Genomic DNA, 57,671 nt, shown 5'->3' on the forward strand with positions numbered 1-57,671 from the left:
TCCATACTGAAGATATACTTTGAAATCAAAGTCTCCTTATGGTGCCCATGATCAGCGTGATCGTGATTGTGTTCGTCGTGTAATGCTATTGTTGACATAATTCTTTTCGCTCTGCAGTAATATTATTTATTTAAAGCCATTTGGTTTGTTTTCGCAGCTACAGAATCTGTTGCTGCCGAGTCTGCTACCGATTTAACTGGTGCAGGTGCCACTGGCAAATTAAATTCTTTTCTTAAATCGTCGTTTAAGTAGGTTTTTTGTTCAGCTAACCACTCTTCATATTCCTTCTCTGATACTACCCTAACGTCTTTCTGCATATTGTAGTGACCACCACCGCAGATTTTTGCACAAAAGAAAAGATACTTGAAATTAGGATCATTGGTTTTCTCCTGCATTTCTTTAGTAGTAATGGTAGGTGTAAACTCAAACACGGTTTGCATACCTGGTACAGTGTTTAATTGTACTCTGAAATGTGGCATATAAAAACTGTGGATTACATCTTTACTGTTTAAAAGAAGTCTAACTGGTCTGTTTACCGGAATAACCATTTCATCAGCCATCTCATCATCACGCGAGTTTAAATCTTTAAAATCAATACCTAACGCGTTTGAAGCAGTTGTTAACTTATAGTTTCTCTTACCTACAATTCCATCGGCTCCAGGGTAACGGATAGACCATTTGAACTGCTCTGAAGTTACCTCAATTTGAATGGCTTTGTTTTTAGGATCTTCTACTTTGTAGAAAATTGATCTCCAGGTTAAGAAACCCATTAATACCAATACAGTTAATACTAAAGCTGGAATAATAGTCCAGATTTTTTCGATCGTATTGTTATGTGGATAGTAGTAAGCTTTTCTTTTAGCTGAATATTTATAGATATAAGAAAATCCAAATAATAAGATGTGTGTTACTACGAATACGATAGTGGTAATGATCAATGTTAAATTGAACATTTTATCGATACGTTCACCATGGATAGATGCTGCATCTGGCAATAACATGGCTCCGTGTACTGTATATTCCCAATAAACACCGTATAAACCAATAACCAAGAACAAGGCAAATAAACTTGCGTGTACTCTGTTCCAATTGATCCCTACTGGTTTTCCTTGTGCTTCACGGCTCAATTCATAAACTCTAATGGCTTTACCCACAATAGCGATGAATAAACATACGGCTAAGAAAACCAGTACATAGAATATTACTGATTTATAAACCTCGCCCATATCCACTTTCGGTGCCGCTGCAGCTCCAGCTGCTGCCTCTTGCGCAAACGCGCTCGTGTTTGCAAAAACAGTAAGTAGAACTGCTAAAGCTGCGGTCGTTTTATTTGTGATAAACTTTCTTAAACTCATTTTCTTAAAAGTAGTACGCTGTACTGCTAATTATATAATAATTAAATATTCGCTGTTTTAAATTCAACAACTATAGTTGGTGATGCAAACTTTCTTGTAAAAATGGGTGATTCTTTGCAATTAACGGCTTTTTGCTCAAAGCGGTTAAAACTGTAAAGGTAAACAATCCTACAAAACCCAATGCTGTACCAATTTCGATAACACCGAAACCGTTTGAACCATCCTCTACTGCTCCTGGCATAATCATTTGGTAATAATCAACCCAGTGTCCTAGCAATACTACGATAGCCACAAATAATAATTTCTTATCTGTTCTTTTGTTATCTCTATCCATTAATAGTAATACTGGCGCTAAGAAGTTCATGGCTAGGTTTAAGAAAAACCAAAACTTGTAATACTCAAAGCGTTTGTAGAAATATACTGTTTCCTCTGGCATGTTGGCATAGTATATCAATAAGAATTGAGCGAACCATACGTAAGTCCAGAAAATAGAGAAACCAAATACCAACTGTCCTAAATTGTGCAAGTGACTGTTGCTAACCCATTGCATATATCCAGCTCTTCTTAAAAGAATTAGTATTACTGAAATGGCAGCTAAACTACTTACCCACATGGCAGCGAAGTTATACCAACCGAACATGGTTGAGAACCAGTGTGCCTCTAAAGACATCACGGTATCAAAAGCAAATATTGGCGTGGTAAATCCGTAAATTACTAAGAAGATACAAGCGTTTTTGAAACTTGTTCTGTAAGAGTTTAAACCACCGTTTAAATCTTCATTGTAAGATAAGTTTACAAATTTGATTGCGAAGAAGCTGTAGATTCCTAAAAAGATTACTAATCTTCCTAAGAAGAAAGGTATATTTAAGAAAACAGACTTACCAGCAATGATTGCATCATAGTGCTCAGATCCTTTTTCCGCTAAACCATGAGTGGCCCAGTGTTTATAAAGATATGGAGCAGTTACGGTTTGTCCGTGCTCGATAATGTCGTGTTGTAAGAATAAGCCAGCACCTGCAATAACGATTAAGATAACCGATGCAATAGGTAATGTTTTAGCCATAGCTTGTGGTACACGCAAAATTGCTGCAGACCATCCCGCTTGTGCTACATATTGAACAGCTAGGAAAAATGATCCTGACATACATACGCATGCAAAATAATATCCCATAAGCAACAAGTTAGCAAAGGTGCGCTCCTGATGGCCACTAAAAAATCCGTAAGCAATAGCAGCGATACCTAAAACGATACCAACTATACTTAAGGTTTTTGCTTTACCTGTAAACTCAAACTGTTCACTAAAATTAAAATTGTGAGTTCCCATTTATATTCTGCTTTACTTATTGTCCTTTTTGTAATTGTTGAACATACATCACCACTTTCCAACGATCTGTTGGTGAGATTTGTGAAGCATGTGAGCCCATGTTATTTACACCATATGTAATGGTATGGTAGATTTTACCTGCAGTAAGATCAGCCATGTTTCCTCCTCTTGATGAAGCACCTGCAAAGTAAGAAGGTACACCGCTAAATTTCTCAATCTTCACTAAGTGTCCTTGTCCATCGCCTTTTTCACCGTGGCAAGGATTACAGAAAACTGTAAAAAGGTGTTTACCTTCTGCCAGGTTTACGGTATCAACAGGCAATGGGTTTACCATGCTTACACCTGCTGCATCATATCCTTCTTTGGTGTTTGGATATTCGTCATATTCTGTAAAGCCTACTGGTTTAGTGTGCGCAGGTGGAACCTGGGCTGCATGACCATTAAAGCTTTTTAAATATTCGTTGGTTGTAGATACAGGTTGATCTGGATTCAGCGCAAGTGCATCATACATGTTTCTGGCATACTCCATACCAGTACTGCGTTTATCTCTACAAGCCGATAAAGTAGCTGCAAATGCGATAGCTAAAAACGCGGCATAAACAAATTTATTCTTATTCATAGCTAATGTACTTCCTTTCATTATACTTTACTTCTAAAGCACCTGCTCCTTTTAATAAACCATCAATTACAGTGTGCTCTGCATTTTCCTTGGCATCAACAGCGATCACAAAACGATCATCTGTTGCACGAAGATCCATTACTCTTGGTGCTCTTCCCGGGAATAAATGCGTAGATGCATAATAGCTTAAAACCATTCCGAATGCACAGAATAATACTGTTAATTCGAACATTATCGGAATGAAATCCGGCAATGCGAATGATGGTTTACCACCAATGTTAACTTTCCAATCAATAACTGCGCAAAAATAGATTAAAGCAAAAGCTGCACAAGTACCGGTGATACCAAAGCAGAATGCTGCGATATCGATTCTTGATCTTTTAATTCCTAATTTGGCTTCTATTCCGTGTATAGGCATTGGGGTATATACATCATAAATACTGATGTTATTCTCCTGAAGTTTTTCGATGCCGTGCATCAACTCATCAGGATCGCCAAAGCTGCCTAAAATATATTTGATATTACTCATTGTTATATTTTTGCGTATTCTTCTTGTTTAACACTATCAAATTTCTCTAACGACTCTACATACTCGTCAACGTATTCTTTCTTCTCTGATCCTTCTGCAATAATCTTTTTCTTAGCTTGCTCTGAAGCAGATTTCAAGATGATCTTAACCTCTGCAATAGCGATTGAAGGTAAAACTCTCAAGAATAATAAGAATAAAGTGAAGAATAAACCAATTGAGCCTACGAATACACTGATATCAACCCAAGTTGGATAGAACATCGCCCAGCTTGAAGGAATATAATCACGGTGTAATGAAGTAACGATAATTACGAAACGCTCAAACCACATACCCACGTTTACTACGATTGATAAAATCCAGGTAGCTTTAATGCTTAAACGGATCTTTTTGAACCATAATAGCTGTGGAGAGATTACGTTACAAGTCATCATCATCCAGTATGACCACCAGTAAGGACCAGTAGAACGGTTGATAAATGCATATTGCTCGTATTCTGAACCAGAGTACCATGCAATGAAGAACTCTGTTAAATAAGCCACACCTACGATTGAACCAGTTAAGATGATAATCTTGTTCATCGATTCAATGTGGAACATGGTGATATAGTTCTCTAAGCCTAAAACTTTACGTGCAACTAATAATAAGGTTAATACCATGGCGAAACCAGAGAAAATCGCTCCTGCTACGAAATATGGAGGGAAGATTGTGGTGTGCCATCCTGGAATTACCGAGGTTGCAAAGTCCATAGATACAATGGTGTGTACCGAAAGTACCAATGGTGTAGAAATACCCGCTAAGATTAAGGACACAGCCTCAAAACGTTGCCAGGTTTTAACACTTCCGTTCCATCCAAAAGAGAAGATAGAATAGATTTTTCTGCGTGTTCCTACTGCACGGTCACGAATAGTAGCGATATCTGGTAATAACCCTGTGTACCAGAATAATAATGATACAGAGAAGTAAGTAGAGATCGCAAACATATCCCATACCAATGGTGAGTTAAAGTTTACCCAAAGTGATCCGAACTGATTCGGTAAAGGTAATACCCAGTAAGCTAACCACGGGCGGCCCATGTGAGAAACAACATAGGTTGCCGCACAAATAACCGCAAAGATGGTCATAGCCTCTGCCGAACGGTTAATTGAGTTACGCCAGTTCTGACGGAAGAGTAAAAGTACTGCTGAAATTAGTGTTCCAGCGTGACCGATACCTACCCACCATACGAAACCGGTGATATCCCATGCCCATCCAACTGTTTTATTTAAACCCCATGCGCCAATACCATTCCAAAAGGTATAACTCACGGCAACAACCCAAAGCAAAGCGCCTAAAGCGGAAACGATGAAACCAATCCACCATGCTTTGTTTGGCTTATTCTCTACCGGGCTTAAAATGTCATCCGTAATTTTTGCATACGTAATGTCATTTCCGGTAATTAAGGGTTCTCTAAGTATTGATTCGTTATGTCCTGACATAATTTGTATTTTCTTTATACTAAAGCTTACGCTTGTACTGTTGTATCTGTGTTTCTAATCTTTGTCATATATCCGATACCCGGTTTCACGTTGATCTCTTCCAGAACATAGTAAATACGCTCTGAACGTAAAGCTTTTGAAACCTCTGAGTTTGGATCGTTTGAATCACCAAATATGATTGCATTTGCTGAACAAGCTTCCTGACAAGCCATTTTGATATCGCCATCTTTCAATGCGCGTTTCTCTAATTTTGCTTGTAATTTACCACCTTGGATACGTTGGATACACATTGAGCATTTCTCCATAACCCCTCTTGAACGAGTAGTTACATCAGGATTCAATACCAATTGAGTGAATTCGTTGTTCAGATAGTTATCAAAACGTGAATCATTCCAGTAGTTAAACCAGTTGAAACGACGAACTTTGTATGGACAGTTATTCGCACAGTAACGGGTACCTACGCAACGGTTATAAGCCATGTGGTTTAAACCATCTGATGAGTGAACAGTTGCCAATACCGGACAAACCGTTTCGCATGGTGCGTGATCACAGTGTTGACACAACATTGGTTGGTGAACTACAGAAACGTGATCTAAGTCATCTAATTTAGCAATTTCCTTTTCTCTGGTTACATCACCTTCTGGTGTTTCAAAGCTATAGTAGCGATCGATACGGATCCAGTGCATCTCACGACGACGACGAACCTCATCACGACCTACAACAGGAATATTATTTTCTACGTTACAAGCCACAACACATGAACCACAACCTGTACAAGCATTCAAATCGATTGCCATAACCCAGTTGTTTCCTGGTTTCTCATATTGATCCCAAAGGTCGTAATCTTTATGATCGCCTTTATGGTTACCTGCAGCAGGATTTTTAAGATATTCTTTGAATGATGCTTCTTTAATTACCGCACGACCTTCGAAAGAGTGGTGAGTTTGTGTTTGAGCCAATTCATAATAACCACCTGTTGGAGTAATGGTTACTGAAGTAGCATATTGCATCGTTCCGTTTACAAATGTTGCAAATGGGAAAGCATTTTTACCTACATCATTACCTGCTTTACCAGCTTTAGTACGGCCATATCCTAATGAGATAGAAGCGGTACCTTGTGCTTGTCCCGGTTGAATTAAAACTGGAAGTGTTACAGAATAGCCGTTAGTAGATTTTACTTCTACTACATCAAATTCTTTAACTTTTAACTTCTCAGCAAATTTTGGTGCAAGGGCAACAAAGTTATCCCAGGTTACTTTAGAAACAGGCTCTGGTAATTCTTGTAAGAATGCATTGTTTGCATTTTTACCATCACGCATTGGAACGGTTTCGTAAACCTGTAACTCAATTTCCTTAGCTAAAGCTTTACTACTGTTGGTAATTGAAGTAGCAACAGCAGCTAAAGATAAGCTGAAAGCATAAGTTCCTGCTGGTTTAGCGGCAACTGTAACTACACCTTTATCTAAAACCTGCTCCCATTTCAAACCAACTGCTGGCAACATTTTAGTTTCCCAGTTGCTGCGTACAAATTGGTAGTAATCTTTAACTGGTGCATCAGCCCAGGTTAATAAACTTTCTTCTGCCTGACGGCTATTGAAAACCGGGTTGATAGTTGGCTGTACGATAGAATAATATCCTTCGTAAGCATTTGCATCTCCCCAAGATTCTAAGTAGTTGTGGTTAATCGCGATAACATCACATAGTGTAGCTGTCTCATCTGCACGATCAGAGAAAGAAACCTTAGTTGGTACTTTCGCTAATGCTTCAGCAAATCCTTTAGCATTTACATAATCGTAAGCAGGGTTGCTATTTAAGAATAAAACAGCACCAACTTCTCCACGACCCATCTCAGCAACTAAGCCATTAAATTCAGCATCGTTACCTGCATATAAGTAACAAGGATTATCTAAATCGATCGTAGTACCATAGCTACCAATAGCAGCGTTAATGGCATTCACTAAAATCTGAGTAGATACATCATTAGAACCACTTACAACCAGAGCTTTTCCTTTTAATTGTACTAACTCTTTAGCCGCAAGTTTGATTACCTTATCAGCAGTAGCATTATTACCTAAAGCAGCGCCCGGTAATGCAGCACCAGTGATGGCGTTATATAAAGCTAATAGTGCCGGACCTTCTTCAGATAATTTAATCGGAACACGGGTATCAGCATTAGTACCTGTTAAGCTCATTCCACTTTCGAACTGAATGTGGCGGCTCATCTTTTTATTTTCTAACGATTTGTAGTTACGGTTAGCAGTATATTGAGCTGTAAACTCTTCTCCGCTAATCCAGGTACCTAAGAAATCAGCACCAAAGCTTACAATTAAGTCAGCTTTATCGAAGTTATACTTAGGTAACACGGCTTTACCAAAGCTATTTTGATTCGCCTGGATAATACCTGTATAAGAAACTGCATCGTACTGAACCAATTTAGCCGCAGGATATTTTGCAACGAAAGCTGCAATAACCGCGTTGGTTGAAGGACTGTTTACAGTTGAAGCTACAATACGGATTTTTTTGCCTGAAGTTTGAGCCTTAACTAAACCTTCTTTAACAAAAGCATCGATTTTTGCCCATGATGTTTCTTCTACGTTACCACCTTTTACTGTAGCAGGTGCTTTAAGCTTAGAAACATCGTATAAATCTAATACAGAAGCTTGCGCTCTTGCATCAGTTCCGCAGTTAAATTGACCCGCATTAGGATTTGGCTCAATTTTAATTGGACGACCTTCTCTGGTTTTAACCAAAATACTCTGGCCATTAAAGCTGGAAGTATAATAGTTAGGAATACCTGGAGTTACTTCTTCAGGCTTTACCAAATAAGGGATTGATTTTTTTAACGGTGTACTTTGGCACGCGGCTAATGTAACGGCACCTAAACCAAAGCCTAACGCCTTTAAAAAGTCGCGGCGTGGGGTAACGGTACTTAACCCTGCTTCATTTAAAACATCTTCTATTGGAAGTGGCTCGGCGAATTCGTTTTTGTTATTTTTAACAAAATCGGGTGTATTGTTATACTCCTCTAAGCCTTTCCAGTATTTTTTATTGCTTTCCATTTAAGCTATATTACTGTTTATTCGAACGTTCTTACTAAACTCTAATCTATTAATAGTGGCATTTACCACACTCTAAACCACCCAATAACGCTGGTGTAATTTTCTCGCCTTTTTTAATCTTCTCATGCGCTTCGATAACTTTAGCGTAGAAAGCATTGTTTTTCTGGCCAGAAATATCAGTTTCCTTGTGGCAGTTGATACACCATTTCATGGTAAGTGGAGAGTATTGATAAATCTCTTCCATTGTATTAACCGGACCATGACAAGCGAAACATACTGGTTCAGTTGGCTGTAATCCTTTAGCTTTACGGATAGCATCTTCAGCAACTACTACGTGTTGAGAGTGGTTGAAGTAAGCGAAATCAGGTAGATTGTGTACACGTACCCACTCCATTGGCTTAGCTTTGCTGTCGTCATATTTCTGAGTCTCAGGATCGTAACCTAAAGCATTGTAAATTTTCTTGATCTCAGGAGAAATCTCACCATCATATTTATCTCTTGCCTGTACCGCTTTGTGACAGTTCATACAAACGTTTAATGATGGAATAGTAGCATTTTTAGATTTAAACGCTCCGTTGTGACAATACTGACAATCGATTTGATTGATACCAGCGTGTAACTCGTGAGAAAATTTAATCGGCTGAACTGGCTGGTAACCGGTATGAACACCAGTATTCCACATACCCATCCATCCGAATGAACCTAAACAGATAATTAAACATAAAATGAAGAACATCACAAATTTCTTGTTCTTGAACATCTTACGGATACCTACCTTTAATGGCACATCCTCTTCAATCTCGATACCTTGTTTTTGTAGGATTAAACGTTCTAGTAATTTAGAAGCGCGACCTAACACCACCAAGATCACAATAGCAACAGCTACGATAGCTACGATACCTGCGATAGATAAACCTGAAGTAGTTTCATCTTTTACAGCTACAGCACCAGTTCCAGCAGCAGGTTTTGGCTCGCCTTCTTTAATGTATGCTAAAATGCTTTTTACTTTTGCCTCATCCAACTCAGGGAATGAAGTCATGGCAACTTTATTGTTTTCGTTGAAAACTTTAACAGCTGCAGCATCGCCTGAAGCGATTAACGCTTGCGAATTTGGAATCCACTTCAATAACCACTCCTCCGAATGTCTATCCGATACTCCTGTCAACGCAGGACCGATCAATTTAGCATCTAAGGCATGGCATGAAGAACATTTAGCTTTGAAAAGCGTCCTCCCTTCTTTAGCATCTTGCGCATTTACGGTAGAAACCGCCAGTACGGAAATTGCTGAAAACACGAATAACGACTTCCAAACGCTTTTTAAAATCATCGAGATATCTCTCATAATGAACACTTTATACTTATTTAATTTATTTTTTGTTGTGAAATGAATGATCGGGATACAATAGCCCTTTCAAAACTTGAACAAAAGTATAACTTATTAATAAATCCCATGACATAATAGTGACTTGAAATACAATTTATAATCATTCTAAACAAATGCCATTTCAAGCTATTCAGCCAATAAAAATGCCCATTTTCGAAGTTCATCTTGAATGGGCATCCTCAAAACCAATTTGGTTTTGAACAAATAATTAATTATTGTTTTAATATCCAGGCAAACATTAAAGGCGCAACAATGGTTGCATCACTTTCTACAATAAACTTAGGCGTATGGATATCTAACTTACCCCAGGTAATTTTTTCATTCGGCACAGCGCCAGAATAAGAACCGTATGAAGTAGTAGAATCAGAGATCTGACAGAAATAGCTCCAGAAAGGAATATTTTCCATTTCCATATCCTGATAAAGCATAGGAACTACACAGATTGGAAAGTCGCCGGCAATACCTCCACCAATTTGGAAGAAGCCAATTCCTTTACCTTCGCTGTTGGCAATATACCAATCGGCCAACCAGCCCATATACTCAATACCGCTTTTCATGGTCGTAGCTTTAAGCTCTCCTTTCATCACATAAGAAGCGAAAATATTTCCCATGGTAGAATCTTCCCATCCCGGAACAACAATTGGCAAGTTCTTTTCTGCAGCTGCAAGCATCCAGGAGTTTTTAGGATCAATTTCATAATATTGTTCCAAATCGCCGCTTAACAGCATTTTGTACATAAATTCATGTGGAAAATATCTTTCTCCGCTGTTATCTGCATCTTTCCAGATTTTATGAATATGTTTTTGCAAACGACGGAAAGCTTCTTCTTCCGGAATACAGGTATCTGTAACACGGTTGTAGTGGTTTTCTAAAAGGTCCCACTCGTCTTGCGGACTTAAATCGCGGTAGTTAGGCACGCGTTTATAATGAGAGTGCGCAACCAGGTTCATAATATCTTCTTCCAGGTTGGCTCCAGTACAAGAAATAATAGCTACTTTATCTTGACGAATCATCTCTGCAAGGGAAATTCCCAACTCTGCAGTACTCATCGCGCCAGCTAAGGTGATCATCATTTTTCCACCTTCGTCCAAATGTGTTTCATACCCTTTAGCTGCATCCATCATTGCCGCAGCATTAAAATGGAGATAATTGCGCTCCATAAACTGAGATATTGGTCCTCTTGTATTGCTCATTTCGTTTTGTATTATTTTGCGGCAAAAATAGCGGTTTTTTTTTAACTGTTGTTTAATTGTTTAATTGTCTAACTGTTTAATTGTTTAGTATCGCCTATAGTCAATGCTAAAACCCATGGTCCGTGACTCACGGACCATGGACAAAATCTCACGGACCATGGACAAGATCCAACCATTCCACAATAATAATACTAAACATACCAGCTTACCTTTCAGCTAAATTCCTTTTCTTTGCCACATGAAACGAACGCTTGTTTTGCTATCCTTATTTTGCTTCACCTTACCAACAATGGCTCAGATGAAACTGATTAGGAAAATGTTATCCAATACTAAAGATACTACCCGGAAGGCCAGCTTAATGCCTATCCCTGCTTTGGGTTATGCACAGGAAACCGGTTTTGAATTCGGGGTTGGGGTGTTGTATTCCTTTTATATGGACAGAAAGGACACCACTAACCGCAGTTCTAACTTTTTTGGTAATGCCACCTATTCTACTAAAAAAACTTATAGTGTTGCCTTAAGAGGTGATGCCTGGACCAAGGGCAATCTTTACCATATACTAGGTGAAATCAGGTTTAAAAGACAGCCCTTCAACTTCTATGGCTTAGGAAATAATACTCAAAGTGTTAATGAGGATGATCTCGTACAGCAACAATTAAAATTCCAGTTCGATGTAGAGAAGACTTTTATCAAATATGCTTATACCGGGGTTTCCCTGGGTTTCGAAAATTACAGCTTTGATGATAAAATTGAAGATGGCGTTTTTGCAAAAGATCCACAAATTTTAGGTAAACCAGGTGGCAAGGCATTATTTGTGGGTGTTTCTCAAAGTTACGATACCCGTAATTCTAATAACTATCCTACAAAAGGTTTCTTTGGCAGGGTAACCTATCAATATGCACCAGATTTTTTTGGTGGAGATAATTTTAATGGCAGCCAGGTAAAAGTGAACATCCGTAATTTCTGGAAAGTAGGGAATAAATTCGTATTGGGTGCACAAGGAATTTACAACACTATTTTAAGTGATAATACACCTTTTTATCTCCTTCCCCAACTTGGGAATGATGAGATGATGCGGGGGTATTACACTGGCCGTTACCGCGACAAAAATCTTTTAGCCATGCAAACCGAGCTTCGCTACCGTTACAATAACCGTTTTGGTGCGGTACTTTTTGCAGGTACGGGAACAGTATGGGGCAGTTCAGACTTTAAGGCCAATGCATTTAAACCCAACTATGGAGGAGGATTACGTTACTTTTTCGATCCTGCGAAAGGACTTAGTGCCCGTTTAGATTATGGTATAGGCGAGAAAAAGCCAAATGAAAAAAGGCAGAGCGGGTTCTACATCAGTTTTGCAGAAGCTTTTTAACGATTACTTACTCAAGCCCGCAAGTGCATTAATGGTTAATGCCACAATTACGGTATTGAATATAAAGGCGATGAGACTGTGTAAAAGAGAAAGTCTCCTGATTTGCCTGTTAGAGATTTCGACATCAGAAACCTGAAAGGTCATCCCCAAAACAAAGGAGAAATAAGCAAAATCAATGAAATCAGGTTTGTCATCTCCCGGAAAATCTAAACCCGATCCATGTTTACCTGAATCGCCCTTTTTATGATTTGCGTAATAAAGATGGGCATAACGCATACTAAAAGTTGTGTGAACTAAAAACCACGACAAAAACATACCTGATATAGCTGTAATTAAATCTATCGGCTCTACTTCCTTATTAACCAGGAGTAAAATTACAGCCAGTAAGCCTGCAAAAGTAGAAACCAGTACTATGGCAAAAATCTCTCCCCGGGTTTCATCCTGCATTTTGGCCTTCAAATGGGTTTCATCTGCCGAGGTATGAAAAAACATATACCAGTGAAGACTAATCAGCACCAAACAGAAAATATCCCAACCGAACATGATATGGGTTAACGTCCCCATTTTGATCAGTAGCGAAACAAAGTAAAAGGTAATCCCTATTATAAAACTAATCAGCAGTATAAACAGTGCAGATCGCTTTTGGATTCCCTTCAATTTCGGTTCAGCATTCATTTATTTAAAATTTTAGCTTAAAGTGCTCTTTGGCTTGTCCTTTTCTAAAATACACCAGTCCAATCCAAAATAAATCTACGGTTACGGTAACATCCGGATGGTTCTTGATTTCTTCCCAGGCCTCTTTCATTCCCTCGCTCCAATAAATATCGTCAAAAATGAGCAATGAATTTTCGGTTACCTTTGGCAGGCACCATTTAAAATAATTTAATGTAGCATCTTTGCGGTGATTACCATCTATATACACGAAATCCAGTGTAGATTGTTTCTCAATAATATCAGGTAAGATCAGATCAAAATTACCCACATGAAGTTCAATATTAGCTAAATCGAGTTCATTAAAGTTCTTTTTAGCTACTCCAGCAGTTTGGGGGCAACCCTCAATCGTAATAATCTCTGCCTCAGGATTTGCCTTAGAAAGATAAGCACTCGTAATGCCCAAACAAGTACCAAGTTCTATCGCTACTTTAGGGCTCGTATGCTTAGAAAGCCGATAAATTAATTGGGCCAATCGCGGACTTTTTAATGCATTTTTAGCAATCTGACTTACTTTCTTGGTTCGATTCTTATTCAAATGAGAACCCGCACCTAAGTCGGTAACCGTGATAATTGAATCGTCATTAAAAAGTTTTTTTCGCTGCAATTCAATATTTTTATATTCAGATTTATCGTTAAAATCGTAAATTACCTCATCAGCTAATTGATACACGAATGGCGAGTGAGTACCGTGTCGGCTTTTAGCGGTAAAACGGTGCTTTAAGTAATCTGTAATAAATTGAAGTAGCATATTATTGCAAAAGTAATTAAACGCCGCAAACGAATGTATTTTTTATGGAAAATATCGCAGAGATAAGTGCTTTGGTTAAATTGCTGGATGATCCCGATGATGAAGTGTATCACCATGTAGAAAAGAAACTGTTAGAATACGGCGGGGAAGTTATTCACTATTTAGAAACGGCCTGGGAGCAATCATTTGACGGATTGCTGCAAGAACGTATTGAAAATATTGTACACCAGATACAATTCAATACAGTTAAAGAAGACCTAAACTTATGGTATTTAAGTGGTGCCTTTGATTTACTTCAGGGGGCCTTAATCATTAACCGCTACCAATATCCAGATTTGGATGAGCAAAAGGTAATTAACCAGATTGAAGAAATTAAAAGAGACATTTGGTTAGGCCTCCAATATGAAATGAGCTCTGTAGAAAAAGTAAAGCTCATTAATCATGTACTGTACCAACAGTATGGCTTTGGTGGAAACACTAAAAACCATCACGATCCGCAGAACTCTTACCTCAACCAGGTTTTAGAAAGTAAGAAAGGAAACCAGATTTCTCTGGCAATTATTTATTCTACTTTAGCGCAAAAGCTCGATTTACCTGTTTATGGGATCAATTTACCTCAACATTTCATTTTAGGCTATATAGACGAAAGCAAGCAAGATGGTACAGAATATGGCGTACTTTTCTACATCAACGCTTTTAATAGAGGAAATATTTTTGGAAAACATGATGTAGACCAGTTTCTTCGTCAACTCAATTTAGAACCATTGCCAGAATACTACAGACCTTGCAGCAATGCCGACATTATTCGGAGGGTGATTAGAAATTTAATTTCTGCTTATGAAAATGCAGGAGCTACTGAAAAAGTCGCCGAACTCACCCAACTCCAGGAAATTATTGCCTAATCATTCAAACTAAAACCCGTGCATAAAAAATTCACCATCCCATTCAGCACCATTGTATTTGCCGCTTCTATCTTAATTATTAACCTGATCAGCACGGGTGTAAAAGCCCAAAAAACCGTTAAGCCGAATGTAATTGCTTATTACACGGGCAATAAAACCGTAATTGATAGTTTTCCCATCGAAAAAATCAGTCACCTCATTTATAGTTTTGCCCATTTAAAGGGCGATAGTTTGCACATCAATTCTGCCAGAGATACGGCTTTGATTAAGCAAATGGTTTCCTTAAAAAAGCGAAACCCTGATTTAAAGGTAATGATTGCCATGGGCGGATGGAGTGCCTGTCCTAATTGCTCAGAAGTATTCAGCAGAAACGACGGACGTAAAACCTTTGCTAAAACCACTAAAGAGTTATTAGATTTCTTGCAGGCCGATGGAATAGATATTGATTGGGAATACCCGGCTGTAGTTGGATATCCCGGGCATAGATATACTGTAGACGACAAACATAATTTTACGCTGCTGATAAAAGAACTGAGAAAGAAACTGGGCAAAAAAACAGAGATCAGCTTTGCGGCTGGCGGCACTAAAAACTGCATCGATTCTTGCTTTGAATGGGATGAGGTAATACCTTTGGTGAACCGGGTAAATTTAATGAGCTATGATTTAGTAAGTGGTTATGCCACTACCAGCGGTCACCATACCCCACTTTATTCAACACCTCAGCAAGAGCTTTCTACAGATTATGCCATTAAAGCCTTAAAAGCTTATGGTGTGCCAAACCATAAAATTGCCCTGGGAGCAGCATTTTACGGAAGGGTTTTCACAAATTCTACTGATGCCAATCAAGGCCTTTACCAGCCAACCAAATTTGCTTACGGCGTATCATTTAAGCAATTTAAGGATAAATTCTCTCCCGAAAATGGCTTCAAATACTACTGGGACGATGTGGCCAAGGCCCCTTACCTTTATCACACTGATAGTAAAAGTTTAGTAACCTTTGATGATCCAAAATCTATATCCCTAAAAACGAAATATGTTATCGATCAAAAACTGAATGGAATTATGTTTTGGGAACTGAATGATGATCTCTACTCAAATGGTTTACTGGATGTTATCCACGATACCATTCAGAACAAAAATACGCAGGGAAAATAGAAAAAAGGAGGCATGGTAGCCATAACCTCCTTCATTTATAATATTTTTTACAGGTATAACTCAGGATTTATTTTGTCGCCTGTAACAAGCATAACAGCCACATGCGACCATCAAATACTTGATTTTAGTTGGATTACTTTTTGGATGAGAGGTTAGAATATCCCAAAAGATATTAAAATTTCTCTTTTTTCATCCATACAGTGAGCAAGTTAAACCAATCCACATCAGAAGTCTTGTTCTTTAACCCAAAACCATGTCCTCCGTTTTCATAGAGATAAATTGCCGAATGAACTTTATTACGCTTTAAGGCTTCATTTAATAAAATACTATTGGCAACAGGAACTGTTTTATCATCCTTGGCATGAACCAAAAATATCGGTGGTGTTTTTGTGCTCACGTTTTTATTGGCAGAGAAGTAATGTTTCAATGCATCTGTTGGATTCGGTCCTAAAAGATTCTTCATTGTTCCGGTGTGTACCGATTCTTCAAAACTGATAACAGGATACACCAATACGCCAAAATCAGGACGTAATTTAATTTTACCGGCCCCCTCAATTTTTACGTCATCATAATGTGCTAACAGGGTTGAAGCAAAATGCCCCCCGGCTGAAAATCCTAAAACACCTACCTTATTGGGCTTGATACCATATGCCTTTGCATTTTTCCTCACCAGATAAATGGCTTGTTGCCCATCCTGTAATAAAGCATAGGCCTTATCAACCATAATCTCATCGCTTGGCAATCGATACTTCAAAACGAAAGCCGTTACCCCTATTTCATTAAATCTTTTAGCTACATCGAAACCTTCATGCCCGATCGCTAAAATAGAATAACCTCCACCAGGGCAAATAATAACGGCAGTACCCGTCGCTTTATCTGCCGGAGCTTTAAATACAGTTAATGTAGGTGTGGTTACCTTTCCAATTCTAGCAATACCATCTTTACCCAATTGGGATGTTTCGGTATATGTTTCTGAAGGTTTTGACCCCGGAACTGTTCCTTCATACAAAGGGATAACCTCCTGGGCACTTACACCTGTTACCATCATAATCAATAAAATAAAAAGGGAGGATGATTTGATCATAGTTATATTTTAAAATTCCATTAAATAGGCTTTCAAAAAGTCGTTGATATCACCATTTAAAACTGCATCCGGGTTAGATGTTTGATAATTTGTACGGTGATCTTTCACCCGCCTGTCATCTAACACATAACTCCTGATTTGCGACCCCCACTCAATCTTCTTCTTCGATCCTTCAATTGCAGCAATGGCTTCATTACGCTTACGCTGTTCTACCTCATAAAGCTGAGATTTTAATAAACGAATAGCATTTTCTTTATTCTGTAGCTGTGATCTCGATTCCTGATTTTTAATGATAATCCCCGATGGCTTATGATAAAGCCTAACCGCAGTTTCTACCTTATTTACGTTCTGTCCACCTGCACCGCCCGCCCTGAAGGTTTCGAACTCTATATCCGCAGGATTTATATCAATTTCAATCGTCTCATCCACTAAAGGATAAACATAAACAGAAGCAAAAGAAGTATGTCTACGGGCATTAGAATCAAAAGGAGATATTCGCACTAAACGATGAACGCCGTTTTCTCCTTTTAAATAACCGTAAGAGAATTCACCATCAAACTGTAGTGTAACCGACTTAATTCCAGCCACATCACCTTCCTGACTATCCTGCTCTGTAATTTTATATCCATTCTTTTCGCCCCACATCAGGTACATCCGCATCAGCATATATGCCCAATCGCAACTTTCCGTACCACCTGCACCAGCGGTAATCTGCATCACAGCCGAGAGTTGGTCTTCCTTGTTACGAAGCATATTTTTCAACTCTAAATCTGCTACGGCTTGTTTACTGAGATCGAACTGTTCTTGCAATTCTGCTTCCGCAGCATCGCCCGACTGGAAAAAATCGAACATAACTGCAGCATCTTCTACTGCACTATTGGTTTGATTAAAACCATCTGTCCACTTCTTCTTAGCACTGATTTCAGCTAGAATTTTTTCTGCTTTTTTCGGATCGTCCCAGAAATCGGGAGCCATTGTTAATTTTTCCTCTTCACGAATTTCGTAGAGTAGCTCTTCGACGTCAAAGATGCCTCCTCAGGGCCTCTACTCTGTCCCTTAAATCCTGTATTTGTTCCTTGGTCATAGGTAACAAAGATAGAAAATAACCAGATGGATGGAAATCTTTTATTCGCAGCTGAAAATTGACTGTTTTGCGGGCTTATTTCTTCATGTTCATATAGTCCAAAGTAAGATTGGAAAGTAACTTAACACCCAAAATGAAACCGCTTTCATCCAAATAAAAATCTGGCGTATGGTGTGATGGTGCCTTTAAAGGATCTTTTCCCTTTGGCATACCCCCTAAAAAGACAAATAATCCTGGCACCTTCTCCTGAAAAAATGAAAAGTCTTCTGCACCTGTAACCGGCGGCTTAAGCTTAACATGATCTTTTCCAGCAGTAGCCTGCATACTCGGTAACATTTTTTCTGTGAGCGCGATATCATTAAAAGTTACGGGATAATGGTTGCTGTAAGGAATTTTCACTTCAGCTACAGCTCCGCCAGCCTCTGCGGTTTTAGTGGCAATGGTTTTAATTCTTTCAATAAACATGGCCTCATCTTCCTTGCTGAAGTTTCTTACCGTACCTAACATTTCTACCTTTTCCGGGATGATGTTTGATCTAACTCCACCATTAATGGCCCCTATGGTTACTACCCCAGGATTTTCGGTTACATTTAAATTTCTGCTCACAATAGTTTGCAGGTTATTGATGATTTGTGACGAAATCACTACCGGATCTATACTACTCCAGGGATAAGCCCCGTGCGCCTGTTTTCCGGTAACTGTAATTTTCATATCATTAACAGCTGCCATGGTTCCACCCGGGCGATAGGTTACCTCGCCAGCTTCAGTTTGCGAATTGATGTGTAAGCCAAAAATCGCCTCCACCTTAGGGTTTTCGAGTACTCCTTCCTTTACCATCAATGCTGCTCCACCCTCCTCACCTGCAGGTACCCCCTCCTCCGCAGGTTGAAAGATAAATTTTACCGTACCGGGAATATCTTTTTGCATACCAGCTAAAACTTCAGCAACCCCCATCAATATTGCCATGTGGCTATCGTGACCGCAAGCATGCATCACCCCTACTTCTTGTCCGTTATATTGTGTTTTTACCTTCGAGGCAAAAGGTACATCTACCCTTTCGGTAACAGGCAAACCATCCATATCTGCACGCAATGCTACCACAGGCCCCGGTTTACCGCCCTTTAAAATTCCGACTACACCTGTTTTAGCTACACCAGTGGTTACTTTAATCCCCAACGATTCCAAATGTTTGGCGATAATTCCAGAAGTTCTAACCTCCAGATTGCCCAATTCGGGATGTTCGTGAAAATCTCTTCGCCAATTAATTACTTTTTGCGTTATCGCATCAGCTCTGCTGGATACTGAGGCCCTCAAATCAGATTTCTGAGCATAAGTATTGATCGCCAATAATGACAAAAGGGCTAATGGAAGTTTTTTCATAAAAAGGAATAATTTAGGTTTGGATGCCCTAATCTAAAGATTTTAAAGGATTTATTTACAGAAAAGAGCAGAAAGGTGCTGCGGTGGAAGGTAGAAGACGGAAAGTAGAAGAGAAAATGTTGAAGGAGCAAAAGCACAAAGCTGAAAGCTAGAAAATCCAAACAACCAACTTAACTACCTTAACTCCTTAATGTTGAATCGGGAGTGTGGAACTGTGTGGAGCAAAAAACATCAAACCCAAAGCTGAAAGCTAGAAAATCCAAACAACCAACTTAACTACCTTAACTTCTTAATGTTGTAATCGGAAGTGTGGAACTGTATGGAGCAAAAAACATCAAACCCAAAGCTGAAAGCTAGAAAATCCAAACAACCTCACCTTAACTACCTTAACTCCTTAATGTTGCAATCGGGAGTGTGGAACTGTGTGGAGCAAAAAACATCAAACCCAAAGCTAAAAGCCAGAAAACCCAGCAACCTCAACTTAACTACCTTAACTCCTTAATGTTTTTAATGAACAACTCAGCGTTACCTGAAGCAAAAATGGCCATACATAAATGTACGGCCTAAATACTTACTAAAAAGCACTTGCTTAATTGAACATCCCTTTTATTTTGTCAAGGATTCCACCCCCCGATGCCTGACCACTACCAGCCTGGTTTTGTCCCCCATTAAACATTCCGATAACATCATTCATGTCTAATTTTCCATCAGCGCCACCTAAGCTGCCTAATATATCTTTAATATTAAAGGAGCTATCATTTGGATCGGCAGTTTTTTGGGTAAGCTTTCCTAAAATAACCGGAATAATGCTCGCTCCGATTTTCTTTGCCGTTTCGGCATTAATGCCTAAGCCACTCAGCTTATCAGTAAAGCTACCTGCTGCCTGTTGCGCAACCTCAGTACCTTCAGCATTTCCACTGTTAAAGATATCGGCCAAGCCACCAATGTTTCCTGAGGATAATTGATTTTTTAAACTATCAAAGATAGACCCGGAGGCGGCCTGAATTACAGCTTCGTTTTGTTCGTTTGGAATTTCGCTGTTATTGACAACAGCATCCTGTACATTTTCACGTACCAATTCATTTAAATTTTCTAACATGATGTTAATTTTTTAATTAATTAGGATGGTTAGTATTAACAGGGGATATGACTAAAGTTACACTGTTTAATTGACAAAAAAAATTCTTATTCTTTTTGCACATAAAAAAGACAATTTTAAAATTTTGCTTTATTACTTTTACAAAAAACTCAAAGGATTATGTTACCAAAAATTAATTTTACTGAAACGGAGGCTTATAAATATCTGGCCGATCATTTTATAGATATCAATCAAAAAAGTATCAAGGATCTTTTTGCTGAAGATGCTGATCGTTTTGAAAAATTTTCTGTTTTTTTTGAAGACATTTTACTTGATTATAGTAAAAACAGAATCAGTGATGAAACTTTAGCTTTGTTGCTGCAACTTGCCCGCGAATGTAAGTTAGACGAAGCCATTAAAGCCATGTACGATGGCGATAAAATTAATGAAACCGAGAACCGTTCGGTACTACACATCGCTTTACGTAACTTAAGCAACACCCCTATTTTAGTAGATGGTAAGGATGTAATGCCTGATGTGAATGCTGTTTTAGCCAAAATGGAGAAGTTCAGCAATGCCATTATTTCTGGCGACTGGAAAGGCTATACCGGCAAAACCATCACGGATATTGTGAATATAGGTATTGGAGGATCTGATTTAGGACCTGTAATGATTACAGAAGCATTAAAGCATTACAAAAACCACCTCAACATTCATTTTGTATCCAATATTGATGGTACGCACATTGCTGAAACCCTTAAGGGCTTGAACGCCGAAACCACTTTATTCCTGGTAGCTTCTAAAACTTTTACTACTCAGGAAACCATGACCAATGCGCACTCAGCACGTACCTGGTTCTTAGAAAATGGTGGTCAGGAAGGTGATATTGCCAAACACTTCGCAGCACTTTCTACCAACGCGAAAGATGTGGCTGCATTTGGTATCGATACAGAAAATATGTTCGAATTTTGGGATTGGGTTGGTGGCCGCTACTCTTTATGGAGCGCTATTGGCTTATCCATCTCCCTGAGCATTGGCTTTGATAATTTTAAACAATTATTAGCAGGTGCACATGCTACAGATAATCATTTTAAAACCGCAGAATTAGAGAACAATCTTCCGGTAATTTTAGGATTATTGGGTATATGGTATATTAATTTTTATAATGCCGAAACGCAGGTTATCTTGCCTTACGACCAATATATGCACCGCTTTGCTGCCTATTTCCAACAAGGAGATATGGAAAGTAACGGTAAACATGTAGATAGAAACGGAAATGAAGTGGATTATGAAACTGGCCCAATTATTTGGGGAGAGCCAGGAACAAACGGCCAGCATGCCTTTTATCAATTGATTCACCAGGGTACCAGAATTATTCCTGCAGATTTCATCGCACCGGCACAAAGTTTAAATCCGCTTGGCGAGCATCATCCAATTTTATTATCTAATTTCTTTGCACAAACAGAAGCCTTAATGAACGGCAAAACCGAAGAGGAAGTAACCGAAGAATTGAAGAAAGAAGGTAAATCAGCCGAAGAAATTGAAAAATTAGCCCCATTTAAAGTTTTTGAAGGTAACCGCCCTACAAACTCCATACTATTGAAGAAAGTTACGCCATATACCTTAGGAAGTCTTGTAGCCATCTACGAGCACAAGATCTTCGTTCAGGGAGTAATCTGGAACATTTTCAGTTTCGATCAGTGGGGAGTAGAACTGGGCAAGCAATTGGCCAAGAAAATTTTACCAGAACTGGAGGGGAATGAGAAAGTTTCGAGCCACGATAGTTCAACCAACGGACTAATTAATCAATACAAGGCCTGGAGATAAGGATAAAAAGCGAGCTTAGTCTCGCTTTTTTTATGTTATTTCCTATTTTAGCAGCATCATTCTCTACAACCATCTACAAATTAACTTAATTATTTAGAGTTCGTTCTTTAACGGTTCTATACATTAAAAAATAAACAAATGAAAAAAACAATTCTCTCAGCTCTGGCTGTTTCCAGTCTGTTTTTAAATGCAGCTGCACAACAGGTTAAATTTACAGAGTATGATCTGGACAATGGCCTTCACGTCATCTTGCATCAAGACAAAAGTGCTCCCGTAGTAGCCGTATCCGTAATGTACCATGTAGGTTCTAAAGACGAGCAAACTGAACGTACTGGTTTTGCCCACTTTTTTGAACACCTGCTTTTTGAGGGTTCAAAAAATATCAAGCGCGGAGAGTTTATGAAGTTGGTAAGTAGCAATGGCGGACAAAACAATGCCAATACCACACAAGATCGTACATTCTATTACGAGGTTTTCCCCTCTAACCAATTAGAACTTGGTCTTTGGTTGGAAAGCGAGCGTATGTTACACCCGGTAATTAATCAGGAAGGTGTTAAAACACAGAATGAGGTTGTAAAAGAGGAAAAACGCATGCGTATAGATAACTCTCCTTATGGAAAGTTTACCGAGAAAATTTTCGGCCATTTGTTTGATGGACATCCTTATCGCTGGCAGCCAATTGGCTCTATGGAGCATTTAAATGCCGCAAAACTAGAGGAGTTTATTGCCTTCTTTAAAAAATATTACGTTCCAAATAATGCCGTTCTCACTATTGCAGGTGATATTGATGTAGAAAAAACCAAAACATTGGTAAAATCTTACTTTAGTGAAGTTCCAAAAGGTGAAACAATTACGCGTAAAAAATACGAGTTACCAGAAATCACCAAGGAGATTATCGACACTGCCTATGATGCCAATATTCAGATCCCAGCTATTTTTGCAGCCTACAGGGTACCCGGAATGGAAAGTCGCGACAGTAAAGTTCTAGGCATGATCAGCTCCGTATTATCTGGTGGTGGCAGTTCGAGATTGAGTACTAAAATGGTAGATGAAAAGAAAACAGCCCTACAGGTAGCTGCATTTAATTATTCTCTGGAAGATTATGGAGCTTACATTACCCTTGCCCTACCCAATAAGAATACACCATTAAATGATTTGTTAAAAGATATTGACGATGAAGTTGCGCGTTTACAAACCGATTTAATTAGCGAAAGCGAATATAAAAAACTTCAAAATCAGTTCGAAAACAGTTATGTAAGTGCCAATAGTAAAATGCTTGGCGTAGCCGAAAACTTATCAAATGGTTATACTTTTCATCATAAGGATGCCAATGATATCAACAAGCAGTTAGAAGTAATCAGATCAATTACACGAGAAGAAATAAGAGATGTTGCTAAAAAATACCTCAACAAAAATCAACGTGTGGTATTATATTATTTACCTAAAAAATAAACTGTTAGCTATTCATATCAATTATTAAAATCATGAAGAAAATATTTATTATCGCTGCAGTTTCCTTATTCGCTCAAGGTATCTCAGCTCAAACCATAGATCGTAGTCATAAACCTAAACCAGGCCCGGCACCAGTAATTACCATAGGCGATCCTGTAATTTACAAACTAGCCAATGGCATTACCGTATTGGTAGTAGAAAACCATAAACTGCCTAAAGTTTCTGCCAGCTATAGCATAGATGCAGGACCTATTTTTGAAGGCAATAAGGCGGGTGTAATCAGTTTAATGGGCGGTATGCTCAATGAAGGTACTACAACCAAAACCAAAGCACAATTTGATGAGGCGGTTGATCAATTGGGTGCCGATGTTGGTGCTTCAGCAGCTGGTGGTTCCGTATCGGCACTAACACGCTACTTCCCACAGGCTTTTGCCCTAATGGTCGAGGCCATTCGCCAACCAGCTTTCCCTAAGGCCTCTTTTGATAAACTAAAATCGCAAACCTTAACCGGACTAAAATCTAACGAGAAGAGTGCAAAAGCCATTTCTGGTCGTGTGGTTAATGCACTGGCTTATGGAAAAAATCATCCACAGGGAGAGTTTACAACCGAAGCTTCTGTAAACAGCATTACGCTGGATGATGTTAAGGCTGCTTATAAAAAATATGTTACACCATCCAGAGGATATTTAACCTTCGTAGGTGATATTAAGCCTGCTGATGCAAAGGCACTTGCCGAAAAGGCTTTTGCCAACTGGAAAGGTACCGCCTTAACACTACCCGTATTAACTAAGGTTGCTAATCCTGCCAAAACCGAAATTGATGTAGTGGATGTAAGTAATGCGGTACAATCAGAAATTACTGTTGTTAACCTGATCGACTTACCTTTAAGCAGCCCCGATTATTTTGCTACTTTATTGGCCAATCAGATTCTAGGCGGTGGTTCTGAATCCAGATTATTTAACAACTTAAGAGAAAAGCATGCCTTTACCTATGGCGCATACGCCAGCACAGGTTCTGGAAGATTTCAATCGAAGTTTTCGGCCAATGCCGCTGTTAGAAACGAAAAAGTAGATAGTGCAGTAGTGGAGTTTTTAAATGAAATTAATTCCATCAGAACAGTAAAGGTTACTGCTGAAGAGCTACAAAGTGCTAAAAATCTTTACAATGGTTCTTTCGCTTTGAATTTAGAAAACCCTGCCTTAACCGCTTCTTTCGCAAGCAATATTTTGATTAACGGCTTACCAAAGGATTTCTACAGAACCTACCTTCAAAAAATTAATGCCGTTACTACTGATGACATCTTACGCGTAGCCAAGAAATATTTCAACCATGATAACACAAGAGTGGTAGTTGTGGGTAAAGCCGAAGCCTTTGTTCCTGCACTTAAAAAAGCAGGGTTCAATGTACGTGCTTTCGATAATTTTGCTAACCCTGTGAAGCAGGAAGCAAGTTCGGCAGCTGCCAAATCAGCCAATGTGATTATCTCCGACTACATTAAAGCCATTGGCGGTGAAGCAGCACTTAAAAAAGTTACTGCCATTCAGCAAAATGCAGAGTTGGAAATTCAGGGAAACAAGCTGGGAATGACCATGAAGAAACTTGCACCAAACTTAAGCAGCACAGAAGCTACCATGGGTGCACAAACGGTGATGAAACAAGTTTTTAACGGAACAACAGGCTATCAGATGCAGATGGGTAAGAAAGCAGATTTAAGCCCCGAAGATATTGCTGATGCTAAGGCTGACAAAGGTCTTTTCAACCAGTTAAATTACGCTACTGATGGCTCTAAACTAGAATCAGCGGGTGTAACAACCGTGGGTACCTCAAGTGCCTATAAACTTCTGGTTACTTCTGCAAGTGGCCAAAAGAAAACCCAATATTATGATGTAAAATCGGGATTGTTAATTCGTGAAGAATCGACTACCAAAAAACAGGGAACTGAAATTAGCCAGACTTTTGATTTTAGCGATTATAAAAAAGTAGGTGATGTTTTATTTCCACACAAGATTATTCAGGCGATGCAAACCCCAATGGGATCGCAGGAGCTCATCATCACGATAAAAGAAATTAAGTTAAATCCGGCCCTACAAGCCAGTGATTTCAACTAGAAATAAATGATTATACTCAAGCCGCCACAGGAAACTATGGCGGCTTTTTTTATTCCATTCCTTTTCCTCAGAATGCGAAGTAAACTAAATATTAAGATTCCCGCCTGCCCGGGAATGACGAATGTTTTATAAAAAATATTAATATATCCGATCTAAAATCTCGTCCTGCTGAACTTGTTTCAGCATCTTTAAGATAAGACCCAAACCGAAATCCCGTCTTGCTGAACTTGTTTCAGCATCTTTCAATAAAAGCCTAATCGAAACCCCGTCCTGCTGAACTTGTTTCAGCATCTTTGAGTAAGACCCTAACCGAAATCCCGTCTTGCTGAACTTGTTTCAGCATCTTTAAGATAAGACCCTGAAATGAATTCAGGGTGACGAGTTTACCAAGGGGATTCACTAAGAAACCCCAATCGAAATCCCGTCCTGCTGAACTTGTTTCAGCATCTTTATAGTAAGACCCTGAAATAAATTCAGGGTGACGAGTTTGCCAGGGGATCCACTAAGAGACCCTAATCGAAACCCCGTCTTGCTGAACTTGTTTCAGCATCTTTAAGATAAGACCCTGAAATAAATTCAGGGTGACGAATCAAAAGACCGTGTTAAAAAATCTATAACACAGGCAACCATTATTCATCCATCTCCGTAATCATTCCGAATTCAATAAAGATTCGATTTGAAAGTATTGGTTATGATCAAAAAGTCACAAATTCTGGCCCTCCTCACCGTTGTATTTCTCCTGATGTACTGTATTGGCGCAAAGGCTCAAAACTACATTGCTAATAATGTAAAAACAGCAATCTTCTCTTCTACGCCAATTGAAGATGTTAAAGCAGCAAGTACAAAAACAACGGCTGTACTCCTCTCTAAAACCGGCGAATTTGCATTTCAGGTTCCCATTAAAAGCTTCGAGTTCGAAAAGCGGCTCATGCAGGAGCATTTTAATGAAAATTACCTTGAAAGCGATAAGTTTCCTACAGCAAATTTCAAAGGGAATTTAGATCCCAATATTAACTGGCAGAAAGACGCTGAGTACAATACAGTGGCTAAAGGTACCCTAACCATTCATGGTATAAGTAAAACCCGAAATATACCCGCTAAAATCACCATCAAAAATGGATCAGCCACCATCATGGCCAGTTTTGAAGTGGCCTGTGCAGATCACGATATTAAAATTCCATCACTCGTTTTCACTAAAATAGCTAAAGTGATACAGGTAAAAGTAAATGGAACATTAACCCCGAAACCTTAATCCCATGTTAAAAATCGCTACAATTATCGGCTTAAGCCTTTTTACTGCCAGTGTTGTCTCTGCTCAATCTGCAGATTCCCTTTTAAAGTCAATAACAGATACCAGCCAGGTTAAAGTACTTAATCCCACCTTTAAATCAACCAGAATAGTATTATCACATTCTACAGAAACGCAGAAAAAGCACGATCTCGATTTGCGAATCAGGCACCACTTTGGAGATATTGGCGGCGAATTTGGTAGTGCCCATACCCTTTATGGTTTAGATGTGGCCTCCGATCTATTTATCGGCCTGGACTATGGTATCACCGATAAACTTACGGTAAGCATAGGAAGAAGCAAGCATGATGAGCTTTATAATGGCTTCATCAAATATAAGGTTCTGGAACAAGGCGGGGGCAAATCAGGAAATATACCTTTAAATATTACAGTTCTGGCTCAAATGGGCTTGATTGCGCGAGAGCCCTTTACCACAACTGAATTTGCGAGTTATGGCAATAGATTATCCTATTTCTTACAACCCATATTTTCCAGAAAAATTACGCAAAGAATTTCTTTCCAGGTAGCCCCTTCCGTTTTGCTCAGGAAGAATACCATAGAAAGCAGAGATCCTGAAAGCTTATTCAGCATTGGCTTTGCAGGTAGAGCGAAAATTACAAAGAGACTCTCATTTGTGGCTGATTATACATTGGTAAACGGCTTAAACAGACCAACAGACTTGACACAAAAATTCTACAATCCTTTGGGCGTAGGCCTGGAAATAGAAACTGGCGGACACGTATTCTCACTCAATTTTATGAATGCTGAATACATTACCGAAAATAGTTTTATAGCCGATACCCAAAAATCATGGAAGCATGGTGGAGTAAGGTTTGGTTTTACCATTTCCAGAAATTTCACCTTGTTCAAATCGAAAAACAAAGACATTCAATCTAAAATATACTAACAAAAACAATTATGGAACGTAATGAATTTATTAAAAGCTTAGGCTTAGGGGTGGCACTAGTTTGTACAGGTGCTTGCTTTTCAGCATGTGGTAAAAAAGATGATGGAGAAGCGCCAAATCCACCATCTGGTGGTGGCGGTGTTCCATCTGGAACAACTGCTAGCGTTGATTTAAACAGTCAGCTTCTCGCCGTGGGCACATCAGTAGTGGTTAGCGGAATTCTCATTATTCGCACTGCAACAGGAAATGTAGCGGGCTCTTTTTCGGCCACACAAGCTGTTTGTCCTCACCAGGGCGGGGCATTGAATTTTATCCAGGCCAATAATTTTATTCAGTGTAGTTTACATGCTGCCAGGTACACCACTTCCGGAACCATTTTGGCTCAACCTAATGACGGTGGAACCACCAGCGCATTAAAAGTTTATCCCGTTACCATTACAGGCAATACATTAACGGCAACTGCATAGTTTTATATTTTTAAGGGTAAGGCAGTGTCAATAAAATGATACTGCTTTTTATTTCCCTTTAAAATGGTTAAATTTATATATCTGGTTATGTTCTAAGTACTTTTTATGGAATGTACCCGCTTTGGGCATCTATAAATTGTTATTAAATAAAACACATGATTATGAAACCATTAAAATCGATTTTGACTGCAGCACTCTTTTTCCTGGCAGCTCAAACATTCGCACAAACAGATAAGGAAACCACATTAAGAATTGTAAAAGATAAAGCTTATACTTTTGTGGCGAATACAGCTATCCCTATGTCTAATACGGATGTCAATAAAATTTTAAGTATGCTTCCTGGTGGTCAGGGGGGCTCTACTATTAACCTGACGGGTTCTCAATACGACTTTAAAGTAACACCAGATAGCGTTGTAGCCTACTTACCTTACTACGGAAGGGCTTTCAACGCTCCGTTTGACCCCACTGAAGGTGGAATAAAATTTACTTCTAAAAACTTTACCTACAAGGAAAGTAAGAATAAGAAAGGTAATTACACCATTCAAATCAATACTAAAGATGTTAAGCGAGATAACTATATGCTCACCCTAAATATTACAACCACAGGTTATGCATCTTTAACTGCCACCAGTAACAATAAGCAACCCATTATTTTTAACGGTTACTTAGAAGAGCCTAAAAAGAAAGATTAATTGCGAACCTAAGGTTCCTGGTGCCCACCAGCCGAAATGGAGAAGTTTGTAAATGATAGTAGGAGGACTGGTAGGTGGGGACACCAACCAGTAGAGAAATTGTCAGGTTGAGCCTGTCGAAACGCTGCTTACTGACAGTACACACTCCAACTTTTCAGCAACTAAAACGCCCAGGAAATGATAAACTCCTGGGCGTTTTATTTATTTTCCATCCTCTATTTTCTATTCCCTGTTTCCTACTTCTTAACCAGTTTAATCTCAAAAATATGAGGCCATTTTTTGCCTGTTACAAATAATCTTTTGCCTGTTTTGTCATAGGCAATACCATTAAGTACATTATTGGCAATCGCATCTTCGGTTTTGAAATATCCGTTAGGCAACAAACCCGATAAATCAGCCCTCCCCTCTACTGCACCCGTTTCGGGGTTTATAATCAAAATATAATTAGTGGTGTAAACATTGGCATAAATCTTCCCATCAATTACTTCTAATTCATTTAAGTTATCAATCTGGCTTTTATTGTCAAAAACATCAATTGACCCAATTTTGTTATAATTGTTCTTATCTAAAAAGAAGATCGTATTTGATCCATCGGTATTTAAAACCTTTTGTCCGTCAAAAGCCAATCCCCAGCCCTCTCTTCCCGTTGTATAGGGGAATTCGCTTAATTTCTTTAAGGTAGCTTTATCGTAAACAAAACCAATTTTTTCCCGGTAAGTGAGCTGAATAATCTTATCTCCGATCACGGTAATTCCCTCGCCAAAATATTGCTTATCTAAATTGGTTTGCTGTAAAATTTTTCCGGTTGACGGATTTACCTTGCGCAGACTAGAATGGCCATAATCACCGGCACATTCATAGAAAAAACCATCATGATATTCTAACCCCTCTACATACGAAGAAGTATCGTGAGGCAAGGTTTTAATCACTTTGTAGGTATATTCTTCCGGAGCAGTAGCAGATAGAATATTGATATTGGAAGTTAAATCTTCCGATTGTCCTTCTCCATATATTTTAGCCGTAAGCAGGTGATTTCCTAATTTTAGACCTGCTGTTTTGAATCTAACGGCAGTTGTATCGGTTTTGGAAATTACAGGAACAGTATCCAATAGGTAAACCACTGAGTCTACCTTCTTTTCCTTACCAAAAAGAACTTTCACCTCAAAATCCTTCCCGGATGATACATTCAGCCCAATCATGGGCGAAATAAAACTTCTGTACGTTGATGGACTATCCGAACGACAGGCACTTGCCAAGGATAAAACAGCAGATAGAATAAATAATTTTTGAATGGAATTAATCTTGTGGCCAAAAAGCATCTTCAATATGGTTTAATGTGTAATGATTATCTTTTGTAAATGTTATAGCAATAATATCGAATCTTATTTCATGTTGATGATTCATTAACTCAATGTAAGCGAGTGAGGCCATTTCTAATTGTTTTTGTTTAGCCATCTGTACAAATTCCTCTGGCCGACCAAAGGCGACAGAACTGCGGGTTTTTACCTCAACAAATACCATCAACTTATCTTTATAAGCAATCAGATCGATTTCGGCCTTCCCATGAGTCCAATTTTCATCTAATATCTCAAATCCTGCGGCTTCAAGATGTTGTTTGGCAATGCTTTCTCCATTTCTACCTAAATCGTTATGTCTTGCCATGATCTTTTATACCATCCTGAGTTAGTTTATATTACTTTACAATCACAGAACCTAAAAATTTGGAAATCTCGCGCTCAACTCCTTTAATCACCCCGTAACGTTGCATCAAAATCATTTGGTTATCGCCATCCTTCTCCTCCTTAATCTCCTTTAATAAATTCATCAAAATCTTATCTACCTTTTTCTTCTTCAAATGGAATATCCCACCTAAAATAGTTGCCTTAAGATTCATTGTTTCATCCTTAACATAAATTAAGTGCTTATTTAACCAATTTTCACTTAGGGCATAAGGAGAAGTAGAAAGGGTAATGGCTAAATCGGCTATTTCACGATCTTGATTGGCAATAAAATAGTTGGCTGTTGGCAATCGTCCGTTATCAATTTCCTGTTTATAATAATCGATAATTTGCTTACAGATGGGATCTTCGAACTCCACATCGGCAAGATTCTGCATGACAAATGAACCAATGTACATGTCGTCTATCTTATCCCAGTTAACCAGTTCATGGCCGTAAGCCAGTAGAAGACGTACAATCTCTTTTTCCTGAACCTCATCTTGCTTAACTACAGGCTCACCATACCCGGTAGGGCCGGCAGAATCGTCCCATAAATCATCTGGTGGGCCAAGCGGCTCGGGCGGGCCACCACTAAAGGCGGGGTTGCCACTGAAAGAGGAATTACTGCTACCACCCGACCGGTTATTACTTTCGAAAGTTTTTTTGCTTTTCGCCGAACGCATTTTGTTCAGTTCGGTCATTAAAATTCTCTCTTCTATTTCTAAAAGGCTGCTACATTCTCTGATGAATACTGAAGCCTTAATTGGATCAGGAATTTTCGCAATACTTTCTACAATGTCACGGATAATTCCTGCTCGTTTAATCGGATCGTTGCCTGCCTCTTTAAGCAATACATTGGCTTTGTAGAGGATAAAATCCTTTCTATTATTTTCAATGTAAATTTTAAATGCGCCCGCACCAACATGATGCATGTAAGAATCGGGGTCATGACCATCGGGGAAGGAAACAATTTTCACGTTCAAACCTTCCTCTAAAATCATATCCAAACCACGTAGTGAGGCTTTAATACCCGCCGCATCACCATCAAAAAGAATGGTTACGTTTTGGGTAAAACGGCCAATCAGCTTAATTTGCTCGGTAGTTAATGAAGTTCCCGAAGAGGCTACCACATTTTCTACTCCTGCCTGGTGCACAGAAAGTACATCAGCATAACCCTCAGCTAAATAACAGTTATCTAAATCTCTGATGGCTTTCTTGGCATGAAAAAGCCCGTAAAGCACATTCGACTTGTGATAAATATCGCTTTCAGGAGAGTTAACATACTTAGGAACATTTTTATCTGTTTTTAAGGTTCTACCCCCAAAACCGATAACTCTTCCTGTAAAATTATGAATGGGGAACATCACCCGTCCACGGAAGCGGTCATATATTTTACCCTTATCGTTTTTAATAGATAAACCCGTTTGCTCTAAAAACTCCAGCTTATGGCCAGCATTTGTAGCACTGGAAGTTAAAGCCTCCCATACATCTGGTGAATAACCTACCTCAAATTTCTTCAGGATATCTTCTCTAAATCCGCGCTCCTTGAAATAGCTTAAGCCAATTCCCCGGCCTTCATCTGTTTCCCATAGCTGTTTAACAAAGAAAGCTGAGGCAAATTGAGAAACAATGTATAAACTCTCCTTGGCATTTTGTGCTTCGGCATCCTGAGGACTAAGCTCTGCCTCCTCTACTTCAATATTATACTTATTGGCTAAAAACTTAAGTGCTTCCGGATAGGAGTACTTCTCGTGATCCATGATAAAGCGTACCGAATCACCCCCCTTACCGCAGCCAAAACATTTATAAATCCCCTTGGTTACCGATACGTGAAAAGATGGGGTTTTCTCACCATGAAAAGGGCAATTACCGATTAAGCTGGTTCCCCGTTTTTTCAGATGCACAAAATCTCCCACCACTTCCTCTATCCGAGCGGTTTCCATTATCTTATCTATCGTTTCCCGATTTATCATATATCTTTAAAGTTCGCCATTGCTCAAGGCAGGGCGAGAATACCTCTTGCTTTTATTTTTTTGTTTTATCAAGGCCTGAACCTCAGAACCCAACAAAAATTACTTCACTAAAGGCAATAACTGATCGGCTACCAATTTATTGCCTTGTTCATTCAAGTGTACCCTATCTGTTGTTAATACACCTTTTTCTTTGCCTTCTGTATTATTTTGGGCTTCATATTCAGCAAAAACCTTTCTCAAATCACAAAGTGGAAGGTTGTTTTTGGTTGCCAGATTCCGAATACCCTGTGCATATTTATTTAAATCTGCATCCAACTCATTTGTACCATCCTTTTTCTCGCCAACAACTGATGGTGTGCAAACTACAACCTTACTGCCAGCACCCTGAATTTTATTAATCAGTGCCTGGTAAAACTTAAAATATTTATCGTAGTCAGTTCCTGTGTGCGAGGTTTGTTTGTGCCAAACGTCATTAATACCCACATAAATCACAACCAAATCAGGCTTCTTATTTAGTACATCGTCTTCTAAACGGAGATACAGATCATAAACTTTATTTCCACCAATACCAGCACCGATAATGTCATACCTGGTAGAATCTAAAGCCTTTTTGATTAATGTGACATATCCATTTTTAGACACCCCCTGTTGCGTAATAGAGTCGCCAAAAAAGATGATCCGCTTAGGTTTAAATGTCATTGATGTTAAAAAAAATAAACAGGTAAATAGTAAAATGCTCGTTTTAAATATTGTTTTCATGGTTCTATAGTTGAACCATAAATATAACAAATCTTTTAAGCGATTTTAAAGCTACTACTGCTTTTCCAGACGATAGTCTTTGTGTAATACTAAGAAACTGGCACGTTCTTCCTTTTTAAATGGAACATTCCAATTACCCTGATAAGTGATTTTCGTGGGCAATTTATCTGCGCCAAAATAACCCATTTCAATATTCATCTGTACATCAAAATCAAACAGCATGTTGCTGTATTTCATGTCTACATATCTACCCAGGATATTAAAATTACGTTTATCGAATATAGTAACCAACTCCTTAATCATGATCCCGTCTTTCGTCCAGCTGCTTAAATCTGGTTTTACCGAAACCCTAAAGCGATAAACGGGAATAGAATCCAGGTAAGTAGCCGAGGTAAAGCCATAATCGTAATACTGGCGCATATTGGCACTAAAAATTTCAGTTTTACTGCCTATAAATGGGATACCTTTTACCGGCCTTCCAGGATTAAAAATCAATGTCTTCAATTTATCCTTGTAGCTTTCGTTCGTACCACCGCCCTTCTTACCATCCATTGGCGCATTTTTAACAAAATCGGTACTGTAAGCATTCATAAAAATGTAATCAAACATCTCTACGGTATAAAGTTGGTACTTACCATTTTTCTTATACACCTTACCCGTATCCTGTTTTACTAAATACTCCAATTTATAAGGGCCACTATTGTTATGGCGTATTTTTCTATAGATGCGGCCATTAACCTTATTCTTTTTATCATAAGTATAAATGCGATTCTCTGCAATGAAACTATAGCGTTTCATATCGCGAAAAGATTGATAAAAAGAGGTATCGTTAATGATTTTATTGATAAACGTCTCTATATTCAACCGCTCCGCCTTGATATTTACAGCAGAATCAAGCGTGATGGTTTTGAGTGTATCGGGATTAAAACGGGAAATTTCCTGACTATATCCCAAAAACACGAATGACGTTAAAAATAAGAACAGCAATATTTTCTTCATGCTTAATGTACTGACAAAAACGGTGCCCGTTTAAAATGGAAAGAGGTGAGCAGCAATATCAGTAGATCTTCCTGCTCACAATATATTTCGATCTAGTTTCCTAGCTGTTTCACTGCGATGTAAGCCATAAGGCCTGTGGATATCTTTAAAGCATCTTCATCTATATCAAATTTCGGTGTATGTACCGAATGCATGGTATCTTTCTCGGCATTGCCCGTACCTAATCTATAAAAACAGGCATCGGTAACTTGCGAATAGAAAGCAAAATCTTCTGCTGCCATCCAAATATCCAGATCAACAATTTTGTCTTTACCCAGAAAATCTTCTGCAAATTGTCTGGCATTTCCAGTTAACTTCTCTTCATTAATTAAAAATGGATAGCCTTTATGAATATCAAAATCACAGCTTCCGCCCATGCTTTCTGCCATACCCTCTGCCATTTTCTTCATGCGCTTGTGTGCTTCGGCACGCCACTCTTCATCCAGGGTTCTGAATGTTCCTTCAATTTTTACCTCATTCGGGATAATATTGGTTGCGCCATTGGCAATCACCTTTCCAAAAGATAAAACAGATGGTAAACGTGGATCCGCATTGCGGGATACGATTTGTTGCAGGGCGATGATAATGTGAGAAGCAATAACTACCGGATCGATATTTTGGTGAGGCTGTGCACCATGGCCACCCTTTCCCGTAACCGTTACATAAAGCTCATCGGTAGAAGCCATGTAAACTCCAGAACGGAAACCGACCTTACCGCTTTCAATCATAGGCATTACATGCTGACCTACTATAGCCTGCGGTTTCGGATTTTCGAGCACGCCTTCTTTAATCATGATACTTGCTCCACCGGGAAGTAATTCCTCAGCCGGCTGGAAAATCAACTTAATTGTACCGCCAAACTCATCCTTTAACTGATTTAAGATATAAGCCGTTCCCAAAAGTGATGAGGTGTGAACATCATGCCCACATGCATGCATTACCCCATGATTTTTAGATTTATAAGGTTTATCATTCGCTTCATGAATCGGCAGGGCATCCATATCGGCGCGCAATGCAATAATTTGATCTGAAGGTTTGTTTCCCTTTATTAAACCTACCACACCCGTATTGGCGCAGGAAGTAAATTCAATCCCCCATTTGGTCAACTTATCTTTAACGAATAAAGAAGTTTCGAATTCTTTAAAAGATAACTCCGGATTGGCGTGGAGGTGATGACGGAAGCCAACCACATCATTATAAATATTGGCTGCTAATTCTTGAATCTTATTTTTGATCATCAGGATTGGTCTCTAAAGTTGGTGCATTAATCTTTTCCCTAAAGATAAATAAAGTAGGGAAGCTTGGGCGTAACTCACTTATCAGGCGTTGTGCTTCAAGCCTTGTTCTGAAATCGCCTACCCGAACGTAATAATTTGGTTCTTTGTAGGTGATGTAGCTATTTAATTTTGGATAACTGCTTTTAAAGCGTGATTGTTGATTAAAAACCTCTCTTCTATCTGAGCCGTAAAAAATCTGGACACGGTAACCGTAAGCGGAAATAATAGGTTTATTAGGCTTAACCTCTCCCGAACTTCGGTAAACTTCTGCCCTTTTAGCAATCAGACTATCAATTAACGGATCTTTTACTACGATCACTTCGCCCTTCTGCGCAAACGCAGCTACAGATAAAAGTAAACAGCCAATAAAAGTAAAAACGTATTTCATGCCTTATTAGATTAGACTATTCTTAAACAACAAGAATGCCAAATATTTGGCAAAAATCGGCATTCTTTATGGTGTATCCAAATGGATTGTTGCTTAAATATTTCTTTGACTCAGTAATCGATCAGGGTTATTCGATACGACCGCCTATTGGGATTTCTTACATTTATAAAGTTGTAAAAGTTTGAACCATGTGAGCCATAAGGATAATAGTAGCTTGAACATTTAATCTATCTCTGGTCTTAGCGTCTCGCTAAGACCTGTTATCTTGCGCATTGGAGTGGCTACAATTAAGAAAATATTACGGCTGGTAGGGATACCAACCGGTAGATTGAAACTTATTTATGCTTACATTTCTTAAATGGTAAAAATTTGAACCATGTAAGCCATATAAGAAAACAGAAGCCTGATCATCTAATCTCTTTAATCCGCGGGAGATATGAACACAATACCCCGTTTTAGCGTCTCGCTATGACCTTTACATGTCATTCTGAACGCAGTGAAGAATCTGTTTTGATAGCATACTGATCGTTAATAGGGCAGTGCTAAATGTACATGACTGCTTCATCGCTTGGGGATTCTTCACTGCGTTCAGAATGACAAAAAGCTTAACTTAATAGCATTGTTTGCGTCTCGCTAAGACCCGTTATCTTGCGCATTGGAGAGGCTACAATTAAAAGAAAATATTCCGGCTGGTAGGGATACTAACCGGTAGACTGAAACTTATTTATGCTTACATTTCTAAAGTTGTAAAAGTTTGAACCATGTGAGCCATAAGGATAATAGTAGCTTGAACATTTAATCTCTTTAATCTGCGGGAGATATGAACACAATATCCCGTTTTAGCGTCTCGCTATGACCTTTACATGTCATTCTGAACGCAGTGAAGAATCTGTTTTGATAGCATACAGATCGTTAATAGGGCAGTGCTAAATGTACATGACTGCTTCATCGCTTGGGGATTCTTCACTGCGTTCAGAATGACAAAAAGCTTAACTTAATAGCATTGGAGGTACTAAAAAAAGGAATGAGACGCTACAACCAGAGAAAAAGCGAAACACCTTATTTAATTGTTACCGCCAGCCAATAAAAAAAGGCTACATCGCAATGATGTAGCCTATATTTATGTTAAAGTTTCTACCTAAAGATTTGCACCATGGCAGTTTTTAAACTTTTTACCACTTCCACACGGGCAAGGTTCGTTACGACCAACAGTTACTTCTTTACGAACAGGTTGTTGAGGAACTGCTTCACGTGTATCGCCAAATTCGATACCCGGTTCTTCCATTCCGAACTCTTGTTTAGTAGTTTGTAACTTCGGTTGTTTCTGTGGAGCCGGAGCCTCTCTAACCTGATCTGGCTCTTGCTGAACAGGAATTCCACCTTTATATAAGAAACTCACTACTTCTTTATTTACCGCATTCAACATGTTTTTAAACAAGTTAAATGCTTCCATTTTATAAATTACCAATGGATCTTTTTGCTCATAAACTGCGTTCTGAACAGATTGTTTCAATTCATCCATCTCACGTAAGTGCTCTTTCCAGCTCTCATCAATCAAGGCCAAAACAATGGTTTTCTCAAAAGCACGAACAACTTCTCTACCCTTATTTTCAATTGCCTTTTTCAAATCAACAGCCACCTGAATACCACGGATACCATCGGTAAAAGGAACTACAATTTGCTCGATATGTGCACCACGCTCTTCGTAAACCTGTGTTAAAACAGGTAATGATTGTCCAATAATGGCTTCTGATTTACGACCATAGAAAGCTTCTGCCTCATCAAACAAACGCTCTGTTAATTGCGCAATGTTACCCGATGAGAAATCCTTTTCGGTAATAGAAGTATCAAGAGAGAAGTTTTTAATTACTTCCAATTTAAAGCCATCAAAGTTAGCTTCCTCTTTGTATTCTGTTACAATATCTTCCGCAACATCGAAAACCATATTGTTCATATCTACGTCTAAACGCTCACCAAATAAGGCGTTTTTACGTTTAGCATAGATTACAGTACGTTGAGAGTTCATTACGTCATCGTACTCTAACAAACGCTTACGGATACCGAAGTTATTTTCCTCTACCTTTTTCTGTGCACGCTCAATAGATTTGGTAATCATAGAATGCTGAATTACCTCTCCTTCTTCGATACCCATACGAACCATGATGCTGGCAATACGCTCAGAACCAAATAAACGCATCAGGTTATCTTCTAATGAAACGAAGAACTGAGAAGAACCCGGATCACCCTGACGACCGGCACGACCGCGCAACTGTCTATCTACACGACGAGACTCATGACGTTCGGTACCTACAATGGCTAAACCACCGGCTTCTTTAACACCTGCACCCAATTTAATGTCGGTACCACGACCGGCCATGTTGGTTGCAATCGTTACGGTACCTGATTGACCAGCTTCAGCTACGATATCAGCCTCTTTCTGGTGCATCTTAGCATTCAATACGTTATGCTTTATACCCCGTAATTTAAGCATACGGCTTAATAACTCTGAAATCTCAACTGAGGTTGTACCCACTAATACCGGACGACCAGCTTGTGTTAATTTCACAATCTCATCAGCTACGGCATTGTATTTTTCGCGAACAGTACGATAAACGTAATCCTGCTCATCCTTTCTTGAAATTTGTCTGTTGGTTGGAATTTCTACTACATCTAATTTATAGATAGACCAGAATTCACCAGCCTCTGTAGTTGCAGTACCCGTCATACCACAAAGCTTGTGGTACATACGGAAATAGTTTTGCAAGGTTACCGTAGCATAAGTTTGTGTAGCATCTTCAACCTTAACATTTTCTTTAGCTTCAATCGCCTGGTGCAAGCCATCAGAATAACGACGGCCATCCATAATACGACCTGTCTGCTCATCTACGATCTTAATCTTTCCTTCGTCAATGATATATTCTACATCAATTTCAAATAAAGTATAAGCTTTTAATAATTGGTTTACCGAGTGGATACGTTCTGCCTTAACAGAGTAATCACGCATCAAAGCATCTTTAGTGGCTACTTTTTCATCCATTGGCAAATCAGATTTCTCTAATTCGGCTACTTCGGTACCTACATCAGGCAGCACAAAGAAATGAGGATCTTCACCCGATTGGGTAATCAATTCGATACCTTTCTCTGTTAATTCTACCTGGTTGTTTTTCTCATCAATATAGAAGAATAACTCCGCATCAACTTTAGGCATATTCTTAGATTGATCTGCCATGTAGTGGTTTTCAACCTTTAATAATAATTGACGAACGCCTTGCTCACTCAAAAACTTAATTAAAGCTTTGTTCTTAGGCAAACCACGGTAAGCACGCAATAATGCTAATCCACCCTCACCCTCTTCAGTTCCGGTGTTACCTGCATTAATTAATTTTTTCGCTTCATTTAAGGCTTGCGAAACATATGCTTTTTGTGCATTAACCAAACGTTCAATACGTGGTTTTAGCTCATAAAATTCGTGCTGATCTCCAAAAGGAATAGGACCTGAAATAATCAAAGGTGTACGGGCATCATCAATTAAAACTGAATCGACCTCATCCACCATGGCAAAATGCAACTTGCGTTGAACCAATTGGTCAGGTGTTTGCGACATATTGTCACGCAGGTAATCAAAACCAAACTCATTGTTGGTTCCATAAGTAATATCTGCAGCATAAGCTTTTCTTCTTTCTTCAGAATTAGGCTCGTGCTTATCAATACAATCTACTGTCAATCCATGGAACTCAAATAAAGGTCCGTTCCACTCACTATCACGACGGGCAAGGTAATCATTCACCGTTACCACGTGAACACCTTGGCCAGCCAGGGCATTTAAATAGGATGGCAAAGTACTCACTAAGGTTTTACCCTCACCAGTAGCCATCTCGGCAATTTTACCACTATGCAAAACGATACCACCAATTAACTGTACATCGTAGTGAACCATGTTCCAAACCACTTCAGTTCCGGCAGCATCCCAACGGTTAGCCCATTGTGCTTTATCGCCAACAATTTTAACATTGTTTTTTCTGGCTGCGTAATCTCTATCAAATTGTGTGGCAGTTACCTCTAAATAATCGTTCTCACTTAAACGGCGGGAAGTTTCTTTAACAACGGCAAAAGCTTCTGGTAAAATTTCTAATAGTACTTTTTCTAACTCCTTATCACGCTCTTTACCTAAAGCATCAACCTCATCATATAAGGCTGTTTTTTGGTGAAGATCTAACTCATCCTTTTCGGCATCTGCTTTAAGGGCTGCGATTTTACCATCAATATCAGTTAAAAAACTGGAGATCCGACCTTTAAACTCAATGGTTTTCGCCCGTAACTCATCATTACTAATGGATGAGAGCTTGGCATACTCTTCATTTATCTTAACAACCAGCGGCTGTATACTCTTTATATCTCTTTCTGATTTACTTCCGAAAACCTTCGCTAAAAATCCTAACATTATATTTTAAATCGTATTTATTATTAAAAAGTTGGTGTGTTACAACAACCAAGCCATTGCATAAGCTAAGCCAGTTTGGCAGTTGTAAGGGGCTAAAATTAAGGATATATTTTCTAATTGAATAGATATTAATGAGATAATGGCAATATTTATCTGCCTGATTTTCTATTTAATATATCTTTTCTCTGTTTAGCGATACAAACACGCCCTGCATCGTCACATATCCGTTACCTTAAGAAGGCTCCTCAACTTTAATATTAATGAAGCAAAAACATAACACCATGGGAAAGAAAAAAATTTAATCAAAACTCGTATTACATAGAAAATTTAAGTTTTGAGTTAACCAATTCGGACACAAATAGCATTTATACATAAGAAACAGATCATTTTTTTTCAAAACCAAAATTTTGCACGACACGATTGATAATCAATTGCTAATTTCGCAGCTGAGAAGAGAAGAAATTTTCAAAATCGATTTCACCTTATGTGAATATCTATTCTATCAAAAACATTGACTAATAATGGAAGCCAACCCGGGAAAAATATACCTTGCAGATCAAAGAGGATTAGCTGAAACATCGGCCATACAGCATTTAAGCACTTTTAACTTTGAAAAATACCACAATGAAGATCGGGAGCCTTTTGGTGATTTATTCCTTTTCAACGATGACTTTATAGCTGGTGGGAAATTAACGTTCTATCTGGCTAAAGAAGATTCTATTCAGGTATTTTTACCCGTTACCGGGGGATTGGACATTGTGGGCAAGAACGAAGAGTATGCTATTGAAACCGGACAAATCCAGGTATTGTTAATGGAAAAGGGCGAAGTTTTAGAAATCAGCAATCCTTACCCAAATGATACCATTAACTATTTACAAATCGGCATCAAAACCGAAGCCTTCTTTTTTAAACAGAAGGAGCCTTTTCAGTTTGATCTTGAACAATATAAAAACCAGCTGATCGAAATCATAGCCAGTTACAAATTACCATTTAAGCTAAGCGCAGGACAATTTGCAGGCAGAGAAGAAGCAATTTACAAATTGCACAGCAAGCAAAGCCAGTTTTTCGCCTTCGTAATAGAGGGTTCTTTTAATATTGAAGGCAGACAAATACAGGCCAGAGATGGTCTCGCACTTTGGGATATAGACAAAGTTGGTGTCGAAGCCCTAGGTGATAATGCTATGGTAATGGTACTTGAATTGACTCCATAAACAGCGCTATGGCATGAAACAGCACGGTTTTAAACGCTCTTATTTATCAACCCCGAGAGAAATTATTTATACCAGTAGTAATAACTTACTTAAATACAATTTCTGTTGCCCCATAGCCAAACTTCTCCTTTTGGGCATCCATATAAGTTTTTACCTGAGGATTTTGGCTAATCATTTTATGGATTTTACTTCTTAACACCCCGTTACCCGAGCCGTGTATAAAAGTAATCTTGTCAAAATGATGAACAATTGCGGCATCCATACTGCTTTGAAAAACGGCCAATTGAATATTTAGCATTTCATCAGGTTCAAGGAAATGGTAGTCATCACGAAGCTTTTCGATATGCAAATCAATTTCCCTTGCAGGAGCAGCCACTGTTTTTCTTTCTTCAGCAGTTTTGAAAAAACTTTCTTTCAGCTTCTGTGCATCAATTAAAGGCGCTTGCTCATCCAATCTAATCACCCAGCCTTTCTGTTTTAACGCAGGTAGTTCCCTTTGTTCTGTACTAAAATCCTTTGCTCTAAACTTCTTCATGAAGTTTAAGGGGCTAACAGGTTTAACATCTTCCTTTTGGTGAAGCAGTATTTGAAAGCTAAATTCAGGCCAGATATCCAGATCAGCCAATGAAGCCGAATAAATTAATGTAGAACTGAACGATTCGAGCACGCCATAAAAAACACTGCTATATTTATCCTTGCGGGACGAATGAATAGAAATAAGCAAAACTGTAGGCGTTTGATTTTGAAGATGAAAATGAACTACATTCCCTGCCTTATTATCACTGGCTACAGCCACATAAATTCCATTTTCAATTTTACTAACCGAAGGCACATTAACTGCAATAGGCTTTGGCGCTTCTTCCTTTTCTGTAACGGTATTTCCATGCCCATGAACATAGGTTAGGTTACCCACTACTACAGGAATTTCAAACCCATCGCTATCGGTTACCCCTAATGTTTGTGCATCAATAATCTTAGTTACATAGCCCTCTCTTTTTTCATCCACAAAACGAACAAAATCACCCAGTTTAAATTTCATAACAACCTATCTCCTATCCAAATTAATTCTAAAAATATACTTTCAGCCTTAGCTATTAGTGTCTTGTATCGTTTCCGTGATAAATACTCAAGTAACTTTCATACCTGGAAATTGCAATATCTCCATCATTTACGGCTTCCATTACTGCACATCCAGGTTCATTTACGTGCCTGCAGTTATTAAAGCGACAATCGTGCGAAGTTTTAAAAATCTCAGGGAAGAAATGGCCAAGTTCTTCTTTTTCAATATCGATAATTCCTAATTCTCTAATGCCGGGTGTATCAACAATGAAACCACCCTGTGGTAATTCAAACATCTCCGCAAACGTAGTGGTATGCTGCCCTTTATCACTCCATTCAGACACCTCTCCTGTTCTTAAATCGCGATCAGGTAAAAGCGCATTAATTAAACTGGATTTACCTACCCCGGAGTGACCAGAGATCAAAGTTATTTTATTGGCAATTAAATCCTGAACCACAGGAATATTGGTTCCTTTTAAAGCAGATACCTCGTAACATGGATAGCCAATGGATTCATAGATATCTTTAAACTCCTGGAGAATTTCCAGGCCCTGCGGACTAAACAAATCTAATTTATTAAATACCAATACCGTTGGAACATCATAAGCCTCGGCTGTAACTAAAAAACGATCGATAAAGCCCAAAGATGTTCTGGGAGATGCCAAGGTAACGACTAAAATCGCCATGTCTAAGTTGGCGGCCAAAATCTGTGCTTGCTTACTTAGATTGATCGATTTACGGATGATGTAATTTTTGCGTGGGAGCAGTTCATTAATAATGCCTGTAATACCATCCCGTTCCAAATCAAACTTAACCCTATCGCCAACCGCAATCGGATTGGTTGTTTTTATTCCTTTAATCCTGAATTTACCTACCATGCGGCAGTCGTAGCGTTCGCCACTATCGGCCAAAACGTTATACCAGCTTCCGGTAGATTTAATAACTAATCCCTGCATATTTAGAATACAAAGGTATGAATTAGAGATGGAAAAAGGTGGTGGTTAAAAATGGAGCATATTTATACACCAAACCACCCCCAACCCCTCCTTGAAAAAAGGAGTGGAGCTGGATAATGCTAAAAATACAGTTGTAGAGAAAATGGAGCTAGACTACCATAGCATTACAAACATTATAACAGCACTGCCTACTCCCCTCCTAATTTAGGAGGGGAAAGGGGTGGTTAATAAACATCAGTTCGAGTGGGAATTGCCGTAAAAATTCTAAAAACTTAACCACCCCCAACCCCTCCTTGAAAAAAGGAGGGGAGCTGGATAATGCTAAAAGGACTCCGGTTATACGATGAGGATGACTGACAGTAACATCAGTACCACAAAGTTTAAAACAGCACTTACTACTCCCCTCCTGATAAAACAATTTTACTTCAACAATTAAATTGGATTCCCCTTAAAACCCTACCTTCGTTCTGCAAATCAATACTATGAACAACCTTAAAATAATTGGAATTTCTGTCGAAACCACAAACCAAAACAATCAGGCGGCAATCGATTTAGGCCAGCTTTGGGGCCGATTTTACAGTGAAGAAATCTTCCATAAAATCCCCAATAAAGAAAGCGAAGAGGTGTATGCGGTTTATACCGATTATGAAAGTGATTTTACAGGGAGGTACACTACAATTATCGGACAAAGAGTAAGCACATTAGCCGATATTCCAGATGGATTAACGGGCAAGGAGATCAATAATAACAAGTTAACTAAATATACCGCTAAGGGAGAAATGCCGGGCGCAGTAATAGCCACCTGGAAAGAGATTTGGGAAAATGACCAGACATTAAACAGAGCCTATGAAGCAGATTTCGAAGTTTATGGCCCAAAATCACAAAACGGTCTGCATTCAGAAGTGGATATTTATATTGGGCTGAAATAAAATAAGCATCATTTTTAGTTACCTATAAAATTGATGATAACTCGCTTGAACAGCTGAAACAATTAAATAACAAACTCAGTTAATTAACCCTCAGTTTTTCAACAAACTACAAAGTTTTGGAATGAAAATGGATTAAAAAAAGCGATTGCCTCGCTTTAACCATTACAGATCCGATAAAAAAGAACACTATTTCTTCAAATTTAGCAAACGGGAAAGGCAATAAAATGCGGCTATCATAGCTATTTAAACGATTTATTAAAAAATTTGAAATAAATTTTAAAAACTATTTGCATTTTAGAAAAATTATCTCCTATTTTACGGTGTACAAAGTACACTATAAACGACATGAATTTTAACACTTCAATTATTACAACAATTATTACAACCACCGGTATAAACCAGAGGGGCTAATTTGCTGTAAATTGATAAAACATAAAACAACAGAAAACGCCCCCGAAAATCGGGGGCGTTTTTTTTTAAACCCCAAACTCAATGAAAGTACTAAAATTCGGCGGCACATCCGTAGGTTCGGCCGAGAACATTAAAACGCTTTTACGCCTGGTTGGCGAAGAAAATCTACAACAAAAGCCGGTAGTTGTATTATCGGCAATGAGCGGTGTAACTAACCTCCTAACTGATGCAGCCGAAAGAGCTGAGCGTGGCGAGGACTATGACAAGCACCTCAAAGACATCGAGGACAAGCATTTCGCGGTTATCCGCACGCTTTTACCCGCAGCTGCTCAAAATCCGGTATTTACCCGTTTAAAAATCTTTTTTAACGAACTGGAAGATCTTTTGCAAGCTGTTCACAACTTAAAGGAGCTGAGCTTACAAACCAAAGATCAGATTCTAAGTTATGGCGAGCGTTGCTCAACTTTCATGATCAGCCACATTGCATCGCAACAATTTGCAGAAGCTATGTATGTAAATGGATCTGAATTTATTAAAACCGACAGTAATTTCGGACAAGCCAAGGTAGACACCGCATTAACAGAAATGCTGATCAAAAATTTTTATGCCGCAAATAAGGATAAAGTTTTATTTGTAACCGGATTTATTTCCAGCAATGCTGCCGGCAGAGTAACCACGCTGGGCAGAGGTGGCTCAGACTATACTGCGGCCGTTTGGGGTGCAGCCTTAGAAGCCTCTGAAATAGAAATCTGGACAGATGTAAACGGAATGATGACCGCCGATCCAAGGATCGTTAAAAAAGCTTTTTCACTTCCCGAACTCAGCTATACTGAAGCCATGGAGTTGAGCTATTTTGGTGCTAAGGTGATCTACCCTCCTACCATGATTCCGGCTTTTATGAAAAAAATTCCGATTGTGATTAAAAACACTTTCGAACCAGAATTTGCAGGAACTTATATCAAAAGCGATGTTAAATCGTCTAACCTACCTATAAAAGGAATCTCCTCTATTGATCATATCAGCATCATCAACCTTACCGGTAGCGGCATGGTAGGTAAAGCTGGTTTCAGTGGCCGTTTATTCTCTCTTTTATCTCGTGAGCAGATCAACGTGGTGTTGATTACACAATCATCATCCGAGCACAGCATCACTTTTGCAGTAAAACCATCTGATGCGGCCCATGCAATCGCATTGATTAAAAAAGAGTTCGAACTGGAACTAGATGCCAATAAACTGGCATTGCCGGAAATAGAAAGCAATTTATCTGTTCTAGCCATTGTAGGTGAAAACATGAAGCGTACACCCGGTATGAGCGGTCGTTTATTCAGTGCATTGGGAAGAAACGGTATAAACGTTAGAGCCATAGCACAGGGTTCTTCAGAATACAATATCTCGGTAATTATCAATAAAGATGATTTATCTAAAGCGGTAAATGCCGTTCATGATGCCTTCTTTACCGATTTAAAGCGCACTTTAAATATCTTCTGCTTGGGTACAGGAAACATTGGCAAAACTTTGTTCAATCAATTAAAAGAACAAATGCCTTTCCTGGCAGAAAATAACGACTTACAGGTTAAGGTAACAGGTATCTGTAACACCCGTAAAATGATCCTTAATGCCGAGGGTTTATCGTTAGAAGATTGGGAAAATGAATTGAACAATCATGGGGAGAAAGCAAATCTGGCTACTTTCGTAGAAAAGATGAAAGCTTTAAACCTTCCAAATGCTGTTTTTGTAGACAATACAGCCAGTGAGGCTCCGATATCTTTCTATCAGGGTATTTTTGAAAGCAGCATTTCGGTGGTAACCTGTAACAAAAAAGGTAACTCTGCCGATTATGCACAATACAGATCATTTAAAGATACTGCCCGTACATTCGGTGTAGATTTCTACTATGAAACCAACGTAGGTGCCGGACTGCCAATTATCCGTACTCTAAAAGAACTGATGATGAGCGGTGATAAAGTGGCCAGAATTGAAGCCATCTTATCTGGAACCATCTCTTACATCTTCAATAACTTTAAAGGAGATGCAGGCTTTTACGAAACCGTTAAGGAAGCACAGGAACTGGGCTATACAGAACCAGACCCCCGCGATGATTTGAACGGAAAAGACTTTATGCGCAAAATGCTCATCCTGGCCCGTGATGCCGGTTATCCTTTAGAGGCTGAGAATGTAAAAATCGACAATATTCTTCCTGAAGCTTGCTTAAAAGCAGCTTCTGTAGATGACTTTTACAAAGAGTTAAAAGCCAACGCCAGCTATTTCGAAGAATTAAAAAACAAAGCGGCCAGCGAAGGAAAAGTATTGCGCTACATTGGTAAACTGGAGAATGGAAATGTGGAAATCAGCCTGCAAATGGTCGACGATAGCCATCCTTTCTATATGCTATCAGGAAGTGACAACATTATCTCTTTCACTACTGATCGCTATAAATCGAGACCATTGGTAGTAAAAGGTCCGGGTGCAGGCGCAGAAGTTACCGCAGCAGGTGTATTTGCAGATATTATAAATGTAGGGACGTTAAGCTAAAAACCAGAGCGAAAAGACTAAAGCGGAAAAGCTTTGTCATGAGACTCGCATCTCGATACTTGATACTCAATACTTAATTCTCACTACTTGATACTCGATACTCAATACTTGATACTAGATAAATGAAAGATTATATAAAAGTTTTTGCTCCTGCAACTGTTGCCAACGTGGTTTGTGGCTTTGATGTACTTGGTTTTGCTGTAAATGAACCAGGCGACGAGGTGGAAATGCGCATTACCGATACGCCGGGAGTTACTATTAAAAGAATTACTGGTGATGATGGCAAATTGCCTTTAGATGCAGCTAAAAATACAGTAAGTGCAAGTGTACAACACTATTTACAACATATTAACCGCCTTGATGTTGGTGTAGAAATCGAGCTTCATAAAAAAATGCCTATTGGTAGCGGTTTAGGTTCAAGCTCTGCCAGTACGGTTGCTGGTTTATTTGCCATTAACAAATTGATGGGCGATTTATTAACGGCTAAAGAGCTCGTTCCTTTTGCTATGAAAGGCGAAGAATTGGCTTGTGGTTATGGCCATGCAGACAATGTTGCCCCTGCAATAATGGGTGGTTTTGTGCTGGTTAGAAGCTATGATCCATTGGATGTGATTTCCTTACCTACACCAGAAGGCATGTATGCAGCCATAGTTTACCCGGAGGTAGATGTACCGACAAAAGACGCCCGCCAAATGATCCGTAGCAAGGTATTTCTGAAAGATGCCGTAACCCAATGGGGGAATGTTGCTGGTTTGGTTAGTGGATTATTCATGAAAGATTTCGATCTTATTGGCAGAAGTATGAAGGATGTTTTGGTAGAACCTACCCGCTCTATCCTCATCCCTGGTTTTGAAGAAATGCGCAGTTTAGCGATGGAAAATGGCGCTATTGGATTCGGTATTTCAGGATCGGGCCCTTCTGTTTTTGCCCTGGCAAAGGATGAAGCAACCGCTAAAAAGATCACCAAAGCCCAACAACAGCATTTAAATAAATTAAATATTAACAGCAAAGCTTTTGTATCATCGGTAAATGCCGAGGGACCAAGAGAAATTAAATAAGGTAAAAGGCCGTAAGGTAGAAGGTGAAAACCCTCAACAGGTAAAAGGCGTAAGGTAAAAGGTAGAAGCTAAAAACCTTAAAATCTAAGCCTTAAGCCCTAAACCTTAAGCCCTAAACTCTAAACCTCCACATGAAATTATACTCAACCAACAATAAAGACCTGCGTGTTTCTTTTAAAGAAGCCGTATTTAACAGCATGCCTCAAGATAAAGGATTATACATGCCAGTTGAAATTCCTCAGTTAGATGCCGATTTCATTGAAAATATAGATCGCTATTCACTTTCTGATATTGCTTACCAGGTAGCATCTACCCTATTAAAGGATGAGATTCCTGCCGATGATCTAAAAGCTTTAGTAGAAGAGGCCATCAATTTTAATGCACCGGCGGTAAAACTCGATGAAAAAACGTTTGTATTGGAACTGTTCCATGGTCCATCTTTAGCATTTAAAGATTTTGGTGCCCGCTTTATGAGCCGTGTGATGGCCTATTTTCTTAAAGATGGCGAACAACTATTAGACGTACTGGTAGCTACCTCTGGCGATACCGGCGGAGCAGTTGCCTTAGGCTTCCTGGGCGTACCTAACACCAGAGTAACCATCCTTTATCCTGAAGGAAAAGTAAGTCCGATACAAGAACTACAGTTAACCACCAATGGAGCCAATATCAGAGCCATTGAAGTTAAAGGTACTTTTGATGATTGTCAGGCCCTGGTTAAACAGGCTTTCGCAGATGAAGAATTGAATAAAACCTTCCGTTTAACCTCTGCTAACTCGATCAATATCTCGCGTCTAATCCCACAAACCTTTTATTACTTTAATACCTATGCTCAGTTAAAAAGACAGGGATTAAACGAAGTGATTTTCTCTGTTCCCAGCGGTAATTTCGGTAATATTGGTGCTGGTTTATTAGCCTACAAAATGGGCTTACCAGTAAAACAATTCATTGCGGCCACCAATGTGAACGACACTGTACCACGTTACTTAGAAAACGGTGTTTATGAAACCAAACCCTCTGTACAAACCTATGCCAATGCTATGGATGTTGGCGCACCAAGCAACTGGGTACGCATCATGGATTTATTTAACCAGGATTTAGCCACGCTAAAAGAAAAAGTAGTGGGTTACCGTTTTGATGACGAAGAAACACTATCTGGTATTAAAGAAATTTACAAGAAATTCGATTACATTGCCTGTCCGCATACTGCGATTGCCTATTTGGCTATTGAGCAATACCGTAAGGATAACCCTAAAGATGAGAGTGCTGCCGTATTTTTATCAACTGCACACCCATGTAAATTCCCTGATATTTTCCCTAAGGATATGGCGAATGAAATCAATATCCCAACACAGGTAAAAGCCTTAGAAAACAAACCTAAGCATGCCGATAAACTGGGAGTAGATTTCCAGGGATTTAAGGATTACTTGTTGAGTAAATAAGGAGAATATTAATCTCTTTCAAAGTTGTCACATTGAGCTTGTCGAAATGCTTTAAATAAATCCATCGACAGGCTCAAGGATGACAATCCATTTTAGTTTTCCCCTTAAGTTAATAGCATTGGAGACGCTACAACTAGAAAAGACGGAAACACACGTCAAGCTAAACCACTTATTAATAGATAGTTACAAAACAACATCAATATAGTAGCTTCCCTATGTAAAATCAAAACAAGTTGCCGAAGGACCTCATTAATCTTATTAATGCATTACAGCCACCTTTGCATTATAAATCTAGAACTATTGGTCTGTAGGTTACGAAATAATATAAAAAAGAAAGGATGCTTAAAAACTTAAAGCAATTGCTTAAGATTTTTTAAACATCCTTAAAAACTGGTTGGCCAACCAGGAACTAAAACTATTTGTTGTTATTATTTAGCAGATCTGCTTTTCAAAGTACTGATTTCTCTTTTCAGCGCCTCAATCTGCTCTTGCTGTTCTTTTATACTTCCTACCAACAGCGGAATTAAGCGCTCGTAATCTACCGTAGGTACAGTTGCAGTTCTCAATGCATTCTTACCTACCGAATAGCTTTTCGCATTTTGATTAACCAATTCAGGTAGTACCTTCTGAACATCGGCAGCCACAAAACCAAATTGTGGGGCAGCAGAAAGTTTCAATTTTTCTGCCCAGTTTTTATCATAACTAAAGCTTACTGGCTGCAATTGAGAAACTACTGAAATAGAATTATTTAAGGGTTTAACATTCGTTTGTGCCACTTCCTGTGCATGGATTTGTAATGATGCAGCTACTAAAAATGCTGCAAAAGAGAATGAAATTGCTCGTTTCATATTTAATAAGATTAATATAAATGGTAAATAGCCCATCGAACCGATGGCTGTAGAATAATTAAAAATTTATAGGGATTTTATCCAAATAAAGGAGGAGGTGTTAATACCTCAGGGAAATAAGACAAGATAAAGAAATGCGTAGGAAGCGCTGGCTTATTTAAGGATACCACTTCCGTGTTCAGGCTTTCAAAAGCCATAAACTGATGATCGAAGTATTCTGTTTCTACCTTTTTCTCTTCCTTCTCTGTAGCATCTTCTTGTACCGATAAATAGGTACTTTCCGGATTGAAGTGGTTTAAATATACAGCAACACCACCTACCTTAAATAGCAAAACAGCCATTAAGCAGATCATGAACAGATATTTTAAACCTTTGAACTTCATCGTTGCAAATATAACAGTTGATATATAAAATGGTTCCTTCCAATACATTTTAATTGCATAAAACAGACAAAAATCATACTTATAACCCGTTTCATATCAAAACATTAAGCCTTAATTAAGAAAAATTCTAAATAACAAAATTTCCTACTTATCTTTGTAGTCAAATCATGAAAACAGAACTCTGGAACAAAATCCGCAATGGCGACGCTGAGGCAATGAAAATCCTTTATCAGGATTGCTATCAAGAGCTTTATGCATTTGGTTTCAGGTTATTGCCCGATAGAGACAGGGTGAAAGATTGTGTTCATGAGATATTTTGTGAAATTTGGTCGAATAGAAAACAAATCGGACAAGTAGATTACATACAAGCCTACCTCAGAACCTGCGTGCGCAATAGAATCCTTAAGGAAATTAAGCAGGAATTGAATACAGAGCGCATAGAAGATCAAAAGGAAATTCTGCAATTAAGAGAGTATGATTATGAGCAATTGCTCATTGCCTCACAGCAATTGGAAGAGCAGAAGTTAAAAATCTGGCATGCAGTAAACCGGCTTACCAACATGCAGCGTGAAATTATCTCGCTCAAATTTTATGAAGGTTTAACCTATGAAGCCATAGCCCTACAGCTTGACCTTAAAGCCCGTACTGTTTATAACCATGTGTATACGGCCATTTGCAGTTTAAGAGAAAATCTAAAAGATTAATCCTTCTTACCCCCCAATTCTGGAAATATTCCTGCTTATTACTCATTTTAAAAAAATAATTTAAAAAAATCTGGTAAAAATAATCGGTTTATTTCTCTATAACCTAAACCGAGAAAAACATTTACCTCTTTTTAAATTATCTACCGTGAATTACAATCTTTATCAAGCTGAAGATTTTGCCTCAAATGAGTCATTTATCGCCTACTACCTGAGGACAGATGATGCTGCCATCCAATATTGGGAAGACTGGATTAGCCGGCACCCCGAGAAAATGGATGAAATATTCAACGCCGAACAGCTCTTGTCTAAATTGAATATTCGTTTACCTGAAGAAGAATTTGATCAGGAATTTGAACGATTTGAATCTTTTTTAAAGTCCGAATCGGCCTGGAACAATCCTATCCAACCTCAACGCAGAAGCTTTAAGGGTACCAAACTGGTTTTAGCGCTTTCGATATTCGTTGTCTGCTTACTTACGGGATTATTTTTTTACTACCAGGGCCAGGACAGACTCCATTCAACTGCCTATATCGTGAAGCAAAATGGTTTTGGTAAAATCTCCCGGCTATGGCTCAGCGATGGCACTAAGGTTACACTTAATGCAAATAGCAGCTTAAAATTTCCAAAAGCCTTTAATACCGATCACCGCGATGTAGAATTACAGGGCGAAGCCTTTTTTGAAGTGGCTAAAGATAAAAACAGGCCTTTCACGGTATTCGCTAAAGGTACTCAAACGCATGTATTGGGAACCAAATTTAATGTTTCTGCCTACACCAACGAGGAATTGGTTAAAGTAGCGCTGGTAGAAGGAAGCATAGAGTTGCAAGCCAGGGAAACAGATAAAGTAATCCTCAAACCAGCAGAAATGGCCACGTATTCTTCCGCTACGGGCTTAACACTAAGCAGTTTTAACCATGATGAAGTTACCGCCTGGAAGGATGGTATTCTGGTATTCCACAATGCCCCGTTTGAAGAGATTGCCAAGCAGTTTAAGCGCATGTACAATATCGAATTGATTAACGAATCGAAGGTAGTTAACTGGAGCTATTCGGGTCAATTCGACAAGGCCGATTATATCAGCGTAATTAAGAATATCTGCTTCGCCAAAAACCTAAAATTTATACAACAAAACCAAACCATCACCCTTAAATCCAAACGATGAAAAAACAGTTTACAACGCAAACCTAAATCAACCCATCACCTACCTCAACTAACATTAAAAGTAAAGCACAGTTCACCTTTTAATCCCTAAAATGAATAAATCCTATCCTTATTATCTCTTACTCCCTGTTGTCTTTCTCCTCTTCACTCATCTTCAAGGCTTCGCACAGATAAAATCGCCTGAAAAAACAAGAGTAGTACTCAGAATCAAAGAAAAATCTTTAGCTGAGGTATTATCCGATATTGAAAAACAGAGTGGCTATAGTTTCAATTATGACCAGAATGAAATTAACAGCAACCAGAAAGTAAATACCAATTCCAACAGTAATTTAAAAGCGGTTTTAGATGGCTTATCGAACGAGCTGGGATTAGAATTTGCTATAAGCGGCCGATTCATATCGGTACGTAAAGCGCCCAAAAAGAAAGCATTGCCTGCCCGCACTATAACGGGTGTGGTTAAGGATAGCGATTCGGGAATTCCAATCCCGGGAGTCAACATTGTACTGAAAGGATCGGGAAAAGGAGCTACAACCAATGCAGATGGCGCATTCATCTATAAAATTAACGCCGAAAATATCGACAAAACGGTTTTGGTATTTAGCTATGTAGGGATGAAGCCTAAAGAAGTAGTGGTGGGCAAACAGGTATTTATCAATGTGAATCTGGAGAACGATGCTTTGGCCATGGGAGAAGTGGTGGTAACCGGCTCTTACACCAGAGAAAAACGGAGAGAGGAAGTAGTAGGAAGTATTGCTCAGGTAAGTGCTGAACGACTACAAACTCAGCGACCGATAGAAAGTTTTGATAAAATGCTTGAAGGTTTAGTTGCGGGGGTACAGGTAGAAACGACTACAGAACTCAACACACCTGTTAAAATTAATATAAGGGGTCAAGGCTCTCTGCCCAATCTAAGTAGTTCAGCAAGAACCACCTCCTCACAACCACTTTTTGTAGTAGACGGATTACCTTTATACGAGCAACAACGGGGGAACGAAAGCAGCGTCTTCAATACAGAGAAATACCTTAATCCGCTTTCTAACATCAATCCTGCAGATATTAAAACGATTACTATTTTAAAAGATGCCACGGCCTCGGCCTTGTATGGTGCAAATGCTGCCAATGGCGTAATCATCATTACTACAAAATCGGGTACGGCAGGTAATACCCGCTTCAATTTTAACTATGATACCGGGGTTGCCTCCTTTATCAATCAATATAAATGGCTAAGTGGTCCGCAATATTACAGTTTACTTCGCGAAGCTTATATAAACGATGGCCGCTCTGCCACAGAAGCTACACAACTGGCAGGAAGTAAAACCAATAATGTAGATTGGTTTGATCTGACCAACAGAAATGCGACTTACCATAACTTTGATTTTCAGGCAGATGGTGGATCAGAGAAAACAACCTTTCTCTTTAGCTCTGGGTATCGCAACCAGCAAGCCAGCTCTTATGGCAACGACCTCCAAAAAATCTATTTCAGATTAAGGGCAGATCACCAAGCGTCTGATAAACTTAAAATAGGCTTTAGTGCCAATGCTACCTATACCAAACAAAATTCACTTTCTAATTATGGAGCGGTAACATTACCACCAAATATTGCTCCTTACAACGCAGACGGAACATTTGCTAAATTTTTGGGCGTACCCAATCCTTTGGCTGTATTAGAACAAAATGACGATTACAGCAAGGGGCTAGACTTTCAGGCCATTGGTTATGCCGGCTATCAACTTACCAAAGAGATTAGTATTGATGGAAGGCTGGGTGCAAACTCATACCAAACTAAACAAACTACATTCGAATCTGCCTTAAATGCCAGTGGAGAAAACGTAAATGGAAGGCTGAGAATATATGATCGAAACCGTATCGGATATATCGGATTCATTAAAGCCAGCTATGATAAAACCTTTGCTAAAAAACATAAGATAGGCTTTTTGGTGGGTACTGAACTACAGAATGAAGATATTAGCTTGCTTCGTGGTATGGGTAGTGGTTTTACCTTTGACCGCCGGCGGGTATTAGATGGTGCAGCTGCACAATCAAGCGCATCTTCTAATTCTTCAAACGCAACTGTTTCCTACTACTCACAATTAGAGTATAATTACGATAAGAAATATTACCTGAATTTTAATGGAAGGGCCGATAAATCCTCCATATTTGGGGGAGATAAGCAAGTGGCCTTAAACGGATCTGCAGGAGCGTCGTGGATTATATCTAACGAGCCTTTTCTTAAAGACAATAAAACCATTACTTCCTTAAAAATTAGAACAACATTCGGAAGTACCGGAAACTCCAGGATTGGTAATTACTCTGCGAGGGGATTATACAATTTTGGTACAGGCACCGGATCAACCTATGCAGGCAACGTAGCTTCTTATCCTTTGCTAACCGGAGCTCCCAATCCAGATTTAGGCTGGGAAAAGAATTTACAGTTAAACTTCGGATTGGACTTCTCCTTATTTGACCGCATTCAGGTAACTGCAGAATATTACAGCAATACCATTAATGATTTAATCTCGTCGGTTGATGTTCCCTTAGAAACAGGATTTGCTACGATTTCGGCAAATACCAGTAAAATGAGGAATTCGGGCTTCGAGTTAAGCATCAATGCCAATGTGATAAAATCAGATAACTTCTCCTGGAATTTAGCCTACAATTTTGGATCGAATAAAAATACTTTACTGGCCTACAATAATGGAGCGGCAGCACTCTATGGCTTCCGAGATAATGCTTATGCTTTTAAAGTTGGCAACAGCTCTTCTGCTATTTATGGTTATCAATGGGCAGGTGTAAACCCAGATACCGGAGCAGAAATGTTCTACGGCCCCGACGGCAGCATTAAAACTGCGGCAGAGATTAACGCCTTACCCATAAACAATGTTCAGGTAATTGGCGAACGTTTACCGGATTTTCAAGGTGGCTTATTTAACAATTTTAGCTACAAAAACTTTGAGCTGTCATTCAATGTGCTCTATAGCTATGGCGCAAGTCAGATTTTTAGTCCGGCTGATGAGGCTGATGGACGAAACCTTCAAAATCGAAATCAAAGCGTGAACCTGGTAGACCGTTGGCAAAAACCTGGCGACATTACTGATATTCCCCGTTTAAATATCAACCGCACCATTGTTTCCAACTCTTCCCGCTATGTTTATGATGTAAGTTACCTTAAGCTCTCTAATGTAAACCTGGCGTATAAGTTAAGCGACAAACTGAGTCAGAAATTACACCTAAAAAGGCTGATGGTATTTGCTAATGCTACCAACCTTTTCTACTTGTACAACGATGCAGGTACCAAAGGCAGAAATGGCATTGCCGAAAAAAGATTTGTTTATCCGGAAAGCATGGCCTTAACGGCCGGAGTTAAGGTTACCCTTTAAAATTATTGATATGAAAAAATTAATATATCTATCCCTATTACTAATTGTATTCAGTTCCTGCGAAAAGATTTTGGATAAGGAGCCCACAGATCAGGTTTCATTAGAAGATTTATTTGCTGATGTTCCGGGAACTAAAACGGCTCTGGCAGGTTCCTATAAAGCACTTTTCAATAGCGAACATTATCAGCTTAATACCATGGTGTATCCAGATTTAGTGGCGGGTAACATCAAATACAGTAAAACTACCAACGTGGTACTTACCGATATTTTTAATGCCATACAAAATGCTACAGAATCTTCCATGAACGGCACCTACTCAGGCTTATACGGAGAGCTGAACAACATTAATAATATCATTAAATATGCGCCCGCAGCCGCAGGTTCAGCAACAGAAAAAAACAAAATAATTGCAGAAGCAAAATGCCTGAGGGCCTTGGTTCATTTTGACCTGTTGCGTATTTTTTCTAAAGCTTACAACGTTAGTCCGGATAACAATCAACTGGGGGTGGTTATCAATTTAAAACCACAGCTTTTCTCAGATACAGCACCAGTAAGATCGACCATACAACAATCTTACCAGACCATTATTACCGATTTAACAGAAGCGATTGCTGCATTTGACAATACAGATGTTGGGGTTTTAAATGGCACCAACAAGCAAAACTTTTTCACTAAAACTTCAGCCCAGGCATTACTGGCCAAAGTTTACTTATATGCCAACCAGTGGGACAATGCCTACAATTTAGCCGATGCTGTAATTAAAACTGGTAAATATTTCCTGCTTTCCAATGCCAATTATGTGGGTAACTGGGCGCT

The 57,671-nt window shown here is 38.9% G+C and carries 46 protein-coding genes (2 of these 46 running past the window's edge); 19 read left to right on the plus strand and 27 right to left on the minus strand.

Annotation, left to right across the window (positions count from 1 at the left end):
• From BMX11_RS04415 to BMX11_RS04455, 9 genes are all read right to left on the minus strand, one after another.
• Positions 1-98, minus strand: partial view of a cytochrome c oxidase subunit I gene (locus tag BMX11_RS04415; protein ID WP_175474467.1) — the beginning only. The gene continues 1,783 nt to the left of window position 1, outside the view; only the first 98 of its 1,881 coding nucleotides appear in the window; it begins with the start codon at positions 96-98; the stop codon falls past the left edge of the window.
• A gap of 24 nt (positions 99-122) precedes the next feature.
• On the minus strand, positions 123-1,355 hold the full coding sequence (locus tag BMX11_RS04420) for a cytochrome c oxidase subunit II transmembrane domain-containing protein (protein ID WP_090881850.1): 1,233 nt from the start codon (positions 1,353-1,355) through the stop codon (positions 123-125).
• Positions 1,356-1,425: 70 nt separating this feature from the next.
• Positions 1,426-2,679: a quinol:cytochrome C oxidoreductase gene (locus BMX11_RS04425; RefSeq protein WP_090881852.1), complete on the minus strand. Its 1,254-nt coding sequence runs from the start codon at positions 2,677-2,679 to the stop codon at positions 1,426-1,428.
• Between the two features lie 16 nt (positions 2,680-2,695).
• Complete coding sequence (locus BMX11_RS04430) at positions 2,696-3,319, minus strand: c-type cytochrome (protein ID WP_090881854.1); 624 nt, start codon at positions 3,317-3,319, stop codon at positions 2,696-2,698.
• Positions 3,291-3,827: a DUF3341 domain-containing protein gene (locus BMX11_RS04435; RefSeq protein WP_090881856.1), complete on the minus strand. Its 537-nt coding sequence runs from the start codon at positions 3,825-3,827 to the stop codon at positions 3,291-3,293. Before BMX11_RS04435 ends, BMX11_RS04430 begins: the two co-directional genes overlap by 29 nt.
• Before the next feature lie 2 nt (positions 3,828-3,829).
• Positions 3,830-5,302 (minus strand): NrfD/PsrC family molybdoenzyme membrane anchor subunit, encoded by a 1,473-nt coding sequence (gene nrfD, locus BMX11_RS04440; protein ID WP_090881858.1) that lies wholly within the window; start codon positions 5,300-5,302, stop codon positions 3,830-3,832.
• A gap of 26 nt (positions 5,303-5,328) precedes the next feature.
• Positions 5,329-8,361 carry a TAT-variant-translocated molybdopterin oxidoreductase gene (locus BMX11_RS04445; RefSeq protein ID WP_090881860.1) on the minus strand — a complete coding sequence of 1,011 codons (3,033 nt, stop codon included), beginning with the start codon at positions 8,359-8,361 and terminating at the stop codon, positions 5,329-5,331.
• 49 nt (positions 8,362-8,410) lie between these two features.
• Positions 8,411-9,703: a c-type cytochrome gene (locus BMX11_RS04450; protein WP_090881862.1), complete on the minus strand. Its 1,293-nt coding sequence runs from the start codon at positions 9,701-9,703 to the stop codon at positions 8,411-8,413.
• Between the two features lie 254 nt (positions 9,704-9,957).
• Positions 9,958-10,938: a deoxyhypusine synthase family protein gene (locus BMX11_RS04455; RefSeq protein ID WP_090881864.1), complete on the minus strand. Its 981-nt coding sequence runs from the start codon at positions 10,936-10,938 to the stop codon at positions 9,958-9,960.
• 298 nt (positions 10,939-11,236) lie between these two features.
• Between BMX11_RS04455 and BMX11_RS04460 the strand changes: the two genes are divergently transcribed.
• Positions 11,237-12,307 (plus strand): BamA/TamA family outer membrane protein, encoded by a 1,071-nt coding sequence (locus BMX11_RS04460; protein ID WP_245738579.1) that lies wholly within the window; start codon positions 11,237-11,239, stop codon positions 12,305-12,307.
• 3 nt (positions 12,308-12,310) lie between these two features.
• Here the strand turns inward: BMX11_RS04460 and BMX11_RS04465 are convergent, their stop codons facing one another.
• Together BMX11_RS04465 and BMX11_RS04470 are read right to left on the minus strand one after the other, a co-directional pair.
• Positions 12,311-12,982 carry a DUF1345 domain-containing protein gene (locus BMX11_RS04465; protein ID WP_090881868.1) on the minus strand — a complete coding sequence of 224 codons (672 nt, stop codon included), beginning with the start codon at positions 12,980-12,982 and terminating at the stop codon, positions 12,311-12,313.
• A 4-nt stretch (positions 12,983-12,986) separates the two neighbouring features.
• On the minus strand, positions 12,987-13,769 hold the full coding sequence (locus BMX11_RS04470) for an O-methyltransferase (protein WP_090881870.1): 783 nt from the start codon (positions 13,767-13,769) through the stop codon (positions 12,987-12,989).
• A 44-nt stretch (positions 13,770-13,813) separates the two neighbouring features.
• Between BMX11_RS04470 and BMX11_RS04475 the strand changes: the two genes are divergently transcribed.
• Entirely contained in the window at positions 13,814-14,671 is an 858-nt protein-coding gene (locus BMX11_RS04475) for a transglutaminase-like domain-containing protein (protein ID WP_090881872.1), read from the plus strand.
• Between the two features lie 18 nt (positions 14,672-14,689).
• Positions 14,690-15,826 carry a glycoside hydrolase family 18 protein gene (locus tag BMX11_RS04480; RefSeq protein WP_090881875.1) on the plus strand — a complete coding sequence of 379 codons (1,137 nt, stop codon included), beginning with the start codon at positions 14,690-14,692 and terminating at the stop codon, positions 15,824-15,826.
• 172 nt (positions 15,827-15,998) lie between these two features.
• Here BMX11_RS04480 and BMX11_RS04485 read toward each other — a convergent pair whose 3' ends face one another.
• The 4 genes from BMX11_RS04485 to BMX11_RS04505 all read right to left on the minus strand — a co-directional run bounded on the left by BMX11_RS04485 (position 15,999) and on the right by BMX11_RS04505 (position 20,473).
• Entirely contained in the window at positions 15,999-16,910 is a 912-nt protein-coding gene (locus tag BMX11_RS04485; RefSeq protein WP_090881877.1) for an alpha/beta hydrolase, read from the minus strand.
• Positions 16,911-16,919: 9 nt separating this feature from the next.
• Positions 16,920-17,994, minus strand: a protein-coding gene (gene prfB / locus BMX11_RS04490; RefSeq protein ID WP_139180126.1) for a peptide chain release factor 2 whose coding sequence is annotated in 2 segments (ribosomal slippage) — positions 16,920-17,933 and positions 17,935-17,994 — 1,074 coding nt in all. Because the reading frame shifts where the segments join, the coding sequence is not laid out codon by codon here.
• A gap of 75 nt (positions 17,995-18,069) precedes the next feature.
• Positions 18,070-19,374 (minus strand): amidohydrolase, encoded by a 1,305-nt coding sequence (locus BMX11_RS04495; RefSeq protein ID WP_090881879.1) that lies wholly within the window; start codon positions 19,372-19,374, stop codon positions 18,070-18,072.
• 589 nt (positions 19,375-19,963) lie between these two features.
• Entirely contained in the window at positions 19,964-20,473 is a 510-nt protein-coding gene (locus tag BMX11_RS04505; RefSeq protein WP_090881883.1) for a hypothetical protein, read from the minus strand.
• A gap of 159 nt (positions 20,474-20,632) precedes the next feature.
• Between BMX11_RS04505 and pgi the strand changes: the two genes are divergently transcribed.
• The 7 genes from pgi (at position 20,633) to BMX11_RS04540 (ending at position 29,193) form a co-directional block, all read left to right on the plus strand.
• A complete protein-coding gene (gene pgi / locus BMX11_RS04510; RefSeq protein ID WP_090881885.1) occupies positions 20,633-22,279 on the plus strand; it encodes a glucose-6-phosphate isomerase in 1,647 nt (548 codons plus the stop codon).
• A gap of 138 nt (positions 22,280-22,417) precedes the next feature.
• Entirely contained in the window at positions 22,418-23,731 is a 1,314-nt protein-coding gene (locus tag BMX11_RS04515; RefSeq protein ID WP_090881887.1) for a M16 family metallopeptidase, read from the plus strand.
• Positions 23,732-23,763: 32 nt separating this feature from the next.
• On the plus strand, positions 23,764-25,839 hold the full coding sequence (locus BMX11_RS04520; protein WP_090881889.1) for an insulinase family protein: 2,076 nt from the start codon (positions 23,764-23,766) through the stop codon (positions 25,837-25,839).
• 691 nt (positions 25,840-26,530) lie between these two features.
• On the plus strand, positions 26,531-27,091 hold the full coding sequence (locus tag BMX11_RS04525) for a YceI family protein (protein WP_090881891.1): 561 nt from the start codon (positions 26,531-26,533) through the stop codon (positions 27,089-27,091).
• A 4-nt stretch (positions 27,092-27,095) separates the two neighbouring features.
• A complete protein-coding gene (locus tag BMX11_RS04530) occupies positions 27,096-28,034 on the plus strand; it encodes a DUF5777 family beta-barrel protein (RefSeq protein WP_217643805.1) in 939 nt (312 codons plus the stop codon).
• Positions 28,035-28,045: 11 nt separating this feature from the next.
• Positions 28,046-28,501 (plus strand): QcrA and Rieske domain-containing protein, encoded by a 456-nt coding sequence (locus BMX11_RS04535; protein WP_090881893.1) that lies wholly within the window; start codon positions 28,046-28,048, stop codon positions 28,499-28,501.
• 161 nt (positions 28,502-28,662) lie between these two features.
• Positions 28,663-29,193 (plus strand): DUF4251 domain-containing protein, encoded by a 531-nt coding sequence (locus tag BMX11_RS04540; protein ID WP_090882140.1) that lies wholly within the window; start codon positions 28,663-28,665, stop codon positions 29,191-29,193.
• Between the two features lie 236 nt (positions 29,194-29,429).
• Here BMX11_RS04540 and BMX11_RS04545 read toward each other — a convergent pair whose 3' ends face one another.
• The 8 genes from BMX11_RS04545 to secA all read right to left on the minus strand — a co-directional run bounded on the left by BMX11_RS04545 (position 29,430) and on the right by secA (position 40,787).
• A complete protein-coding gene (locus BMX11_RS04545; RefSeq protein ID WP_090881895.1) occupies positions 29,430-30,512 on the minus strand; it encodes a glutaminyl-peptide cyclotransferase in 1,083 nt (360 codons plus the stop codon).
• The gene (locus BMX11_RS04550; RefSeq protein ID WP_090881897.1) at positions 30,490-30,855 is read right to left on the minus strand and encodes a YraN family protein; all 366 of its coding nucleotides are present in this window, start codon (positions 30,853-30,855) and stop codon (positions 30,490-30,492) included. The genes BMX11_RS04545 and BMX11_RS04550 overlap by 23 nt, the downstream gene beginning before the upstream one ends.
• Positions 30,856-30,886: 31 nt before the next feature.
• Positions 30,887-32,884 (minus strand): DNA primase, encoded by a 1,998-nt coding sequence (gene dnaG / locus BMX11_RS04555; RefSeq protein ID WP_090881899.1) that lies wholly within the window; start codon positions 32,882-32,884, stop codon positions 30,887-30,889.
• A gap of 99 nt (positions 32,885-32,983) precedes the next feature.
• Positions 32,984-33,583, minus strand: a complete 600-nt coding sequence (locus BMX11_RS04560) for an SGNH/GDSL hydrolase family protein (RefSeq protein WP_245738580.1) — start codon at positions 33,581-33,583, stop codon at positions 32,984-32,986.
• A 114-nt stretch (positions 33,584-33,697) separates the two neighbouring features.
• Positions 33,698-34,642 carry a hypothetical protein gene (locus BMX11_RS04565; protein ID WP_090881903.1) on the minus strand — a complete coding sequence of 315 codons (945 nt, stop codon included), beginning with the start codon at positions 34,640-34,642 and terminating at the stop codon, positions 33,698-33,700.
• Positions 34,643-34,734: 92 nt separating this feature from the next.
• Positions 34,735-35,919: a M20 metallopeptidase family protein gene (locus BMX11_RS04570; RefSeq protein WP_090881905.1), complete on the minus strand. Its 1,185-nt coding sequence runs from the start codon at positions 35,917-35,919 to the stop codon at positions 34,735-34,737.
• Positions 35,906-36,346 (minus strand): SPOR domain-containing protein, encoded by a 441-nt coding sequence (locus tag BMX11_RS04575; RefSeq protein ID WP_090881908.1) that lies wholly within the window; start codon positions 36,344-36,346, stop codon positions 35,906-35,908. Before BMX11_RS04575 ends, BMX11_RS04570 begins: the two co-directional genes overlap by 14 nt.
• 1,138 nt (positions 36,347-37,484) lie before the next feature.
• Positions 37,485-40,787, minus strand: coding sequence for a preprotein translocase subunit SecA (gene secA / locus BMX11_RS04580; protein ID WP_090881910.1), 3,303 nt, complete (start codon positions 40,785-40,787; stop codon positions 37,485-37,487).
• A gap of 521 nt (positions 40,788-41,308) precedes the next feature.
• Between secA and BMX11_RS04585 the strand changes: the two genes are divergently transcribed.
• The gene (locus BMX11_RS04585) at positions 41,309-41,998 is read left to right on the plus strand and encodes a pirin family protein (protein ID WP_090881912.1); all 690 of its coding nucleotides are present in this window, start codon (positions 41,309-41,311) and stop codon (positions 41,996-41,998) included.
• A gap of 85 nt (positions 41,999-42,083) precedes the next feature.
• On the opposite strand, the gene BMX11_RS04590 is transcribed toward BMX11_RS04585, so the two are convergent.
• Together BMX11_RS04590 and rsgA are read right to left on the minus strand one after the other, a co-directional pair.
• Positions 42,084-43,037 (minus strand): Smr/MutS family protein, encoded by a 954-nt coding sequence (locus tag BMX11_RS04590; protein ID WP_090881914.1) that lies wholly within the window; start codon positions 43,035-43,037, stop codon positions 42,084-42,086.
• 55 nt (positions 43,038-43,092) lie between these two features.
• On the minus strand, positions 43,093-44,013 hold the full coding sequence (rsgA, locus tag BMX11_RS04595; protein WP_090881916.1) for a ribosome small subunit-dependent GTPase A: 921 nt from the start codon (positions 44,011-44,013) through the stop codon (positions 43,093-43,095).
• Positions 44,014-44,495: 482 nt separating this feature from the next.
• On the opposite strand from rsgA, the gene BMX11_RS04600 reads away from it, so the two are divergent.
• The 4 genes from BMX11_RS04600 (at position 44,496) to thrC (ending at position 50,382) form a co-directional block, all read left to right on the plus strand.
• Positions 44,496-44,942 carry a GyrI-like domain-containing protein gene (locus BMX11_RS04600; protein ID WP_090881918.1) on the plus strand — a complete coding sequence of 149 codons (447 nt, stop codon included), beginning with the start codon at positions 44,496-44,498 and terminating at the stop codon, positions 44,940-44,942.
• 492 nt (positions 44,943-45,434) lie between these two features.
• A complete protein-coding gene (gene thrA, locus BMX11_RS04605) occupies positions 45,435-47,885 on the plus strand; it encodes a bifunctional aspartate kinase/homoserine dehydrogenase I (RefSeq protein WP_090881920.1) in 2,451 nt (816 codons plus the stop codon).
• A gap of 122 nt (positions 47,886-48,007) precedes the next feature.
• Positions 48,008-48,943: a homoserine kinase gene (locus BMX11_RS04610; protein ID WP_090881922.1), complete on the plus strand. Its 936-nt coding sequence runs from the start codon at positions 48,008-48,010 to the stop codon at positions 48,941-48,943.
• Between the two features lie 131 nt (positions 48,944-49,074).
• Positions 49,075-50,382 (plus strand): threonine synthase, encoded by a 1,308-nt coding sequence (thrC, locus tag BMX11_RS04615; protein ID WP_090881924.1) that lies wholly within the window; start codon positions 49,075-49,077, stop codon positions 50,380-50,382.
• Between the two features lie 428 nt (positions 50,383-50,810).
• On the opposite strand, the gene BMX11_RS04620 is transcribed toward thrC, so the two are convergent.
• Together BMX11_RS04620 and BMX11_RS04625 are read right to left on the minus strand one after the other, a co-directional pair.
• A complete protein-coding gene (locus tag BMX11_RS04620; RefSeq protein ID WP_175474468.1) occupies positions 50,811-51,230 on the minus strand; it encodes a tail fiber domain-containing protein in 420 nt (139 codons plus the stop codon).
• Positions 51,231-51,307: 77 nt separating this feature from the next.
• Complete coding sequence (locus BMX11_RS04625) at positions 51,308-51,613, minus strand: hypothetical protein (RefSeq protein ID WP_090881928.1); 306 nt, start codon at positions 51,611-51,613, stop codon at positions 51,308-51,310.
• Positions 51,614-51,780: 167 nt separating this feature from the next.
• On the opposite strand from BMX11_RS04625, the gene BMX11_RS04630 reads away from it, so the two are divergent.
• The 4 genes from BMX11_RS04630 to BMX11_RS04645 all read left to right on the plus strand — a co-directional run.
• Positions 51,781-52,317 carry an RNA polymerase sigma factor gene (locus tag BMX11_RS04630; RefSeq protein WP_090881930.1) on the plus strand — a complete coding sequence of 179 codons (537 nt, stop codon included), beginning with the start codon at positions 51,781-51,783 and terminating at the stop codon, positions 52,315-52,317.
• A 145-nt stretch (positions 52,318-52,462) separates the two neighbouring features.
• A complete protein-coding gene (locus tag BMX11_RS04635) occupies positions 52,463-53,479 on the plus strand; it encodes a FecR family protein (RefSeq protein ID WP_090881932.1) in 1,017 nt (338 codons plus the stop codon).
• A 91-nt stretch (positions 53,480-53,570) separates the two neighbouring features.
• Positions 53,571-56,855, plus strand: coding sequence for a SusC/RagA family TonB-linked outer membrane protein (locus BMX11_RS04640; RefSeq protein ID WP_090881934.1), 3,285 nt, complete (start codon positions 53,571-53,573; stop codon positions 56,853-56,855).
• Between the two features lie 10 nt (positions 56,856-56,865).
• Positions 56,866-57,671: the 5' portion of a RagB/SusD family nutrient uptake outer membrane protein gene (locus BMX11_RS04645; protein ID WP_090881936.1), read on the plus strand. It continues 622 nt past the right edge of the window; the window shows 806 of its 1,428 coding nt (coding positions 1-806); its start codon is at positions 56,866-56,868; its stop codon lies off the right edge, out of view.

The organism is Pedobacter rhizosphaerae (assembly GCF_900111155.1).
In the GTDB taxonomy this organism is placed as follows: domain Bacteria; phylum Bacteroidota; class Bacteroidia; order Sphingobacteriales; family Sphingobacteriaceae; genus Pedobacter; species Pedobacter rhizosphaerae.

What these genes read in the sequence shown, in the direction of transcription:
- BMX11_RS04420 (WP_090881850.1), bottom strand. Translation starts at nt 1,355, where the DNA reads ATGAGTTTAAGAAAGTTTATCACAAATAAAACGACCGCAGCTTTAGCA.
- BMX11_RS04425 (WP_090881852.1), bottom strand. Translation starts at nt 2,679, where the DNA reads ATGGGAACTCACAATTTTAATTTTAGTGAACAGTTTGAGTTTACAGGT.
- BMX11_RS04430 (WP_090881854.1), bottom strand. Translation starts at nt 3,319, where the DNA reads ATGAAAGGAAGTACATTAGCTATGAATAAGAATAAATTTGTTTATGCC.
- BMX11_RS04435 (WP_090881856.1), bottom strand. Translation starts at nt 3,827, where the DNA reads ATGAGTAATATCAAATATATTTTAGGCAGCTTTGGCGATCCTGATGAG.
- nrfD (WP_090881858.1), bottom strand. Translation starts at nt 5,302, where the DNA reads ATGTCAGGACATAACGAATCAATACTTAGAGAACCCTTAATTACCGGA.
- BMX11_RS04445 (WP_090881860.1), bottom strand. Translation starts at nt 8,361, where the DNA reads ATGGAAAGCAATAAAAAATACTGGAAAGGCTTAGAGGAGTATAACAAT.
- BMX11_RS04450 (WP_090881862.1), bottom strand. Translation starts at nt 9,703, where the DNA reads ATGAGAGATATCTCGATGATTTTAAAAAGCGTTTGGAAGTCGTTATTC.
- BMX11_RS04455 (WP_090881864.1), bottom strand. Translation starts at nt 10,938, where the DNA reads ATGAGCAATACAAGAGGACCAATATCTCAGTTTATGGAGCGCAATTAT.
- BMX11_RS04460 (WP_245738579.1), top strand. Translation starts at nt 11,237, where the DNA reads ATGAAACTGATTAGGAAAATGTTATCCAATACTAAAGATACTACCCGG.
- BMX11_RS04465 (WP_090881868.1), bottom strand. Translation starts at nt 12,982, where the DNA reads ATGAATGCTGAACCGAAATTGAAGGGAATCCAAAAGCGATCTGCACTG.
- BMX11_RS04470 (WP_090881870.1), bottom strand. Translation starts at nt 13,769, where the DNA reads ATGCTACTTCAATTTATTACAGATTACTTAAAGCACCGTTTTACCGCT.
- BMX11_RS04475 (WP_090881872.1), top strand. Translation starts at nt 13,814, where the DNA reads ATGGAAAATATCGCAGAGATAAGTGCTTTGGTTAAATTGCTGGATGAT.
- BMX11_RS04485 (WP_090881877.1), bottom strand. Translation starts at nt 16,910, where the DNA reads ATGATCAAATCATCCTCCCTTTTTATTTTATTGATTATGATGGTAACA.
- BMX11_RS04495 (WP_090881879.1), bottom strand. Translation starts at nt 19,374, where the DNA reads ATGAAAAAACTTCCATTAGCCCTTTTGTCATTATTGGCGATCAATACT.
- BMX11_RS04505 (WP_090881883.1), bottom strand. Translation starts at nt 20,473, where the DNA reads ATGTTAGAAAATTTAAATGAATTGGTACGTGAAAATGTACAGGATGCT.
- pgi (WP_090881885.1), top strand. Translation starts at nt 20,633, where the DNA reads ATGTTACCAAAAATTAATTTTACTGAAACGGAGGCTTATAAATATCTG.
- BMX11_RS04515 (WP_090881887.1), top strand. Translation starts at nt 22,418, where the DNA reads ATGAAAAAAACAATTCTCTCAGCTCTGGCTGTTTCCAGTCTGTTTTTA.
- BMX11_RS04520 (WP_090881889.1), top strand. Translation starts at nt 23,764, where the DNA reads ATGAAGAAAATATTTATTATCGCTGCAGTTTCCTTATTCGCTCAAGGT.
- BMX11_RS04525 (WP_090881891.1), top strand. Translation starts at nt 26,531, where the DNA reads ATGATCAAAAAGTCACAAATTCTGGCCCTCCTCACCGTTGTATTTCTC.
- BMX11_RS04530 (WP_217643805.1), top strand. Translation starts at nt 27,096, where the DNA reads ATGTTAAAAATCGCTACAATTATCGGCTTAAGCCTTTTTACTGCCAGT.
- BMX11_RS04535 (WP_090881893.1), top strand. Translation starts at nt 28,046, where the DNA reads ATGGAACGTAATGAATTTATTAAAAGCTTAGGCTTAGGGGTGGCACTA.
- BMX11_RS04540 (WP_090882140.1), top strand. Translation starts at nt 28,663, where the DNA reads ATGAAACCATTAAAATCGATTTTGACTGCAGCACTCTTTTTCCTGGCA.
- BMX11_RS04545 (WP_090881895.1), bottom strand. Translation starts at nt 30,512, where the DNA reads ATGCTTTTTGGCCACAAGATTAATTCCATTCAAAAATTATTTATTCTA.
- BMX11_RS04550 (WP_090881897.1), bottom strand. Translation starts at nt 30,855, where the DNA reads ATGGCAAGACATAACGATTTAGGTAGAAATGGAGAAAGCATTGCCAAA.
- dnaG (WP_090881899.1), bottom strand. Translation starts at nt 32,884, where the DNA reads ATGATAAATCGGGAAACGATAGATAAGATAATGGAAACCGCTCGGATA.
- BMX11_RS04560 (WP_245738580.1), bottom strand. Translation starts at nt 33,583, where the DNA reads ATGACATTTAAACCTAAGCGGATCATCTTTTTTGGCGACTCTATTACG.
- BMX11_RS04565 (WP_090881903.1), bottom strand. Translation starts at nt 34,642, where the DNA reads ATGAAGAAAATATTGCTGTTCTTATTTTTAACGTCATTCGTGTTTTTG.
- BMX11_RS04570 (WP_090881905.1), bottom strand. Translation starts at nt 35,919, where the DNA reads ATGATCAAAAATAAGATTCAAGAATTAGCAGCCAATATTTATAATGAT.
- BMX11_RS04575 (WP_090881908.1), bottom strand. Translation starts at nt 36,346, where the DNA reads ATGAAATACGTTTTTACTTTTATTGGCTGTTTACTTTTATCTGTAGCT.
- secA (WP_090881910.1), bottom strand. Translation starts at nt 40,787, where the DNA reads ATGTTAGGATTTTTAGCGAAGGTTTTCGGAAGTAAATCAGAAAGAGAT.
- BMX11_RS04585 (WP_090881912.1), top strand. Translation starts at nt 41,309, where the DNA reads ATGGAAGCCAACCCGGGAAAAATATACCTTGCAGATCAAAGAGGATTA.
- BMX11_RS04590 (WP_090881914.1), bottom strand. Translation starts at nt 43,037, where the DNA reads ATGAAATTTAAACTGGGTGATTTTGTTCGTTTTGTGGATGAAAAAAGA.
- rsgA (WP_090881916.1), bottom strand. Translation starts at nt 44,013, where the DNA reads ATGCAGGGATTAGTTATTAAATCTACCGGAAGCTGGTATAACGTTTTG.
- BMX11_RS04600 (WP_090881918.1), top strand. Translation starts at nt 44,496, where the DNA reads ATGAACAACCTTAAAATAATTGGAATTTCTGTCGAAACCACAAACCAA.
- thrA (WP_090881920.1), top strand. Translation starts at nt 45,435, where the DNA reads ATGAAAGTACTAAAATTCGGCGGCACATCCGTAGGTTCGGCCGAGAAC.
- BMX11_RS04610 (WP_090881922.1), top strand. Translation starts at nt 48,008, where the DNA reads ATGAAAGATTATATAAAAGTTTTTGCTCCTGCAACTGTTGCCAACGTG.
- thrC (WP_090881924.1), top strand. Translation starts at nt 49,075, where the DNA reads ATGAAATTATACTCAACCAACAATAAAGACCTGCGTGTTTCTTTTAAA.
- BMX11_RS04620 (WP_175474468.1), bottom strand. Translation starts at nt 51,230, where the DNA reads ATGAAACGAGCAATTTCATTCTCTTTTGCAGCATTTTTAGTAGCTGCA.
- BMX11_RS04625 (WP_090881928.1), bottom strand. Translation starts at nt 51,613, where the DNA reads ATGAAGTTCAAAGGTTTAAAATATCTGTTCATGATCTGCTTAATGGCT.
- BMX11_RS04630 (WP_090881930.1), top strand. Translation starts at nt 51,781, where the DNA reads ATGAAAACAGAACTCTGGAACAAAATCCGCAATGGCGACGCTGAGGCA.
- BMX11_RS04640 (WP_090881934.1), top strand. Translation starts at nt 53,571, where the DNA reads ATGAATAAATCCTATCCTTATTATCTCTTACTCCCTGTTGTCTTTCTC.